Genomic DNA, 57671 nt, shown 5'->3' with positions numbered 1-57671 from the left:
GAGGTCACCACCGCCGTGGCGCGCGGCGACCTGTCCAAGAAGATCGACGTGGACGCGCGCGGCGAGATCCTGGAGCTCAAGACCACCATCAACACCATGGTCGGCCAGCTGTCCGCCTTCGGTGACGAGGTCACCAGGATGGCCCGCGACGTGGGTACGGAGGGCCGGCTCGGCGGCCAGGCCCGGGTGCCGGGGGTGTCCGGCATCTGGAAGGACCTCACCGACTCGGTGAACCTGATGGCCAACAACCTCACCCGGCAGGTGCGCAACATCGCCCAGGTGGCCACCGCGGTGACCCGCGGCGACCTCAACATCCGCACCGACGTGGACGCGGCGGGCGAGATCCTGGAGCTCCAGGACTACATCAACACGATGATCGTCCGGCTGCGCGAGACCACCCTCGCCAACAAGGAACAGGACTGGCTCAAGGGCAACCTGGCCCGTATCTCCGGTCTCATGCAGGGCCGCCGCGACCTCAACGACGTCGCGGCCCTGATCATGAGCGAGCTGACCCCGGTGGTCGCCGCCCAGCACGGCGCCTTCTTCCTCGCCGAGGAGATCGAGCGCGGCGACGAGGAGGAGGCCGCGGGGTACCCGTACGAGCTGCGGCTCATCGGCTCGTACGGCTTCTCCAAGCGCACCATGCCCACCACCTTCCTGCCCGGCGAGGGGCTGATCGGCACGGCCGCGGTGGAGAAGCGGCAGATCCTGATGGAGAACGTCCCGCCGGGCTACCTGCGCATCGCGTCCGGGCTCGGGGAAGCGCCGCCTGCGCATGTCATCGTTCTGCCGGTGCTCTTCGAGGAGCGGGTGCTCGGGGTGATCGAGCTGGCCTCCTTCGGGCCCTTCACCCAGATCCAGAAGGACTTCCTCGGCCAGATCACCGACATGATCGCGGTCAGCGTCAACACCATCAGCGTCAACACCAAGACCGAGGGGCTGCTCAAGCAGTCCCAGGAGCTCACCGAGCAGCTGCGGGAGCGCAGCGCGGAGCTGGAGAGCCGGCAGCGGGCGCTGGAGCTGTCCAACGCCGAGCTGGAGGAGAAGTCCGACCGCCTGGCGCGGCAGAACCGCGACATCGAGGTGAAGAACACCGAGATCGAGGACGCCAGGCAGGTCCTGGAGGAGCGCGCCGAGCAGCTCGCCGTCTCGATGCGCTACAAGTCCGAGTTCCTGGCCAACATGTCGCACGAGCTGCGCACGCCGCTCAACTCGCTGCTGATCCTGGCCAAGCTGCTCGCCGACAACGCCGAGGGCAATCTCTCCCCGAAGCAGGTCGAGTTCGCCGAGACGATCCACGGGGCGGGCTCGGACCTGCTGCAGCTCATCAACGACATCCTGGACCTGTCGAAGGTCGAGGCGGGCAAGATGGACGTCAGCCCGACCCGGATCGCCCTGGTGCAGCTGGTGGACTACGTCGAGGCCACCTTCCGGCCGCTGACCGCGGAGAAGGGCCTGGACTTCTCCGTACGGGTGTCGCCGGAGCTGCCGGTGACCCTGCACACCGACGAGCAGCGGCTGCTGCAGGTGCTGCGCAACCTGCTGTCCAACGCGGTCAAGTTCACCGACTCGGGCTCCGTGGAGCTCGTCATCCGGCAGCCGGCCGGCGCCGAGGCGCCGCAGTACATCCGCGAGCAGATGCTGGAGTCGGGCGCGCTGCGGGATCCGGACCAGCCGCTGATCGCCTTCTCGGTGACCGACACGGGCATCGGGATCGCGGCGAGCAAGATGCGGGTGATCTTCGAGGCGTTCAAGCAGGCGGACGGCACGACCAGCCGCAAGTACGGCGGTACGGGCCTGGGCCTGTCCATCAGCCGCGAGATCGCGCGGCTGCTGGGCGGCGAGATCCACGCCGACAGCCAGCCGGGCCGCGGGTCCACCTTCACGCTCTACCTCCCGCTCAGCAGCGGCGAACTGCCCCCGCAGGGCTACCCGGCGCTGCCGCTGGGCGCCGTCGAGGACGACGACGTCACCGCCGACCACTCCGGGCACGGGCCCTTCACCGGCCACGCCATGCCGCCCGGCCTGCGCGGCGGCCGGGGCGCGGGCAGCAGCCTGGCCAGGCTCCGGCGCCGCTCGGCGATCCCGGCGCTGCCGGTGGCGGCTCCGGCGCCGCAGATGGCCGACTCGTGGGTGGACGGCGCGAACAGCGACGCGTACACCGGCTTCGCGGGCGGCTTCAACGGCGAGAAGGTGCTCATCGTCGACGACGACATCCGCAATGTCTTCGCGCTCACGAGCGTCCTGGAGCAGCACGGGCTGACGGTGCTCTACGCGGAGAACGGCCGGGAGGGCATCGAAGTGCTCGAACAGCATGACGATGTGGCGGTCGTCCTGATGGACATCATGATGCCGGAGATGGACGGGTACGCCACAACTGCCGCCATTCGCCGGATGCCCCAGTTCGCCGGACTGCCGATCATCGCGCTGACGGCGAAGGCGATGAAGGGCGACCGGGAGAAGAGCATCGAGTCCGGGGCGTCCGACTATGTGGCCAAGCCGGTGGACACGGATCATCTGCTCGCCGTCATGGAACAGTGGATGAACGCCCGTTGACGGCCGGCCGGCTGTTCCCGCGCTCTGTGATCGATATGACTCGCCGTGGTCAATCAGGTGTGAGAGCGCGGGATTCGGGGAACCTTCTGGTCTCCGCTAGCGTTTCTGCTACGTGCACAGTGACATGGCGGTGACAGGGTGTGGCGGACAGCGGGTGCGGCTACCATGACCGGCACAAGGACGGGCGGCATGCAGGAGTCGTCCCTGGGGGCGGCTCCCGGCGTGATGCCGGGGCGAGGAGGACGGGCCATGGTGCAGAAGGCCAAGATCCTCCTGGTCGATGACCGGCCGGAGAATCTGCTGGCGCTGGAGGCCATCCTCTCCGCGCTCGATCAGACGCTGGTGCGGGCATCGTCCGGGGAGGAAGCGCTCAAAGCGCTGCTCACCGATGACTTCGCGGTGATCCTGCTCGATGTCCAGATGCCGGGCATGGACGGGTTCGAGACGGCCGCGCACATCAAGCGGCGCGAACGGACCCGGGACATCCCGATCATCTTCCTGACCGCCATCAACCACGGTCCCCACCACACCTTCCGGGGGTACGCGGCGGGCGCGGTCGACTACATCTCCAAGCCGTTCGACCCGTGGGTGCTGCGCGCCAAGGTCTCCGTCTTCGTCGAGCTGTACATGAAGAACTGCCAGTTGCGGGAGCAGGCCGCGCTGCTGCGGCTCCAGCTCGAGCGCGACGGTTCCGGCGGCGGCGACCGGGCAGGCGACGACCGCAGCGGCCGGTCCGGCTCGTCCAACGGCGCGGGTGCGGCCGCCAAGGAGGCGGTCGGGCTGCTCGCCGAGCTCTCCGCGCGGCTCGCGGCGGTCGAGGAGCAGGCGGAGGCGCTGTCCAAGCAGCTGGACGAGTCCACGGACACGGCGGCGGTGGCCACGGCGGCCCATCTGGAGCGCAAGCTCAACGGTTTGCGGCGTGCGTTGGACGCGCTGGAGCCGGGTTCCGGGGCCGGTGGCGCGAAGTTGCCGTCGGCCGACTGACGGTTCGGAGCGGATCCGAGCGATTCTGCGCGGTTCAGCGGCGAACGGCCGGTGAGTTGACCCTCAGGTCGCCTGGGCCCTGCGACAGCCCCGGCGACACGAACGGGGGTATCAATGGGCACGCGTGTCCCTTTCCGTCTTCGGCGGTAACCTCAGCATCATGGCCTCACGTACGTCCGGCACCGCCAAGAAGGCTGCCGCCAAGCCTGCGGCCAAGAAGACTGCCGCGAAGCGGCCCCCCGCGAAGAAGGCGGCTGCCAAGAAGGCGGCCGCACCGCCGCCCAAGCCCGCGCCTTCGCCGACCGGCGGCGTGTACCGGCTCGTACGGGCTGTGTGGCTGGGACTGGCCCATGGGGTGGGCGCGCTGTTCCGGGGGATAGGGCGTGGCGCCAAGGGGCTGGATCCGGCGCATCGCAAGGACGGCCTGGCGCTGCTGCTGCTGGGCCTCGCGCTGGTGGTCGCGGTGGGCACGTACTCGGATCTGAAGGGGCCCGTCGGGGACCTGGTCCAGATATTGGTGACCGGGACATTCGGGCGGCTGGATCTGCTGGTGCCGGTCCTGATCGGGATCGTGGTGCTGCGGCTCATGCGGCACCCGGAGCAGAACGACGCCAACGGACGTATCGTCATCGGCCTGTCCACGCTGGTGGTGGGCGTGCTCGGACTGGTCCACATCGGCTGCGGCTCACCCGGGCGCGGTCAGGGCGCGGAGGCGATCCGGAACGCGGGCGGGCTGATTGGCTGGGGCGCATCGGCACCGCTGGTGTTCACGGTCGGCAGGCCGCTGGCGGTGGCCCTGCTCGGGCTGCTGACGTTCTTCGGGCTCCTGGTGGTGACGGCGACCCCGGTCGCGGCCATTCCGCAGCGGCTGCGGGAGCTGGGCATGTGGCTGCGGCTGCTGGAGGCGCCCGAGCCCGAGGGCGACGATGTGGCGCTGGGGGAGTTCTTCGAGCCGGACCAGCAGGCCGAGCGGGCCGAGCTGGAGCCGAAGCCGCGCCGGCAGCGTACGAAGCGCCCCAAGGAGCCCAGGGAGCCCAGGGAGGACGAGCCCGAGGAGTTCGGGTTCGACGCCGTCGATGTGGCCGCCGCAGCGGCGGCCGATCTGGACGGCGCGGTCATGTACGGGGTGCAGCCCTCGCCGCTCGTCGCGGGGCTGATGAAGACTCCGGTGCCGGCCGCCCGGGAAGCGGCGGCGGAGCCCGTGGCGGCGGCGTCGCCGTCGGGTGCCGTCGCGGACCTGACGAAGCAGCCGGGGCCCGCCGAGGGCGAGCCGCTGCCGCCGCGCGCCGAGCAGTTGCAGCTGTCCGGCGACATCACGTACTCCCTGCCCTCGCTGGACCTGCTGGAGCGGGGCGGGCCGGGCCGGACCCGTACCGCCGCCAATGACCTGGTGGCCGACCAGCTACGGGACGTCTTCTCCCAGTTCAAGGTCGACGCCCAGGTCACCGGCTTCACCCGGGGGCCGACGGTGACCCGGTATGTGGTCGAGCTCGGCCAGGCGGTCAAGGTCGAGCGGATCACGGCGCTGGCGAAGAACATCGCGTACGCCGTGGCCAGCCCGGACGTACGGATCATCAGCCCGATCCCGGGGAAGTCGGCGGTCGGCATCGAAATCCCCAACAGCGACCGTGAACTGGTCATGCTGGGCGATGTGCTGCGCTCGGCCGACGCGCAGGGCATGGAGCACCCGATGACGGTGGCCTTCGGCAAGGACGTCGAGGGCGGCTATGTCCTGGACAGCCTCGCCAAGATGCCGCACATGCTCGTCGCCGGCGCCACCGGCGCCGGCAAGTCGTCCTGCATCAACGGCCTGATCACCTCGATCCTGGTGCGGGCCACCCCGGACGAGGTGCGGATGGTGCTGGTCGACCCCAAGCGGGTGGAGCTGACCGCGTACGAGGGGATCCCGCATCTGATCACGCCGATCATCACCAACCCCAAGCGGGCGGCGGAAGCGCTGCAGTGGGTCGTACGGGAGATGGACCTGCGCTACGACGACCTGGCGGCGTACGGCTTCCGGCACATCGACGACTTCAACGCGGCGGTGCGGTCGGGCAAGGCGAAGACGCCGGAGGGCAGCGAGCGCGAGCTGACGCCGTATCCGTATCTGCTGGTGATCGTGGACGAGCTGGCGGACCTGATGATGGTGGCCCCGCGCGACGTGGAGGACTCGATCGTCCGGATCACGCAGCTGGCGCGGGCCGCGGGCATCCACCTGGTGCTGGCGACGCAGCGGCCGAGCGTGGACGTGGTGACGGGTCTGATCAAGGCGAACGTGCCGTCGAGGCTGGCCTTCGCGACCTCGTCGCTGATGGACAGCCGGGTGATCCTGGACCAGGCGGGGGCCGAGAAGCTCATCGGAAAGGGTGACGCGCTGTTCCTGCCGATGGGTGCGAACAAGCCGATCCGGATGCAGGGCGCGTACATCACCGAGACCGAGATCGCCCTGGTGGTGGACCACTGCAAGGCACAGCTGAATCCGACATACCGCGAGGACGTGGTGGTCGGCAGCGGTCCGAAGAAGGAGATCGACGAGGAGATCGGCGACGACCTGGACCTGCTGTGCCAGGCGGCGGAGCTGGTGGTCTCGACGCAGTTCGGCTCGACTTCGATGCTGCAGCGCAAGCTGCGTGTGGGCTTCGCGAAAGCGGGCAGGTTGATGGACCTGATGGAATCGCGCGGGATCGTCGGTCCGAGCGAGGGATCGAAGGCCCGCGATGTTCTGGTGAAGCCCGACGAGATGGACGGGGTGCTCGCCGTTATCCGCGGCGGGGGCAGCGGGGACTAGGCCGTTTCGTGGCCTGTTCGTAGCCCATCTGTGGCTCACTCGTAAGAAGGCAGGGGGCAACCGTTTCTCCTGCTCGTACGTCAAGTTATTGCAGGAGGAAGGCGTATGGCCGACTGTCATCGGCGCCGGGCGAGACGGCAATCCTGATGGCGGACAAACAACGCCCGCCCGCTTGCCCCTCCCTTTACGAACCCCCCTAGACTGAGTCTCCAGCAGGTGGCTACACGCTCGAAAGGCGCCCTCGTGTCCATCGGCAACCCGCCATCCGACGACCGTCCAACGGTCGGTCGCGCCCTTGCCCAGGCCCGCCTCGACGCCGGTCTCACCGTCGACGAGGTCAGCAGCAGCACCCGCGTACGCGCCCCCATCGTGCACGCCATCGAGCAGGACGACTTCTCCCGCTGCGGTGGCGACGTCTACGCCCGCGGTCACATCCGCACCATCGCCCGCGCCGTCGGCCTCGACCCCGAACCGCTGGTGGAGCAGTACTCCGCCGAGCACGGCGGCAGCCAGGCGGCCCGGCCGGTGGCCCCGGTGTACGAGGCCGAACGGATCCGCTCCGAGCCGCGCCGGCCGAACTGGACGGCGGCCATGGTCGCGGCGATCGTCGCGGTCGTCGGCTTCGTCGGCTTCACGATCTTCAACGGCGGCAGTGACGGCGATCAGCAGGCGGTGGCCGGCAAGCCGTCGGCGGTGGCCAGCGCGTCGACGAAGTCCAGTCCGTCGCAGAAGACGACCAGCCCCGACCCCACCCCCGAGCAGTCCGACAGCGCGATCGCGGCGGCTCCGGCCGACAAGGTCACGGTGAAGCTGTCTGCCGAGGGCAGCAAGAGCTGGATCTCGGTGACCGACAGCAACGGCCGCTCGCTCTACCAGAACACGCTGCCGGCCGGCCAGTCCATGACCTTCACCGACGAGAAGAAGATCAACCTGATCGTCGGCAACGCCGGCGCCGTCACCTTGTTCGTCAACGGCAAGGACCTGGGCCCCGCCGGCGACCCCGGCCAGGTCGTACGGCTCAACTTCACACCGGGCGATCCGGAAGCGGGCTGATCCGACCGGAGCCACGGACGGGGGAGCGGGCCCGACAAAGTAGGCTGAGGTCATGCCCGAACCCCGTACCGTCGCTCTTGTCACGCTCGGCTGCGCCCGCAATGAGGTGGACTCCGAGGAGCTCGCCGGCCGTCTGGCGGCGGACGGCTGGCAGCTCGTGGACGATGCCGGCGACGCCGATGTCGCCGTCGTCAACACCTGCGGCTTCGTCGACGCCGCCAAGAAGGACTCCGTGGACGCCCTCCTTGAGGCCAATGACCTCAAGAGCCAGGGCCGCACCCAGGCCGTCGTCGCCGTCGGCTGCATGGCGGAGCGGTACGGCAAGGAGCTCGCCGAGGCGCTGCCGGAGGCGGACGGCGTACTCGGCTTCGACGACTACGCGGACATCTCCGACCGGCTCCGGACGATCCTGGCCGGCGGCGTCCACGCCCCCCACACCCCGCGCGACCGGCGCAAGCTGCTGCCGATCAGCCCGGCCCAGCGGCAGGGCGCCGAAGGCGTGGCGCTTCCGGGGCACGCGCAGGCGGCCGTTCCGGCTCAGGCTCCGGCTCCGGGACAGGCTCCCGAGGACCTTCCCGACGGCCTCGCCCCCGCCTCCGGGCCGCGCGCGCCGCTGCGCCGCCGCCTGGACAGCAGCCCGGTCGCCTCGGTCAAGCTCGCGTCTGGCTGCGACCGCCGCTGCTCCTTCTGCGCGATCCCGTCCTTCCGGGGCTCGTTCATCTCCCGCCGCCCCTCCGATGTGCTGGGCGAGACCCGCTGGCTGGCCGAGCAGGGCGTCAAGGAGGTCATGCTCGTCAGCGAGAACAACACCTCGTACGGCAAGGACCTCGGCGACATCCGCCTGCTGGAGACGCTGCTGCCGGAGCTCGCCGCCGTGGACGGCATCGAGCGGATCCGGGTCAGCTACCTGCAGCCCGCCGAGATGCGGCCCGGGCTCATCGACGTGCTGACCTCCACGCCCAAGGTCATGCCGTACTTCGACCTGTCCTTCCAGCACTCGGCGCCGGGCGTGCTGCGGGCCATGCGCCGTTTCGGTGACACCGAGCGCTTCCTGGAACTGCTGGACACGATCCGCGGCAAGGCCCCCGAGGCGGGTGTGCGGTCCAACTTCATCGTCGGCTTCCCCGGCGAGAGCGAGGCGGACCTGGAGGAGCTGGAGCGGTTCCTGTCCTCGGCGCGGCTGGACGCGATCGGCGTCTTCGGGTACTCCGACGAGGACGGCACGGAGGCGGCCACGTACGACGGCAAGCTCGACGTGGACCTGGTCGCGGAGCGGCTGGCGCGGGTCTCCCGGCTGGCCGAGGAGCTGACCGCGCAGCGGGCCGAGGAGCGGCTGGGCTCGGAGATCCGGGTCCTGGTGGAGAGCATCGACGAGGAGGAGGGCGAGGCGGCCGGCCGGGGCGAGCACCAGGCGCCGGAGACCGACGGCCAGGTCGTCCTGACGTCCTGGGAGGGCCTGGAGCCGGGTTCCATCGTCTCCGCGAAGGTCGTGGACACCGAGGGCGTCGATCTGGTCGCCGAGCCGCTGACGTCCTCCTCGCTCGTGTCCTCCTGTACGGAGCCGGAGGAGGCGGGCAGATGACCGGAGTACCCGCGTCCGCCGCCGGCAACCACCGTCCCGCGCCGGTCGCTCCCGCGGCCCCCAAGGCCGGGCTGTGGAACATCGCCAACATCCTCACGATGGTGCGGCTGCTGCTGGTGCCCGGCTTCGTCCTGCTGCTCGTGCACGAGGGCGGGCACGACCCCGCCTGGCGTTCCTTCGCGTGGGCGGCCTTCGCCGTCGCCATGATCACGGATCTGTTCGACGGCGAGCTGGCCCGCCGCTACGGCCTGGTGACCGACTTCGGCAAGATCGCCGACCCGATCGCCGACAAGGCCATCATGGGCGCGGCCCTGGTCGGGCTCTCGGCGCTGGGCGACCTGCCGTGGTGGGTCACCGTCGTCATCCTCGTACGTGAGATCGGCATCACACTGATGCGCTTCTGGGTCATCCGATGGGGCGTCATCCCGGCCAACCGCGGCGGCAAGCTCAAGACGCTCACCCAGGGCATCGCCGTCGGCATGTACATCCTCGCCCTCACCGGGCCGCTGGCCACGCTGCGCGCGGTGATCATGGGCGCGGCCGTGATCCTCACCGTCTGGTCCGGGCTCGACTACGTCCGCCAGGCCGTGGTGCTGCGCCGCGCCGGGCTGGCCGCCCGGCAGGAGCAGCGGCCATGACGGACACCGCGGCCGCGGTGCTGCGGCTGCTCGATGAGCGCGGCGCCACGCTGGCCGTCGCCGAGTCGCTGACCGGCGGCCTGGTCGCCGCCCGGCTCACCGCGGTGCCCGGCGCCTCGCGGAGCTTCCGGGGCTCGGTGACGGCGTACGCCACCGAACTCAAGGCGCGCCTGCTGGACGTGGACCCGGCCCTGCTGGCCGAGCACGGCGCCGTCGACCCGCGGGTCGCCCGCGAGATGGCGGCAGGCGTACGGAGCCGCCTGGGCGCCGACTGGGGCCTGGCCACCACGGGGGTCGCCGGGCCGGACCCGCAGGACGGCAAGCCGGTCGGGACGGTGTACGTGGCGGTGGCCGGACCGGAGGGCTTCCTGGAGGCCAGGGGCCTGCTGCTGAGCGGGGACAGGGCGGGGATCCGGGCACGGACCGTGAGCGTCGCTCTGGACCTCCTGGAGCACTCACTTGTGTCAGGCTTGGAAACTCCTGGCGAATCGCCAAGGGCGAAGGATAGGGAAGACAGTGGGGGGAAGGGATGTTTGCAGCCCTGAGTGAACACGTCATCGCTCCCCGCACGGCCGAGGCCCGAGGCGGTACGGTGGGGCGAGAAGGTTGCGATATCGCGGTCCGAGGAGGGAGCCACCGATGATTCTGCTCCGTCGCCTGCTTGGTGACGTGCTGCGTCGGCAGCGCCAACGCCAGGGCCGCACCCTACGTGAGGTCTCCTCGTCCGCCCGGGTCTCCCTGGGCTACTTGTCGGAGGTCGAACGGGGACAGAAGGAGGCCTCCTCCGAACTGCTCTCCGCGATCTGCGACGCCTTGGATGTCCCGATGTCCGAGGTGATGCGGGAGGTCAGCGACGATCTGTCGCTTGCCGAGCTGGCGGAGTCGGCGGCTTCCGGGTCCGCTGCCGCGCCTGTGCGGCCGCTGCTGGGCGCGGTCACGTCCGTACCGTCCGCCGGTCGTCCGGAGGAACGGGTCACCATCAAGGCGCCGAAGGCGCCCGCCGAGGCCGTGGACGTCGTCGCGGCCTGAGTGGCGAAGTGGGTCTTGCTGGGTCTTGCGCACGGGCCCCGGTCGGCGATGCCGGCCGGGGCCCTGTGTTTCTTGTGTTTCCTGCGTTTGCGGTGTGCCGAGTGGGCAGGCGTAAATGAGGTTGTTGCGGAGAATCCGTAACAACCCGTGCGTTTTCCGACTGGAGGCACTGGTATGACCGTCGTCACGAGCACCCTGTCCCCGCCCGACCGCAAGATCACCGGTGAGGCCCTGCAGGGCACCCTGGTGGATCTGATAGACCTCTCGCTGGTGGCCAAGCAGGTTCACTGGAATGTCATCGGCCCGCGCTTCCGCTCGGTCCACCTGCAGCTCGACGAGGTCGTCACCCTGGCCCGTACGCACGCCGACACCGTCGCGGAGCGCGCCGCCGCCATCGGGGTCACCCCGGACGGCCGGGCCGGCACCGTGGCCAAGACCAGCGGCATCGACACCGTCACGGACGGCTGGGTCAAGGACACCCAGGTCGTGGAGATCCTGGTCGAGGCGCTGGGCGCGGTGATCGCGCGGATGCGCGAGCGGATCGACGCCACGGACGAGCCGGACCCGGTCTCGCAGGACATCCTGATCGGGCTCACGGCGGATCTTGAGAAGTACCACTGGATGTTCCAGGCGGAGAACGTCTGAAGGTCTCAGTGCCTGAATGTCTGACGCGTCAAGCCGGTGACGGCGCTTCTGACCCGATCGGGTGAAGGATCGGGTGCGGTCGGCCGTAAAGGTCTAGCGATCTTGCCGGGCGGGCATCGGTCCTGGCGTACCGGGGAAGTCTTGGGGGTTCCCCGCCGCACCTCTCGGGGTACCGAAGGAGGCGGCTATGCGCGCTCTCCGGATTCTGTACACGTGGACCCTTCGGGCCCGGCGGCCGGTCCGCCTGGCGACAGCCCTCCTCGCGGGCGCCTTCTGGTGGTGGGCCGCCCTGCGGTTCGCCGTCGCCCCCGACCGGACAGGCCCCGTCGAGGGCCTCCTGGCCGCCGGCGGCTGGGGCCTCAGCCTCATCCCGCTGCACTCCGTCACCCGGTCGGAGTCACCGGCCCGCGTGTCCGGGCGGGTGCCCGGGCCCAGAAAGCCTCTTCGGTACCTACCACGGCATGGCCACTCCGCCGTTCGGCCGCAGGATCTGGCCCGTCATGAACGCTGAGTGGTCGGAGGCGAGGAAGAGCACACTGCCCGCCACGTCCCCTGGGTCGCCCACGCGGCCCAGGGGCGTGGCGCGTGCCATGGCCTGCTCCCGGTCCGATCCCGCGGTCATGGGGGTCCGTACGAAGCCGGGGGCGATGGCGTTGGCGCGGATGCCGTACGGGCCGAGCTCGGTGGCCAGGGTCTTCGTCAGCTGGACGACGGCGGCTTTGGAGACGCTGTAGCAGAGCAGGCCGCTCCCGCCGGTGTCGATCGCGCCGGAGGCCATGGTGATGATCGAGCCGGAACCGTTCGGCTTCATCGCGCGGGCCGCCGCGCGGGCGCAGTGCAGGACGCCCTTGAAATTGACGGCCAGAACGCGGTCCAGGTCCGCCTCCTCCGTGTCCAGGACGGAGCTGCTGTGCATGACCCCGGCGATGGCGGCCAGGATGTCGAGCCGCCCATGGGAGCCGACCGTCTCGCGGACGGCCTCTGCGGTGTCGGCGCTGTCGGTGACATCCAGCGCGCGGGCGGTCGCGGTGCCGCCGGCCTCGGCGATCAGCTTCACGGTCTGCCGCGCGCCCGCCTCGTCCCGGTCCGCGCAGACGACGGTGGCCCCGGCCCCGGCGAGCAGCAGGGCGGAGGCCCGGCCGATCCCGCTGGCGGCGCCGGTGACGAAGGCCGTACGTCCGGTGAGTTCAGCCATGAACTGACGGTACGTCAAATAGTGGGCGGAGTGGGACCCCTCTGACACCGCGGGCACCAGTACGTCACGCGCTCCTGGCCCGCCGGACCCTGCTGCGCGACCCGCACGCCGGTCCCGCAGCGCAGGCAGGGGCGGTCGGCCCTGCCGTAGACCCAGTGCGTGCGGCCGCGGCGGGTGTCGCCGGTGGTGATGTGGCCGGGGCGCGCCTTGTTCGCCTCCAGCAGCCGCTTGGCCAGGGCCACCAGCCGCTCGGGGGCGGGGACTTCGGCGGCGGGCGTCCACGGGGTGACACCGCGCAGGAAGCACAGCTCGGACTTGTACACATTCCCCAGGCCCGCCAGATTCCGCTGGTCGAGCAGTGCCTCGCCCAGCGGGCGGTCCGGCTCTGCCGTGAGTCGGCGTACCGCCTCGCCCGGATCCCAGTCCACGCCCAGCAGATCCGGCCCGAGATGCCCGACGGCCCTGTCCTCCTCCGCCGTCGGCACCAGCTCCAGCACCGGCAGCCGGTACCCCACCGCGACTCGCTCCGCCGTCCCCAGCACCGCCCGCACCTGATGCGGCGGCCCGCCGCGCCAGCGCTCGCCGGGGGCGTACAGGTGCCACGAGCCGTCCATCATGAGGTGCGAGTGCAGGGTGGCGCCGCCCTCGATACGGGCCAGGATGTGCTTGCCGCGGGGGACCACCGCCTCCACCCGGCGGCCGGTGAGGTCGGTGGTGGCCAGTTGCGGGACGCGTAGGTCGAAGCGGGTGAGGGTGTGGCCGGCGAGCGCGTCGCTCAGGCGCCGCGCGGTCAGCCAGACGGTGTCTCCTTCGGGCATGCCCCCATCGTGCCCGCCGTCGCGTCCGCTACGCCCGCTAGGTGTATTGATCACGAGCGTTGTTGACACGTGTCGTGCTTGATCAAAGGTGAAGACCTCCGGTGTGGTGGAGCTGTCTAGGACCGCACCACACCGGAGGTCTTCGTGTCCCACCGTAATGCCCGGCTGACCGTTCACGGCAGGCGACTGCTGGTCGAGCGTGTCACCTCGGGCCGGCCCGTCGCCCACGTGGCCGCTGAGATGGGTGTCTCCCGCGCCACCGCCCACAAATGGGTCCGCCGGTGGCGGGCCGAGGGCGAGCCGGGCCTGCACGACCGGCCCAGCAGTCCCCGCACGACCCCGCACCGCACCCCGGCCGCGACCGAGCAGGACGTCTGCCGTCTGCGCCGCGAGCGCAAGCTCGGCCCGGCCCGCATCGGCCCGATCCTGGGCCTGCCCGCCTCGACCGTGCACCGCATCCTGACCCGCCACGGCCTGCACCGCCTGGCCTTCCTGGACCGCCCCACCGGCCAGGTCATCCGCCGCTACGAACGCGACCGCCCCGGCGAGCTCATCCACGTGGACGTGAAGAAACTCGGACGGATCCCCGACGGCGGCGGCCACAAAACACTCGGCCGCCAGGCCTCCCGCGCCACCAAGACCGGCGTCGGCTTCGACTACGTCCACTCCGCCGTCGACGACCACACCCGCCTGGCCTACAGCGAGATCCACCCCGACGAGAAAGCCGCCACCTGCGCCGACTTCCTCCGCCGGGCCGCCGCCTTCTTCACCACCTGCGGCATCCACCGCATCGAACGCGTGCTGACCGACAACGCCTGGTCCTACCGCAAAAGCACCCAATGGAAGCAGGCCCTCACCGACCTGGACGCGACCGGCAAACTCACCCGCGCCTACCGGCCCCAGACCAACGGCAAAGTCGAACGCTTCAACCGCACCCTGCTCGACGAATGGGCCTACCTACAGCCCTACACCAGCAACGACCAGCGCACAGCCGCCCTGACAGACTTCCTCCACAGCTACAACCACCATCGCAGCCACACCGCACTCAAAGGCCAGCCCCCGATCAGCCGCGTCAACAACCCTGCGGGTCAATACAGCTAGGCCCGCAGTCGCAGGCCACGTGGTGTGGCATGGAAGCCGGAGGCTTCCAGCGCACGGCCGAGCGCGGAGGTGAGCGCGGACTCCCCGTTCGTCCGCTCCACCGTGAGCCGCCCGAGCGCACCCTCCCGTACGGCCAGGGCGAGCGCGTCGACCGCCGCCCGCAGCCGCCCGTCGGCCTCCTCCCCCTCCCCGGGCCACGCCAGCAGTGTCTTGCCGCCGCGCTCTACGTAGAGCGTGAGCTCGCCGTCGACGAGGACGACGAGCGCGCCGGCCTTGCGCCCCGGCCGGTGGGTGACGCCGGGCGGCTGCTCGGGCCAGGGCAGGGCGGCGCCGTACGCGTTGGCGGGGTCGGCGGAGGCGAGCACGACGGTGCTGGTGCCCGGGGCCTTACCCAAGGGGGTGGTGCTGAGGGCGCGGAGGCGGTCGACGGCGCCGTCCATGGCGAACTGGGCCGCGCCGAGCCCCTCGACGACGTAGCCACGCCGGGCCTGGCCGGTCTCCTCGAAGGCGGCCAGTACGCGATAGGCCGCGGAGAAGCCGCCCTCGATGCCCTCGGCGGCGACCGCGCCCCGGGTGACGACGCCGTGCCGGTCCAGCAGGACATGGGTGAGCGCGTGGGCGCGCAGCGTCGGGTCCTGCTCGACGGCCGGGAGCAGGGACCAGCGGCCGGCCGTGGTGGGCGGGCCCGTACGGGAGGCCGTGGCGCGCGGGGCGCGGCCGGCCAGGGAGCCGTAGCGGCCGCGCGGGACGGCGCGGGGGGCCCGGTGGGCCGTGGAGCCGGCGGTGCGGCCCGAGCCGAGGAGGGCGCGCAGCGGGGCGAGGGTGTCGTTGGTGAGCCGGCCGGACCAGGCCAGGTCCCAGACGGCGTCGGCGAGTTCGGGGTCGGCCGTGTCGGTGCCCGAGGCCCGTACGTGGTCGGCGATCTGGCGGAAGAAGAGCCCGTAGCCCCCGCCCAGGGCATCCAGGACGGCCCGGTGCAGCGGCGACAGCTCCAGCGGCTGCGCCGACGGAAGCAGCAGCGGCGCGGAGTCGGCCGGATAGAGCGACAGCCAGCCGTCCTTGCCCGGCAGCGCCCCGGCGCCCGCCCACAGCACCTCGCCGGAGGCCGTCAGCTCGTCCAGCATCGCGGGCGCGTAGCCGGACACCCGGGCCGGGAGGACCAGCTTCTCCAGCGCCGAGGCCGGCACGGCCGCGCCCTGGAGCTGCTCCACGGCCCGTACGAGTCCGTCGAGGCCGCGCAGGCCGTGCGTGCCCACGTGCTGCCACTGCGGCAGGAATGTGGCCAGGGTGGTCGGCGGCACCGGCTCCAGCTCGTGCCGCAGCGCGGCCAGCGAACGCCGCCGCAGGCGCCGCAGGACCCCCGCGTCGCACCACTCGTGCCCCGCCCCGCCGGGCCGGAACTCGCCCTGGACGACCCGGCCGGGCGCCGCCAGCCGGTGCAGGGTGCCGTCGGCCACCGCGGTGCCCAGGCCGAAGCGCCCGGCGGCCTCGGCGGAGGTGAAGGGGCCGTGGGTGCGGGCGTACCGGGCGAGGAGGTCGGCCAGCGGGTCCTTGACCGGTTCGGTGAATGCCTCGGGGACGCCGACCGGCAGCGCCGTGCCGAGGGCGTCCCGCAGCCGCCCGGCGTCCTCGATCGCCGCCCAGTGCTCCGCGCCCGCTATCCGCACCCTGATCGCCCGGCGGGCCGACTCCAGAGCCCGCGCCCAGCCCGGCTCGGCACCCCGCGCGCCCAACTCGTCGTCCGTCAGCGGCCCGAGCATCCGCAGCAGGTCGGCGACACCCTCCGCGTCCTTGACCCGGCGGTCCTCGGTCAGCCACTGCAGCTCCTGCTCCAACTCGACCAGCACATCGGCGTCGAGCAGCTCGCGCAGCTCGGCCTGGCCCAGCAGCTCGGCCAGCAGCCGGGAGTCCAGCGACAGGGCGGCGGCGCGGCGCTCGGCCAGCGGCGAATCGCCCTCGTAGAGGAACTGCGCCACGTAGCCGAAGAGCAGCGAGCGAGCGAAGGGCGAGGGCTCGGGGGTGGTGACCTCGACCAGCCGCACCCGGCGGGCCTCGATGTCGCCCATCAGCTCGACCAGGCCGGGCACGTCGAAGACATCCTGAAGGCACTCGCGGACGGCCTCCAGGACGATCGGGAACGACCCGAACTCCGAGGCGACCTGGAGCAGTTGGGAGGCCCGCTGGCGCTGCTGCCACAGCGGGGTGCGCTTGCCGGGGCTGCGGCGCGGCAGCAGCAGCGCGCGGGCCGCGCACTCGCGGAAACGGGACGCGAACAGCGCCGAGCCGCCGACCTGGTCGGTGACCAGCTGCTCGACCTCGCCCTTGTCGAAGGCGACATCGGCCGCCCCGACCGGTGACTGCTCGGTGTCGAACCCGGCGCCCTGCTTCGCCGGATCCATGTGCATGTCCATGTCCAGCAGGTCCATGCCCAGCATGTCCGCGTCGGGCAGCCGCAGCACGATGCCGTCGTCGGCGTGCATCACCTGGGCGTCGAATCCGTACCGCTCCGCCAGCCGCGCGCCGAGCGCGAGCGCCCACGGGGCGTGCACCTGCGCGCCGAAGGGGGAGTGGACGACGATCCGCCAGTCGCCCAGCTCGTCCCGGAAGCGCTCGACCACGATCGTGCGGTCGTCCGGCACATGGCCGCAGGCCCGGCGCTGCTCGTCCAGATAAGCCAGGACGTTGTCCGTCGCCCACGCGTCCAGCCCTGCGGCCGCCAGCCGCTCCCGGGCCTGCTCCGGGGCCAGGCGGCCCACCTCGCGCAGGAACGCGCCCACCGCGCGGCCGAGTTCGAGCGGCCGGCCCAGCTGGTCGCCCTTCCAGAACGGCAGCCTGCCCGGCACCCCGGGGGCGGGGGAGACCAGGACCCGGTCGCGGGTGATGTCCTCGATCCGCCACGAGGTCGTGCCGAGCGTGAAGACATCGCCGACCCGGCTCTCGTACACCATCTCCTCGTCCAGCTCGCCGACCCGGCCGCCGCCCTTCTTCGGGTCGGCCCCGGCCAGGAACACCCCGAACAGCCCCCGGTCCGGGATCGTGCCGCCCGAGGTCACCGCGAGCCGCTGCGCCCCTGGGCGGCCGGTGACCGTGTTGGCGACCCGGTCCCAGACCAGGCGCGGGCGCAGCTCGGCGAAGGCGTCGGAGGGATAGCGCCCGGCCAGCATGTCCAGGACGGCGGTGTACGCGGAGTGCGGCAGCCCCGCGAAGGGCGCGGCCCGGCGGACGACGGCCAGCAGCTCGTCCACGTCCCAGACGTCGAGGGCGGTCATCGCGACCAGCTGCTGCGCCAGCACATCCAGCGGGTTGGACGGCACGCGCAGCGACTCGATGGCGCCGATGCGCATGCGTTCCGTCACCACCGCCGACTGCACCAGATCGCCCCGGTACTTGGGGAAGACCACGCCCGTGGACACCGCCCCGACCTGGTGCCCGGCCCGGCCGACCCGCTGCAGCCCGGAGGCCACGGACGGCGGCGACTCCACCTGGACGACCAGATCCACCGCGCCCATGTCGATGCCCAGCTCCAGGCTGGACGTCGCCACGACGGCCGGCAGCCGGCCCGCCTTCAGATCCTCCTCGACCAGCGCCCGCTGCTCCTTGGACACCGACCCGTGGTGCGCGCGGGCCAGCACGGGCGGCGCGCCCTGCGCGGCCCCGGACTGGGCCATGATCTCGGCGGGCGGGCGGCCGGTGTCCGGCAGCGGCTCGCCCGTGGCGCGCTCGTACGCGATCTCGTTGAGCCGGTTGCACAGCCGTTCCGCGAGGCGCCGGGAGTTGGCGAACACGATCGTCGACCGGTGCGCCTGCACCAGGTCCGCGATCCGCTCCTCCACATGCGGCCAGATCGACGGCCGCTCGTCCCCGGCCGCCGCCGGCCCGCTGTGCCCGCCGCCGTTGGCAACCGGGGAGCCGCCCAGCTCGCCCAGATCCTCCACCGGAACGACGACCGAGAGATCGAACTGCTTCTCCGAGGGCGGCTGGACGATCGTCACCTTGCGCTGCGGCGACAGGAAGCGGGCCACCTCGTCCACCGGCCGTACGGTCGCCGACAGCCCGATGCGGCGGGCGGGCCGCTCCAGCAACTCGTCCAGCCGCTCCAGCGACACCGCGAGATGCGCGCCGCGCTTGGTCCCGGCGACCGCGTGCACCTCGTCGAGGATCACGGTCTCGACGCCGCGCAGCGCGTCCCGCGTCGCGGAGGTGAGCATCAGGAACAGCGACTCGGGCGTCGTGATCAGGATGTCCGGCGGCCGCGTCGCCAGCGCGCGCCGCTCGGCGGGCGGAGTGTCGCCCGAGCGGATCCCGACCCGCACCTCGGGCTCCGGCAGCCCCAGGCGTACGGACTCCTGCCGCAGCCCCGTCAGCGGGCTGCGGAGATTGCGCTCCACGTCCACGGCCAGGGCCTTCAGCGGCGACACGTACAGCACCCGGCAGCGCCGCTTGGAATCGGCGGGCGGCGGCCCGGCCGCCAGCCGGTCCAGCGCCGCCAGGAACGCCGCCAGCGTCTTCCCCGACCCCGTCGGCGCCACCACCAGCACGTCCGACTCCTCGGCGATCGCCCGCCACGCCCCGGCCTGCGCCGCCGTCGGCGCGCGGAACGCTCCCGCGAACCACGCCCGCGTCGCCGGCGAGAAGGCGTCCAGAGCCGCCACCGGGTCCTGCGGCTCCGGCGTTCCTGGGCTGCCCTGTGCGCTCCGACGTGACATGCCTTCCATCCTGCCTCGCCCCACTGACAATCCGGCCGGCACGGCGTGCCGTAGGCGCGATCCGCACAATGGAGTCATGGCACCCGCACCCGCATCCGCGTCTGCATCCGCGCCGGCGGAACGCGCACGCCACTGGGCGCACCCGGGGCTCCCCGGCGTCGACCTGCTGCGGGCGCACTACGTACAGCACACCTTCCCGCGCCATGCGCATGACGGATACGTGATCGCCGCCGTGACCCGGGGAATCGAGGTCGTGGGCCTCCCGCAGGGAGAAGCACAGGCCGGGGCGGGCAGCGTCGTTCTGATCAACCCCGAGACGCCGCACACCGCGCACGCGGGCACCGGCGAGGGCTGGAGCTACAAAGTGCTCTACCCGGCGGTCGGCGTGATCGCCGACGTGGCCGCCGAGATCTCCGCGATCCGCGGCACCCCGTCGTTCACCACGTCGCTGCTCGACGACCCCGAGTCCGCCCGGCTCATCGCGGACGTGCACCGGGCAGCCGAGTACGACAACCCGCTCGCCGCGGACTCCATCCTCCGGCTCGCCGCCGCAGGACTGCTGCGCCGCTGGGGGGCGGCGCCGGCGAGCTCACCGGCCGCCAGGGGCCGGTGAGCTCGCAGCGCGGCGGGCCAGGGAGCTTCTGGAGGCGAGAATCAGCACGCCGCCCAGCCTGGACGAGCTGGCCGCGGAGGTGGGCACCAGCCCGTTCGCGCTGCTGCGTGCCTTCCGGCGGGCGTACGGGCTGCCGCCGCACGCCTGGCTGACCGGGGAGCGGGTCCGGGCGGCGCGCCGGATGCTCGAGGCGGGCAGGGCACCGGCGGAGACCGCGGTGGCGGTCGGTTTCACCGACCAGCCGCACCTGAACCGGCACTTCACGCGCATCGTCGGCGTGCCGCCGGGCGCGTATCAGCGGGAGCGCAGGAACGTACAAGACCTGGCCGGTCGCGCTCCTTAGTGTCGGGTCCGTGACCGCGACATCCACAGAGCCCGAAGAAACCGAAGAGCCCGACAGGTCCGATGAGCCCGACGAGCCCGAAGTGCCCGAGGCGAGCGGCAGGCCCCGGCCTCGCTCCGCCGTGATCCGCGACGCCCTGGGTGTGGGGATCGCGGTGGGGCTGTCCGGCTTCGCCTTCGGCGTGACCTCGGCGGGCGCCGGGCTCGGCGTCGCGCAGACCTGCGCGCTCAGCCTGCTCGTCTTCACCGGCGCCTCGCAGTTCGCGCTGGTGGGGGCCCTGGGCGCGGGCAGCAGCCCGCTGGCGGCCGCTGCCGGGGCGTTCTTCCTCGGCGTGCGCAACGCCTTCTACGGGCTTCGGCTGTCCGAGCTGCTGCGGCTGTCGCCCGCCGTGCGCCCGCTGGCCGCGCACTGGGTGATCGACGAGACCTCGGCCGTGGCCCTGGCACAACCGGACCGCGCCGGCGCCCGGCTCGGCTTCACCGTCACGGGCATGAGCCTGTACGGGCTGTGGAACCTCACCACGCTTCTCGGCGCCCTCGGTGCCTCCGCGCTCGGTGATCCCGGCGCCTGGGGGCTGGACGCGGCCGGTCCGGCGGTGTTCCTGGCCCTGCTCGCGCCCATGGTGCGGAGCCGCCAGGAGCGAGCGGCCGCCGGGCTCGCCGTGCTCCTCGCGCTGGTGTGCCTGCCACTGCTGCCCGCCGGGGTGCCGGTCCTTGTCGCGGCGCTGGCCGCCCCGCTGGTGCTGGCGGTGGCGCGATGACCACCTGGACCACCTGGATCGCCATCGGCGCCACCGCCTTCGGCTGCTACGCCGTGAAACTGCTCGGCCTGTCCGTCCCGGCCGGCTTCCTGGAGCGCCCGCTCGTGCGGCGGCTCGCGGCCCTGCTGCCCGTCGCCCTGCTGGCCGCGCTCACCGCCATCCAGACCTTCGGCACGAGCAGCCGCACCCTGGTCCTGGACGCCCGCTGCGCAGGCCTCGCCGCGGCCGCTGTCGCCCTGCTGCTGCGCGCGCCGTTCCTGGTGGTCGTCGCGGCGGCGGTCCTGGCGACCGCCGCCGTACGGGCCCTGGCAGGCTGACTCAGACGCGCCCGTACGCGCGCAGCGTGCGCAGGGCCTCGATCGTGACGACAGGCCGCCCCTCGAGCCGTGTGCCCGGGGCCCACTCGCGCCACAGGATCGGCCAGCCGCCGTCGTCCTGCTGCTGGGCGGCGAGGAAGTCCAGGGAGCGCTCCAGTTCCGCGTCCGAGAACCACCGCCGGCCGAGCGAACCGGGCGTGCGCGCGAAGTCGTACGCGTAGTGGTGCTCGCCCGGCGCATAGCCCGGCGGAACGGAATGGCCCTCTGCGCGTGCCGGGTCGAGCACGACCAGCCGCTGCTCGCGCAGGAGCCGTCCGATGCGGTCGGCGGCGGCGCGTGCGCGTACGCGATCCGGCGCGGAGTCCAGGAAGGCCAGGGCGGCGAGAACCTCGTAGGGATGGGTCTTGTCCAGCGACTCCACGACGTCCCAGCAGAAGTCCGTGGCCCGGAACAGCCAGGCGTGCCACACCTCGTTGCGGTGCAGCACCCCCACCACGGGCCCGGTGGCCAGGAGGTCGCCCGGCGGGTCGTCCACGACCGGGATCCAGGGCGCGGCCGGATAGCCGCGCAGCGAGGGATGGACCGCGGGCAGGGCGCCGTCCGGCGCGGAGACCGAGGTCAGATAACGGCACACGCGCTCGGCGCGCTGGACGCCGCAGCGGCCGATCTCATCGAGCACGCGCAAGGCGTACGCCGTGTGCAGCGGCTGGCTCACCGGGCCGCGCAGATCGGGCTCCAGGGCATGTCCGTAGCCCTCGTCGTCATTGCGGTACGCGCTCAGTGCGGCCTCCACCGCGTCCGGCGGTCCCTGCAGGAAGTGGTAGGCGAACCTGCGCTGCTCAAGCACGCGGGCGGTGAGCCACACGAAGTGCTCGGCGCGCGCTAGCGGGGTAGCTGGCATGTGCGCACAGTAGGGCGCCCCGCCGCCGCTGCCTACGACCAGGACGAGGGAGCACCCGGCCGTGCGACCATGCGCCCCCCAGGACGGGATACTGGTGCGCATGAAGTTGACGGTCTTCTGGGAACGGATGCGCGCGCACTTCGGCGATACGTACGCGGACTCCTTCGCCCGCGATCATGTGATGGCCGAACTGGGCGGCAGGACCGTGGTCCAGGCGCTGGACGAGGGCTGGGAGGCCAAGGACGTGTGGCGTGCGGTGTGCGCGGCTGTTGATGTGCCCTCCTCGAATCGCTGATCGGTAAGCGAGACTTGGCCCGTGGCAGGAAACGCAGGAAACGCGGCAAGCGCAGGAAGCGCGGGCGGTACCGGGAGCGCGGGCAGCGCCGGGAGCGACGGAGGCGGCGGGGCGGCCGGGGAGCCGGAGCCGGGCACGGCGCCCGGTGCGGGCATGCCGCGATGGCTGCCGCGGGCCATGGTGATGGCGCTGGCCCTGCTCGGTGCGTTCCAGCTCGCGAACTGGGCGTTCCACCAGGTCATCGGGCTGCTGGTGAACATCCTGATCGCGTTCTTCGGCGCGCTGGCGATCGAGCCGGCGGTGGACTGGATGGCGGCCCGCGGGGTGCGCCGGGGGATCGCCACCGGGCTGGTGTTCCTCAGCGTGCTGGCGGCGGGCGGGCTGTTCGTGGTGCTGCTCGGGTCGCTGCTGGTCGACCAGATCACCACGATCGGCCGGAATCTGCCCAACTACGTGGACGATGTCGTCCTCTGGCTCAACCAGACCTTCGGCACCGATCTTTCTGTCGGCAAGCTGCAGGACAATGTCCTGCACTCGGACTGGCTGCGCAATTACGTGCAGAACCAGGCCAGCAATGTGTGGGGGCTGTCCGGTGCCGTCCTGGGCGGCGTCTTCCAGTTGCTCACGATCACGCTGTTCAGCTTCTACTTCGCGGCCGACGGCCCCCGGCTGCGCCGTGCGCTGTGCTCCGTACTGCCGCCCTCGCGCCAGGCGGAGGTGCTGCGCGCCTGGGAGATCGCGGTGGCCAAGACCGGCGGCTACCTGTACTCGCGGGCGCTGATGGCGCTGATCTCGGCCGTCGCGCACTATGTGCTGTTCCAGGCGCTGAACGTGCCGTACGCGCCCGCGCTCGCGGTCTGGGTGGGTGTGATCTCCCAGTTCATCCCGACCGTCGGCACCTATCTCGCGGGTGCGCTGCCCGCTCTGATCGCGTTCACCGAGGATCCGTGGGACGCGGTGTGGGTGCTGGGCTTCGTGGTGGTCTACCAGCAGTTCGAGAACTACGTGCTCCAGCCGCGGATCACCGCCAAGACGGTCGACATCCACCCTGCTGTGGCCTTCGGCTCGGTGATCGCCGGCACCGCCCTGCTGGGCGCGATCGGCGCGCTGGTCGCCATCCCGGCCACGGCGACGCTGCAGGGCTTCCTCGGGGCATACGTGAAGCGTTACGACGTCACCGATCCGCGCGCCCACGGTCCGCAGCGCCGGCGGGGACGCTCCCTGGTGGCGAGGATCAGGCGCAGGCTACGGCGCGGCTGACGCGGGCTGACGCGGGCTGACAGGAGGTCTGACGGTCCCCGTGTCTCGCTTGACACGGAAATCGAACATCCATTCTCATGGATGTTCCAGGCCCGATTTCCCGCGGACTCAATGGGGACTTTCCGCTAGTTATCCACAGCCCGGAAGGACGTCAGGGCGCATTGTCAGTGGCAGGCAGTAGCGTCATGGACGTGAAGCGATCGACTCAGACATCCCGGGTGGAGCCCATGGCAGGAACCGACCGCGAGAAGGCGCTCGACGCCGCTCTCGCACAGATTGAACGGCAGTTCGGCAAGGGCGCTGTCATGCGCCTCGGCGAGCGGCCGAACGAGCCCATCGAGGTCATCCCCACCGGGTCGACCGCACTGGACGTGGCCCTCGGCGTCGGCGGCCTGCCGCGCGGCCGCGTCGTGGAGGTCTTCGGCCCGGAGTCCTCCGGCAAGACGACCCTGACCCTGCACGCGGTGGCGAACGCGCAGAAGGCCGGCGGCCAGGTGGCCTTCGTGGACGCCGAGCACGCCCTCGACCCCGAGTACGCCAAGAAGCTGGGCGTCGACACCGACAACCTGCTGCTCTCGCAGCCGGACAACGGCGAGCAGGCGCTGGAGATCGTGGACATGCTGGTCCGCTCCGGCGCCCTCGACCTCATCGTCATCGACTCGGTGGCGGCCCTCGTGCCGCGGGCCGAGATCGAGGGCGAGATGGGTGACTCGCACGTGGGTCTGCAGGCCCGGCTGATGAGCCAGGCGCTGCGCAAGATCACCAGCGCGCTGAACCAGTCCAAGACAACCGCGATCTTCATCAACCAGCTCCGCGAGAAGATCGGCGTGATGTTCGGCTCGCCGGAGACCACGACCGGTGGCCGCGCGCTGAAGTTCTACGCCTCCGTGCGTCTGGACATCCGCCGTATCGAGACCCTCAAGGACGGCACCGACGCGGTCGGCAACCGCACCCGCGTCAAGGTCGTCAAGAACAAGGTCGCGCCGCCGTTCAAGCAGGCCGAGTTCGACATCCTCTACGGCCACGGCATCAGCAAGGAGGGCGGCCTGATCGACATGGGTGTCGAGCACGGCTTCGTCCGCAAGGCCGGTGCCTGGTACACGTACGAGGGCGACCAGCTCGGCCAGGGCAAGGAGAACGCCCGCAACTTCCTGAAGGACAATCCCGACCTCGCCGACGAGATCGAGAAGAAGATCAAGGAGAAGCTGGGCATCGGCGTCAGGCCGGAGGTCATCGGCGAGCAGCCCGGCGCGGACGCCGCCACATCGGCAGTGCCTGCCAAGGCCGAGGTGCCGGCGCCCAAGGTGGTGAAGGCGACCAAGGCGACCGCCGCCAAGGCCTGACCCATGGCACGCACGGCACGCCGATACACAGACCGCGGCGGCTCTGACTCGTCGAGGGCCGAGAAGGAGCCGCCGCCAGCAGAGCCGGCCGACCCCGAGGAGCGGGCGCGGGCACTGTGCCTCCGCCTGCTCACGGGGACGCCCCGGACCCGTAAGCAGCTCGCTGACGCCATGCGCCGCCGGGAGATCCCGGAGGAGGTGGCCGAGCATGTGCTGGAGCGGTTCCAGGACGTGGGGCTCATCGACGACGAGGCCTTCGCCAACGCCTGGGTGGAGTCCCGGCACCGGGGCCGGGGCCTCGCCCGGCGGGCCCTCGCCCAGGAGCTGCGCACCCGGGGAGTGGACAACGAGCTGATCGGCCGTGCCGTCGAGCAGCTCGACTCCGAGCAGGAGGAGCTGGCCGCCCGCGCTCTCGTGGACCGCAGACTCGGCGCGACCCGCGGCCTGGAGCGCGACAAGCGCATCCGCCGCCTCGCCGGGATGCTGGCCCGCAAGGGGTACTCGGAGGGGGTCGCCCTGCGGGTGGTCCGGCGCGCGCTGGAGGAAGAGGGCGAGGACCCGGAGTTCCTGGAGCCCTTCTTCGGGGAGTAGGGCGAGCAGATGGGCGCGGCAGGGGTCTGCCCGGGTGAGCGTCACCGGACCGTGCGGTGGCCGGTTCCTTGACCATGTCTGTGAGTCGACTTAGCCTCACAAACGGGTGAGGGAAAGCGGCCTCAGAGATACGGGAGTTGGTGCCATGGGCATCGCGCTGGGGACCGGATCCATGCTCTCCCTCGTGTTCGTCCTGGTGGCTGTGGCGGCGGGCGTCCTGCTGCACCGGCTGCGCAATGAACGCGAACGTCTGAGGACCGCCGCCGAACGCGAGGTCCGGGAGATCCGGGCCGACCTGGAGCGCCGTGAGCAGCGGCTCGCCGACCGCGAGGCCCGGATCGATGCCGAGTCCGAGCATCTGCACACCCGCAGAAGGGAATTGACCGAGGAGCGTGAGGCGCTGGAGCGCCGTCGCGCAGAGGTGATCCGGATCGAGGACGAGCGGCGCGTCATCCTGGAGCGCGTCGCCTCCTACACCGCCGTCGAGGCACGCACCGACCTCGTCCGCTCCGTGGAGCAGCAGGCCAAGCGTGAAGCGGCCGTGATCGTCAGGGACATCGAGCGGGCCGCCCGCGAGCGGGGCGAGGAACGGGCCTGCCGGATCGTCGCCACCGCGATCCAGCGGGTGGCCGGCGAGCAGACCGCCGAATCCGTGGTCTCCGTGCTTCACCTGCCAGGCGACGACATGAAGGGCCGCATCATCGGCCGTGAGGGCCGCAACATCCGGGCCTTCGAGGCCGTCACCGGCGTCAATCTCATCATCGACGACACACCGGAAGCGGTGCTGCTGTCCTGCTTCGACCCTGTGCGCCGCGAGGTCGCCCGGCTGACCCTGGAAGCCCTGGTCGCAGACGGCCGCATCCACCCGCACCGCATCGAGGAGGTCTACGAGCGCAGCGTCGCCGAGGTCGAGCAGCTCTGCGTACGGCACGGCGAGGACGCGCTCACCGACACCGGCATCACCGACATGCACCCCGAACTGATCGCGCTGCTCGGCCGGTTGCGCTACCGCACCTCCTACGGGCAGAACGTGCTCGGCCACCTGCTGGAGTCCGCGCACCTCGCCGGCATGATGGCCGCCGAACTCGGTGTCGAGCCCGCCCCCGTCAAGCGCGGCAGCCTGCTGCACGACATCGGCAAGGCACTCACCCACGAGGTCGAGGGCAGCCACGCCCTCATCGGCGCCGACCTCGCCCGCAGGCACGGCGAGAACGAGGACGTGGTGCACGCCATCGAGGCCCATCACAACGAGGTGGACCCCCGCACGGTGGAGGCCGTGCTCACCCAGGCCGCCGACGCCATCTCCGGCGGCCGCCCCGGCGCCCGGCGCGAGTCCCTGGAGAGCTATGTGCGCAGGCTCAAGCGGCTCGAGCAGATCGCCGCGGCCCACGCAGGGGTCGCCAAGGTCTTCGCCATGCAGGCCGGCCGCGAGATCCGGGTGATGGTGCGCCCGGAGGACGTGGACGACATCCAGGCGCAGGTCATCGCCCGTGACGTGGCCAAGCAGGTCGAGGAGGAGCTGACCTACCCCGGGCAGATCCGGATCACGGTCGTACGGGAGTCGCGGGCTACCGAGTTCGCCCGCTGACCGGTTCGGACGGCTCGGGGGACGGCGCGTCCGCCTGTTCCGGCCCTTGCCCCGGCCCTTGCTCCGTCCCCTGCGCCGGTACCGGCGGCCCGCCGCGCGCGAGGTCGGCGTACGAGTAGAGCTCGGCGGGCCGGCAGCCGGTCATCACGGTGACCAGGTGCCCGTCCGGCCGGATCAGCAGCACGCCGTGCGCGGTGGAACCCGGATACGCCTCCGCGACCAGCAGCTCGGCGCGGGTCGGCAGCGCGGCCACCGCCTTGGCCAGCCGCGGCATCAGCCCCGCCGTCAGCCAGTGCCGGCTCTCCCACACCCCGGTGCCCGGCGCGATCAGCACCACCAGCAGATGCCGGCCGAGCCGCTCGTACAGCCGCGCCCGCGAGCCGTCCAGGGCGGTGACCTCGACATCGGTGACCGCCGCGCCCACCGGCGTGGCACAGGCCGCCACCAGCGGCGAAGCCGCACCCCCGGAGGCCCCGCGGGGCGCGGGCACCGCCAGCGGGGACCGGGCGTACACCGGTGGCGCCCCGAGCGGCCCGCGCCCGAGGTGGCTGTCGGTCAGCAGCTCGGCGTACCGCCGCGCGGATCCCGACAGGCCGGACAGCAGCGAACGCCGCACGCTGTGCAACGCCCCGTCGGCGCGCAGCAGTGGCAGCACCTGGTCGGTGGCCCGCAGCCGGGCGCCCACCGCGCCGCGCCGCTCGGCCTGGTAGCTGTCGAGCAGGGTGCCGGAGGCGCCGTAGTGCCAGGCCGCGGACAGCTTCCACGCCAGGTTGTCGGCATCCCGAAGGCCCTCCTCGACGCTCTGGGCGCCGAGCGCGCCCGTCAGATGTGCCGCGTCCCCGGCCAGGAAGACCCGGCCCGCCCGCCAGTTCCGCGCCAGCCGCTGGTGCACCGGGTACTCGGCCGAGCCCAGCAGCTCGTACGGGGGCACCTCCCCGCCGTTCCACGCCGCGAGCGTGCCGCGGATCCGGGCCACCAGGTCGTCCGAGGTCAGCGGACCGCCCTTGGCCGGCAGCAGCCAGTCGAGCCGCCATACGCCGTCCGGCAGCGGCCGGGCCGTCACCTCAGGCCCCAGGCCCGCACCCGGTGGGTCGAGGTGCAGCAGGGCCTCGGTCGGCGCGGGCAGCCGGACCCGCAGGGCCGCCACCGCGTACCGGTCCACGGCGGTGCGGCCCGGGAAGCGCACGCCCAGCAGCTTGCGCACCGTCGAGCGCGGGCCGTCGCAGCCGGCCAGATAACTCCCGCGCCACCAGGTCGCGTCCGTGCCCTTGGTGTGCACGGTCACCCCGGAGCCGTCCTGCTCCAGCGTGTCGACCCGGGCCCGCGGCACGATCCGCACCAGGTCCTTCGCAGGCGAGGCCGCCGCGGCCGCCCGCAGCCCGCCCTCCAGCTGTGCCTGCGAGATGTGCAGCGGCGAGGCCGGAGCCGGGGCCGGACCAGAGGACAGTGGACCCGAGTCCGGGCCGGGACCGAAGTCAACCCGTACGGCCTCCTGCCGGCGGCGTACCGTCCGCCACGCCGTCCAGGACAACCCGTCGCCGTGCACGCCGGCGTATCCCAGCCGGGCGACCAGGCCCGCCGTGGGCGGGCTCAGCACAGCGGTCCGCTCCGCGCCCGCCCGCGCTCCCTCTCCGTCCGTCTCGTCCAGCACGATGCTCGGCACGCCGTGCCGGGCCAGCCCAAGCGCGAGGGCGAGTCCCACCGGACCCGCCCCCGCGATGATCACCGGGTCCACAGCGCGGTCCCCGGAAGTTGTGCAGTCACATTGTGTATGCAACCCACTGCGGGTGCGTGCGTCAAGTGACGTCCGCCGGTCGGCGCGGTGCGCCGGTGCGAACACTGACGCGGCGTCACTCCGCCTCGGCCACCGCGGCCTCCGCCTCCGGCGCTTCGGCCGGCGCGCCCTTGGGGCTGCGGCGGCTGCGGCGTTCGATCCAGGTGGCGAGCCCACTGAGCGTCAGGCACATGGCGATGTAGATCGGGGCGATGACCAGCACCATCGGGATGTACGGAAAGCCCTGGCTGGTCTGGGCGATGAGCTTGCCGGTGTACAGCAGCTCCTCGTACGTGATGATGAAGCCCAGCGAGGTGTCCTTGAGGGTGACCACCAGCTGGCTGATGATCGACGGCAGCATCGCGCGGACCGCCTGCGGGATCAGCACGGTCACCATCAACTGCGTCTTGCGCAGGCCGATCGCGTATCCGGCCTCGCTCTGGCCCTTCGGCACGGAGTTGATGCCGGCCCGGAAGATCTCGGCCTGCACGGCGCCGTTGTAGAGGGTGAGGCCGATCACCAGCGCCCACAGCGGCTCGGTGGTGAAGACCCCGACGTACAGGGCGAAGATCATGATGAGCAGCGGCATGCCGCGGAAGAGCTCGACGACGGTCGTGGCGGCCCACCGCACCGGGGCGTGGTCGGAGAGCCGTCCCGCCGCCAGCGTGGCGCCGAAGACCAGGGAGAAGACGGCGGCCAGGGCGAAGGCCTTGAGGGTGGCGACGATGCCCTCGCCGATGCGCTGCTGGATGCCGGTGTACTGGAACGGGTCCCAGAGGTAGGCCTCGAACTGGCCGGCCTGGTCGAGGCGGTGCCAGACGAAGTACAGCAGGCCGAGGATGCCCGCGGCCGCGGCCGCCCCGATGACCTTGTTGCGCGCCCGGGCCCTGGGGCCGGGGGCGTCGTACAGGACACTCGCGCTCACCGGGCCACCGCCATCCGGTTCTCCAGGAAGCGGAACAGCGCGCTGATCACGAACGCGAGGAGCAGATAGGCGGCGGCCACCCAGACGAAGATGGTCCAGATGCCGTAGCCCTCCTCGCTGAGCGTCTTCTGCACGCTGAACAGCTCGAAGACGCTGAAGCCACCGGCGATCGCGGAGTTCCTGGTGAGGGCGATCATCAGGCTCCCGATGGGCGGCAGGGCGGTGCGGGTGGCCTGGGGCAGCACGATCAGCCGCAGCGTCTGGGCGAAGGTCATGCCGATGCTGCGGGCGGCCTCCGCCTGGCCCAGCGGCACGGTGTTGATGCCGGAGCGCACCGCCTCGCAGACGAACGCCGACGTGTAGGTGCTCAGGGCCAGGACGGCCAGCTGGAAGTAACTCCAGGTGTTCAGGCCCAGCCGCGGCAGGGCCAGCACGACGACGAAGAAGAGCAGCGTGAGAGGCGTGTTGCGGAACAGCAGCACCCAGGTGGCGCCGAAGAAGCGCAGTGGCGGGACCGGCGACACACGGAAGGCGGCTATGACCACGCCCAGCATGAGTGCGATCAGTCCGCTGAGCGCGGTCAGCTCGACGGTGCCCAGGAACCCTTCACGGAACAGCGCGAAATGGTCAAGCAGTACGTTCATCGATTCTCCGGAAGGCCGGGAGGGGGTGTGCCGACGGCCCGTACAAGGGGCCGTCGGCGGTCGCGGTCAGGAGCCGCGGTCAGGAGTCCAGCGGGGGGATCGTGGCCGTGTTGCCCGACTTGCCCAGGGTGGCGTCGTAGGCCTTCTGCCAGTCGCCGTTGTCCTCGTGGGCCTTCAGCGCGGCGTTGACGGCCTGCTGGAGCACGGTGTCGCCCTTGGCGAGGCCGATGCCGTACGGCTCCTCGGAGAAGGGCTTGCCGAGCACCTTGAGGGAGTCCGCGTACTGCCCCGCAAAGCCCTGGAGAATCGCGTCGTCCGTGGTCACCGCGTCGACCTGGCCGGATTTCAGGCTTTCGACGCATTGCGAGTAGGAGCCGAAGGGCACGGTCTTCGCGCCGGGGACCTGCGCCGTGATGCGGGGCAGCGAGGTCGAGCCGGACACCGAGCAGACCTTCTTGCCCTTCAGGTCGGCCTTGTCCTTGATGGTGCTGTCCTTCTTGACCAGCAGGTCCTGCCCGGCGATGAAGTACGGGCCGGCGAAGGAGACCAGCTTCTTGCGCTTGTCGTTGATGGTGTACGTACCGACGTAGAGGTCGACCTGGCCGCCCTTGATCGCGTCCTCTCGGGCCGCCGAATCGATGGTCTTGAACTTGATCTTGCCCAGGTCGTAGCCCAGGTCCGCCGCGACCATCTTGGCGATCTCGATGTCGAAGCCCGAGTACGTCTTCGTGGCCGGGTCCTCGAAGCCCAGGTTCGGCTGGTCGGCCTTCACACCGATGGTGATGGAACCGTTCTTCGTGATGCGGTCGAAGGTCGGCGAACCGCTTAGCTTCACCCCGGACTTGGTCGGATACGCCGACAGGGTCGCCGCCGCGCTCGCGCCGTTGCCGCTCGCGCTCGGGGCGGCACTGGCGCCGGGGGAACCGGACTTGCCGCAGGCCGTGGCTGACGCGGCGAGGGCCACGACGGCGAACGCGGCGGCGGTGGTCTTGCGGAGCTTCATGTGCGGGCATCCTTCTGGAAGTTGTGGGGCATCGGAATCCTGGTCGCTGCGGGCCTGCCCACCGTCAGTGGTGGAGGATCTTGGACAGGAAGTCCTTGGCCCGGTCGCTCCGGGGGTTGCTGAAGAACTGGTCCGGGGTGGCCTGCTCGACGATCCGCCCGTCCGACATGAAGACGACACGGTTGGCGGCGGACCGCGCGAAGCCCATCTCGTGAGTCACGACGATCATCGTCATGCCGTCCCTGGCGAGCTGCTGCATGACCTCGAGAACTTCGTTGATCATCTCAGGATCGAGCGCGGAAGTCGGCTCGTCGAAGAGCATCACCTTCGGATCCATCGCCAATGCGCGCGCAATCGCCACACGCTGCTGCTGACCTCCCGACAGCTGCGCCGGGTACTTGTCCGCCTGGCTTCCCACACCCACCCGGTCCAGCAGGGTACGGGCCTTCGCCTCGGCGGCCTTCTTGTCCGACCTGCGCACCTTGATCTGGCCCAGCGTCACATTCTCCAGCACCGTCTTGTGCGCGAAGAGGTTGAACGACTGGAACACCATGCCGACATCGGCCCGCAGCCGGGCCAGTTCCCTGCCCTCGGCGGGCAGCGGCCGGCCGTCGATCGTGATGCGGCCCGAGTCGATCGTCTCCAGACGGTTGATGGCCCGGCACAGCGTCGACTTGCCGGACCCGGACGGCCCGATGACGACCACGACCTCGCCGCGCGCGATGGTCAGGTCGATGTCCTGGAGCACGTGCAGGGCACCGAAGTGCTTGTTGACGTCCTCCAGCACGACCAGGTCGCCGGCCGCCGGCGGTACGGGTACGGCGTCCTCGGTCACCGGGACTTCGGTCATCGCCAGGCGCTCCATCCTTGTCGGTTAGGAAGACCCTATGAATGATCACCACGCTCGGTCACCACATCTGAGCGGAACTTGAGGATTACGATCCGGTCACCACGCATCACATTGGGTGATCGCGTTTCCGTGTCGCGTACCGGCCGTGTAACAGTCACCCGAACGGTGCGGAGCGGCCTTGACGGGCGTGACGATCATCCGCCTGTATTCCGGGAAGAGGCATCATTGCCGGAACGTGGGGCGTGACCTGAAGCCGGGATGTGAAGGGAGGGCTCGCGATGCGACTGCTGCTTGTGGAGGACGACGAACGGGTCGCCGCGGCGCTGGCCGCCGTGCTCGGCAAGCACGGGCTGTCGGTGACGCACGCGCGCAGCGGCGAGGAGGCGCTGCACGCCCTGCTGCCCGACCACGGTCCCGCGTACGACGTCGTGCTGCTCGACCTCGGCCTGCCGGACCAGGACGGTTTCGAGGTGTGCAGCCGGATCCGCCGCCGTGCCACCATTCCGGTGATCATGGTCACCGCGCGGGCCGACGTACGCTCCCGGATCCACGGCCTGAATCTCGGTGCCGACGACTACGTGGTCAAGCCGTACGACACCGGGGAACTGCTCGCCCGTATCCATGCCGTCGCCCGCCGTCATGCGCAGGACGCGGCCGAAGCGCTGCCCGCCGCCCAGGACCCCGTCATGCGCAAGCAGCCCGGCGTGCTGCGGCTCGGCCCGATCTCCCTGGAGCTGCCGACCCGCAAGGTCACCGTGGACGGCGAGGACATCGCACTCACCCGCAAGGAGTTCGACCTGCTGGCGCTGCTCGCGCAGCGGCCCGGTGTGGTCTTCCGCCGGGAGCAGATCATCAGCGAGGTCTGGCGGACCAGCTGGGAGGGGACCGGCCGCACCCTGGAGGTGCACGTCGCCTCGCTGCGCTCCAAGCTGCGGCTGCCCGCGCTCATCGAGACCGTACGCGGGGTCGGTTACCGCCTGGTCATCCCCGCCTAGGCCCGTACCTTGCGCTCACGCCTGCTCCCGCTGCTCATCGTCCTGATGGCCGGTGTCCTGCTCGCCCTGGGTTTCCCGCTCGCCGCGAGCCTGGCCGCCGCACAGCAGCAGCGCGTCGTCGTCGACCGGATCGACGACACCACCCGCTTCGCGGCGCTCGCCCAGTACGTCACCGGGGGCGCCGACGACGAGCGGCGCAGCACCCTGCAGACCGAGCTGAGCCGCTACCACGAGCTGTACGGCATCCAGGCCGGGGTCTTCGACCGCAACGGCAAGCCGATCGCGGTGGCCCCCAGGAGCTGGACGCTGCCCGCGCAGGGCGAGGCGCAGACCGCGTACGCCGAGGCCCGGGCCGGCCGCCGCAGCCACGACCCACGGCAGGTCTGGCCCTGGCAGCACGGCACGCTCCCCGTCGCCTCGCCGGTGGTACGGGACGGTGACGTGATCGCGGTCGTCCTCACCGACTCGCCCACCAGCGCCATGCGCTGGCGCACCCTGCGCGGCTGGCTGCTGCTGGCCGCCGGAGAGCTCGCGGCCATGGGTGTGGCCGTCATGGCCGCCTTCCGGCTGGCCGGCTGGGTGCTGCGGCCGGTGCGGATCCTGGACCGGGTCACCCATGACATCGCCACCGGGCGCATGAAGTCCCGCGTCGCGGCGGCCGGCGGGCCGCCCGAACTGCGCCGGCTGGCCCGCTCCTTCAACGAGATGGCCGACAACGTCGAGGAGGTCCTGGACCAGCAGCGCGCCTTCGTCGCCGACGCCTCCCACCAGTTGCGCAACCCGCTGTCCGCGCTGCTGCTGCGCATCGAACTGCTGGGCCTCGAACTCCCCGACGGCCACGAGGAGATCGGCAAGGTCCGCGAGGAGGGCAAACGCCTCGCCTCCGTCCTCGACGACCTTCTCGGTCTTGCCCTGGCCGAGCACGCCGAGGCCGACCTCGCCCTCACCGACATCGCCGATCTCGCCGCCGAGCGGGTCGAGGCCTGGCTGCCGGTCGCGGTCCGCGAAGGCGTGGAGCTGGACTACGCGGGCGTGGCCGCGGCCACCGGCTGGGCGGACCCGGTCGCGCTGTCCAGCGCGCTGGACGCGGTCGTCGACAACGCCCTGAAATTCACCCCACAAGGCGAGTGCGTCCGCGTTTCGACCGAAGTGCGCGGCGAAAGCGTCGCCGTGACCGTCGCCGATGGCGGCCCCGGCCTCACCGACGACGAGATCTCCCGCATCGGCGACCGCTTCTGGCGCTCCTCCCGCCACCAGAACATCGACGGCTCCGGCCTCGGACTGTCCATCGCCCGCGTCCTGCTCGGCCAGGGCGGCGGCACGATCTCCTACGCGCCCGGCGACCCGCACGGCCTGCGCGTGACGCTCACCGTGCCGCGTACGGCGCCGTGACCGGTCCCCTCAGCCGCACTCCGTCGGCGTGGGCGCCCGCTGGTCGTTGAACTCCTCGTCCGTCAGCGGCTTCAGATGCTTGCGGTAGGACGTGTACCAGCCGCCCGACGAGACGTAGTTCTCGATCGCGTCGCACACCGCCGCCTTCAGCGCCGGCTCGCCCCGGTGCAGCCCGACCCCGTAGTACTCCTCGCTGAACGGGGCGTCCAGCAGCCGCAGCTCCTTGGGGTGCTGGGTCCGGTACCCGGCCAGGATGATGTTGTCGCTGGAGACCGCGTCGACCTGCCCCTTCAGTAGCTGGTCCACGCATTCGCCGTAGGTCTCCCGCAGCTCGGTCCTGATCAGAGGGTACTTCGTGCGCAGCCGGTCAGCGGGCGTCGACTTCGTCACCGTGCAGACGTCCCGGCCGTACAGATCCTGAGCGCCGTGGATCTCCGGCTCGTCGGAGCGGACGAGGAAGTCCTGCCCGGCGAGATAGTAGGGGCCGGCGAAGTCCACCGACTCCTTGCGCTCGGCGGTGATGGAGTAGCTGGCCACTATCAGGTCGACCTGCCCAGAGTTGATCATGAATTCGCGGCTCTGGGTGCCGACGACCCGGAAATGCACCTTGCTGAAGCCCAGATGCTTCGCGATGGCCCAGGCAAGGTCTATGTCAAAGCCCTCGAAGCCGCCCTTGGCGGTGCCCGACTCCTCGCTGAGCCCCGGCTGGTCCCGCTTGACGCCGATGACCAGATAGCCGTGCTGCCTGGCCGTCCGGTAGGTCTGCGAACTGGACAGCGGGGGCTCGTCGGTGGAGCGCAGCCGGTCCACCGCGAACCACCCCACGGCCGCCAGCACCGCCAGGCCGACCGATCCGGCCACGACCGCCATCCAGCGCCGCCGGGGACGCCGGGGCGGCTCCGGGTCGGCCACCGGCGCGGGAGGGTCCGGCGGCGCGGTGAGCTGGGTTGCCTGCGGGTCGTAGCCGGTCGGGTATCCGGCCAGCGGGGCCGGGGTCTCCTGGGCGACGTGCTGCAGCAGTTGCTCGGCGCGTTCCGCCGTGAGCCGCGCCGCGGGGTCCTTGGCCAGCAGGCCCTCGATCAGCGGCCGCAACGGGCCCGCGTGCTGCATCGGCGGCGGCTCGGTGGTGCGGACGGCCTCCAGCACCTCGTACGGAGTCGGGCCACGGAAGGGCGCGCGGCCCTCGACCGTCTCGTACAGCGTCACGCCCAGCGACCACAGATCCGCCGCCGGGGTCGCCTCGCGCGGCGTCCGGGAGGCGGGCACCGCCAGCTCCGGCGCCAGGTACTGCGGCGTGCCCACCGTCTCGTGCAGCCGGGTCACCTGGGCCGCGCCCTCGAAGGTCGCGATCCCGAAGTCCATGAGCACAGCCCGGCCGTCCCGCCGGAACAGGATGTTGTGCGGCTTCACATCCCGGTGCAGCACCCCCGCCGCGTGCACCGCCCGCAGCCCGCGCAGCACCTCCAGGCCGATCCGCGCCGCCTGCAGGGCCGGCATCCGCCCCTGCTCGCGCAGCTGGTCCGCCAGCGAATGCGGGTTGACCTGCTCCATCACGATCCAGACCTGGCCCTCGGCCTCGATCACGTCATGGACCGCGACCACATGCTCATGGCCGATCCGCGCGATCGCCTGCGCCTCCCGTCGCGCCCGCTCAACCCACTGCGCCTGCGTGTCCGGGTCCATCGCGCCGCGGAACAGCAGCTCCTTCACCGCGACCTGCCGGCTCAGCCGGTTGTCGTACGCCTCCCACACCACGCCCATGCCGCCGCGCCCCAGCTGACGCTGCAACTCGTAGCGCCCTCCGATGAGGGTGTGCGGCAAGCCCCCAGAACTCATGCGTGTGCCCCCATCGGTACGTGGTCGGCAACAGATTATGGGGCGCCGACCCCGAAGAACATCGGCCCCGGGGCGGAAGATGATCACATGTCGGGGCGCAATGCCCCGAAGCGGGCTACCCGTTTCTGGATTTCTCCTACGGTTTTACGGATCGGTAATAGCGAACGGCCCCCTCGTGAAGCTCCAGCGGGTCGGTGAACACCGCCGTGCGCAGGTCCACCAGCTGCGCGGCGTGCACCTGCGCGCCGATCCCGTCCCGGCTGTCGATCACGGTCCGGGTGATCCGCTCCACCAGCCCCGCGTCCGCACGGTCGGTCGTGACCAGCAGGTTCGCCACCGCGAGCGTCTTCACCGCCTTGCCGCCCTGGATGTCCTTGTACGCGTCCGCCGGCATCACCGCCGACCGGTAGAAGTTCTGCCCGTCGCTCACCGCGGGCAGCTTGTCCACCAGGTCGCCCAGCTGCACCAGCTTGATGTCCATGTCCTGCGCCAGATCCGTCACCGCCTTCGTCGGCAGCCCGCCCGACCAGAAGAAGGCGTCGAGTTCCCCGTTCTTCAGCATGCGCGGCGCGTCGTTGATCCCCACGGTCTCCGCGTGAAGGTCCTTCGCCTTGTCCAGCCCCGCCGCCAGCAGCAGCCGCCCGGTGATCAGATTCACCCCCGAGTCCTTCTGCCCGATTCCCACCCGCTTGCCGCGCAGATCCTTCACCGAGGCGATCGGCGAGTCCGCCGGCACCACCAGCTGCATGTAGTCGTCGTACAGCCGCGCGCACGCCCGCAGCCGGCTCGCCCCCGGCCCGTGATAGCTCGCCACCGCGTCCGCCGCCGCGATCGCGAAGTCGGCCTGGCCCGTCGCGACCCGCTTCACGTTGTCCACGGACCCCTGCGACGGCATCAGCTCGACCCGCACCCCCGGCAGGTCCTTGTCCAGACGGGTGCGCAGCAGCTTTCCGTAGGTGTCGTACACCCCGTTGGCCACGCCGGTCGAGAAGGCCACCGGGCCTTTCGGATACGACGGGCCGTTCGCCGGCAGCAGCCACCACACCAGCAGCGCCAGCGCGGCCGCCGCCGCGAATGCCGCCTGTACGGCGCGGCGCCTGTCGATGCGGGGGATCTCCATGCCTCGCGATCCTGCCAGTCCGCACGGACCGGCGGAAGGGAGGGTGGTTACGCCGGAGAAACAGTCCATCTCCGACACGAAACCTGAAAACGTTAGTTTCCTGCCGACACGATGGAGGCACAGTGACCGACATGCAGCAGTTCATCTCCCAGCTGCCCAAGTGCGAGCTTCACCTGCACATCGAGGGAACCCTCGAACCGGAACTGAAGTTCGCCCTGGCCGCCCGGAACAAGGTCGAGCTGCCGTACTCCGACGTGGACGAGATGCGTGCCGGCTACCAATTCCACGATCTGCCGTCGTTCCTGGCCTGCTACTACGAGGGCATGTCGGTACTGCTCACGGAATCGGACTTCTACGATCTGGCGTGGGCGTATCTGAGCAAGGCCCAGGAGCAGAATGTGCGGTACGCGGAGATCTTCTTCGACCCGCAGGCGCACACCTCCCGCGGCGTCCCGTTCGGCACTGTGATCCGTGGCCTGCGCCGGGCGCTGATGGACGCGCGGCGGCTGCTCGATGTGCGGGCGCAGCTGATCATGTGCTTCCTGCGGGACTACACCGCCGAGTACGCGATGGCCACGCTCATGGAGTCCCTGCCGTACCAGGAGTGGATCATCGGGGTGGGGCTGGACTCGGACGAGCGGGGCAACCCGCCGGAGAAGTTCGCCAAGGTCTTCGCCCGCGCCCGCGCCGAGGGCTACCAGCTCACCATGCACTGCGACGTGGACCAGGAGAACTCCGTGGACCACATCCGGCAGTGCCTGGACGTGATCGGGGTGGACCGCATCGACCACGGAGTGAACTCCCTGGAGAGCGAGGAACTCCAGAAGGAGATCAAGGCGCGTGGCCTGGGTCTGACCGTCTGCCCGATCTCCAACAGCTACGTGCGCGGCTCCGCGTGGCAGGACGCCGTCCGGCAGATGCTCGACCGCGGTCTGCGGGTCACCATCAGCTCCGACGACCCCGCCTACATGAACGGCTACGTCACCGAGAACCTCCTCGCGGTGCAGGCCGCCACCCCGCTGACCCCGGCGGAAGTCCTGCAGCTGCAGCGCAACGCCTTCGAGATCGCCTGGCTGCCCGACGCCGCCAAGGACGGCTACCTCGCCGAGCTGGACCGCTACGCGGCCGCGAACTGAATCGGGTGGTTCCAGGGTCCGGGCCCCCGCCCCGGTGTCCGGCGGCCGGGCACCGGGGCGGGGGACACCCCGGGCACCGCCTACCCTTGTGTCATGAGCAGCGGCGACCGGAGTCAGGCAGTGGGCGTGAATCACAACCGTTCATATGAGATCCGTACCTACGGGTGCCAGATGAATGTCCACGACTCCGAGCGGCTGTCCGGCCTGCTGGAGGACGCCGGCTACGTCCGTGCCTCCAAGGGCGCCGACGGGACGGTGGCCGCCGATGTCGTCGTCTTCAACACCTGCGCGGTGCGGGAGAACGCCGACAACCGGCTGTACGGCAACCTGGGGCAGCTGGCGCCGAGGAAGACCTCGCATCCCGGCATGCAGATCGCCGTCGGCGGCTGCCTCGCCCAGAAGGACCGGGACACCATCGTCAAGCGGGCGCCCTGGGTCGACGTGGTCTTCGGCACCCACAACATCGGCAAGCTGCCGGTGCTGCTGGAGCGGGCCCGTATCGCCGAAGAGGCCCAGGTCGAGATCGCCGAGTCGCTGGAGGCCTTCCCCTCCACGCTGCCGACCCGCCGCGAGTCCGCGTACGCCGCCTGGGTCTCGATCTCCGTCGGCTGCAACAACACCTGCACCTTCTGCATCGTCCCCGCCCTGCGCGGCAAGGAGAAGGACCGCCGGACCGGCGACATCCTCGCCGAGATCGAGGCGCTGGTGGCCGAGGGCGTCTCCGAGATCACCCTGCTCGGGCAGAACGTCAACGCCTACGGTTCCGACATCGGCGACCGCGAGGCCTTCAGCAAGCTGCTGCGCGCATGCGGGCGTATCGAGGGCCTGGAGCGGGTCCGCTTCACGTCCCCGCATCCGCGTGACTTCACGGACGACGTGATCGCGGCGATGGCCGAGACCCCGAACGTGATGCACCAGCTGCACATGCCCCTGCAGTCCGGCTCGGACACCGTCCTCAAGGCGATGCGGCGCTCCTACCGGCAGGACCGTTACCTCGGCATCATCGAGAAGGTGCGCGCGGCCATGCCGGACGCCGCCATCTCCACGGACATCATCGTCGGCTTCCCCGGTGAGACCGAGGAGGACTTCGAGCAGACCATGCACGTCGTGCGCGAGGCGCGTTTCGCGCAGGCCTTCACCTTCCAGTACTCCAAGCGGCCCGGCACCCCCGCCGCCGACATGGACGGGCAGATCCCCAAGGCGGTCGTCCAGGCGCGCTACGAGCGCCTGGTCGCCCTCCAGGAGGAGATCTCCTGGGACGAGAACAAACGGCAGGTCGGCCGGACCCTGGAAGTGCTCGTCGCCGAGGGCGAGGGGCGCAAGGACGACGCCACCCACCGCCTGTCCGGGCGCGCGCCCGACAACCGGCTCGTCCACTTCGAGAAGCCGGCGGAGCCCGTCCGGCCCGGTGACCTGGTCAGCGTCGAGATCACCTACGCCGCCCCCCACCACCTCCTCGCAGAGAAGCCCGCCCTCGCCGTGCGCAGGACGCGCGCCGGCGACGCCTGGGAACTGCGCAACGCGGCCCCCGCCGCCAAGCCCGCCGGCGTGATGCTCGGCCTGCCCACGATCGGCGCCCCCGCGCAGGCGGCGTTCGCGCCGGCGGCGGGCCCGGGCTGCGGCTGCGACTGACGATAGGCTGCCGATCATGCTGGTTGCCGCTGCCGTCTGCCCCTGCCCGCCCCTGCTCGTCCCCGAGGTGGCCGCAGGCGCCGCCGCGGAGCTGGACCCGCTGCGCACGGCATGCGCAGATGCGATCGGCGTACTCGCCGCCTCCCGGCCCGACCTCCTGGTCGTCGTCGGCGCGGGCGAACGCGGGCACGTATGGGAAGGCGGCGGCGAAGCCTCCCTGCGCCCGTACGGCGTCGACCGCACGCTCCGGCTCGGCACGGGCGAGGACCCGGCGCCGCTGGCGAGCCCGTCCCTCGCGGTCGCGGCATGGCTGCTGGAGCGTACGACGATCGCGGCCCCGCTCCACGCCTGCGCGGTGCCGGGTGACGCGCCCGCCGACCGGATGCTCGGTCTGGGCCGTGGGCTCGCGGACATCGCGGAGCGGGTCGCGCTGCTGGTGATGGGCGACGGGAGCGCCTGCCGCACCGTAAAGGCCCCCGGTTATCTGGACGAGCGGGCCGAGCCGTACGACGCCACCGTGGCGGCGGCGCTGGGCGCGGCGGACACGGCGGCACTGGCCGGACTGGACGCGGAGCTCTCCGCCGCGCTCATGGTCTCCGGCCGCGCCCCGTGGCAGGTGCTCGCGGGCGCCGCGGAGGGCGCCGCGGGGCTGGGCGGTGAGCTGCTGTACGACGAGGCGCCGTACGGCGTGGGGTACTTCGTGGCCGCCTGGTCCTAGGCCCGTTGGCAGGCTAGTCCCTGCTCCTGTCGTCCTTGAGGTGCCCGAGGGCTCCCCTCGCCTTGCCGACGCCCGAGTCGATCTTGTCGCTGTACTTGCCCTTGGTCTTCACGTCGACCTTGTGCGCGGCTTTTTCGAGCCCGGACTCGATCTTGTCCCCGTGATGTACGACGAAATCGCCCGCCTTCGTCTTCATGTGGCCGGCCTTCGCCCTGAGAGTCTCCTTCAGGCTCATCGGTCGCTCCTTCCCGTAGAAAAAGCATAATCCGCCCATATCAAACAAGACCCTACAGTCGCGAGAGAAAGTCCGCCCTCGCGGTTTGGGAGACTGTGCACGTGAACAACGTCGTCGCACCCCGCGTGATCGCCGTCGTCGGACCCACCGCGGCCGGCAAGTCCGACCTGGGCGTAGCCATCGCCCAGGCCCTGAACGGCGAGGTGGTCAACGCCGACTCCATGCAGCTGTACCGGGGCATGGACATCGGCACCGCCAAACTGACCACCGGCGAGCGCCAGGGCGTCCCGCACCACCTCCTCGACATCTGGGACGTCACCGAGGCGGCCAGCGTCGCCGAGTACCAGCGCCTCGCCCGCGCGGAGATCGACCGGCTCCACGCGGCGGGCCGCACGCCGGTCCTGGTGGGCGGCTCCGGCCTCTATGTACGGGCCGCGATCGACGCCCTGGATTTCCCCGGCACCGACCCGGAGGTGCGGGCCCGCCTGGAGGCCGAGCTCGCCGAGCACGGCACCGGCCCCCTGCACGCGCGGCTCGCCGCCGTGGATCCGGAGGCGGCGCGGGCGATCCTGCCGAGCAACGGCCGCCGGATCGTCCGGGCGCTGGAGGTCGTCGAGATCACGGGCCGGCCCTTCACGGCCAACCTGCCCGGCCATGAGGCGGTGTACGACACCGTTCAGATCGGCGTGGACGTCCCGCGCCCCGAACTCGACGAGCGCATCACGCTGCGTGTCGACCGGATGTGGGAGGCGGGCCTCGTCGGTGAGGTCGAGGCTCTGGAGGCAGCAGGGCTGCGCGAGGGCAGAACGGCCTCCAGGGCGCTGGGTTACCAGCAGGTACTGGCCGCGCTGGCGGGGGAGTGCACGGACCAGGAGGCGCGCGCCGAGACCGTACGCGCCACCAAGCGCTTCGCGCGCCGCCAGGATTCCTGGTTCCGCCGTGACCAGCGGGTGCACTGGCTCACAGCACGGGGAAAGGAACTGGCGGACCAGGCGCTCACGTTGCTCGGCCATGCGGTCACAGCCTGATCACGTGATGGCATCGGGACGCCTCAGCGGCACTTGACGCCTGTTCGCGCGTGCCATCATCGAGCATCGGGCTACGGTGTCGGACTTTTGGAGGGCGCGTGGCGATGGAGGCCGGCCCTCGCGACAGACCGCAACCGGAACACGGACAGGGCCAGAGCGGTTCCGGTGAACTGCCGGAGCTGGTGGTGGACGGGCCTCTCGACGGGTCCCTGGAACCTCTCCTCGGAGAGCCGCAGGGCGACCCCGACGGAGCCGAGGGCCAGGAGCAGGAGTCCTTCCGTGAGCTGCGCCCGCAGCGCCGCCTGCGGATCTGGCAGCTCGCCCCGATCGTCGCGCTCGCGACCGTCGGCTCGCTGATGTTCGCCTTCCCCCTCGCCTTCGAGTTCGGCGACGGCGGCGCCGTCGTGGCCATGCTCGGTCTGCTGCTCTCCTGCTGCTCGGCCGGCTGGGCCATCATGGCCGCCCGCCGCGTCGGCCACACCTGGCCCGGCCTGCCCGCGCGCGGCTCCGGCCGCCGCCCCGACTGGCGCTTCGTCCTCCTCTATGTCGTGATCACGGCGGTACTCGCCATCCTGGCCTTCTGGCGGGTCGCCCGCCTTCGCTAGGGCCTGTCCGGCCGATCTTGGCCGGGTCCGCGACGCCACAGCGACATCAGCCGCTGGCGCGGCGGGCGGCACCTCGCCGCGTTGCCGAAACGCCCACAGGAAACCACCCTGCGGGCGCTCCGGCGCCTTGCGATGCACCGCACCAGACGCCGCGGCCTATCCGACCAAGATCGGCCGGACAGGCCCTAGTGCCGTGCCCGGCCACGTACGATCGGTTCGTGACCACCGCACCGCAGGGCCTGCCCTTCCTCAAGGGCCACGGCACCGAGAACGACTTCGTGATCGTCCCCGACCCGGACGGGACCGTAGAGCTGTCCCCGGCCGCTGTCGCGCGGCTGTGCGACCGGCGGGCCGGCATCGGCGGCGACGGGCTGCTGCGGGTCGTACGGTCGTCGGCGCACCCGGAGGCGGCGGCGATGGCCGGCGAGGCCGAGTGGTTCATGGACTACCGCAACAGCGACGGCAGCATCGCCGAGATGTGCGGAAACGGCGTACGGGTCTTCGCCCGCTACCTGACGCGCGCCGGACTGGCCGAGGCGGGCGACCTCGCGGTCGCCACCCGCGCCGGGATCCGCCGCGTGCACGTCGCGAAGGGCGCCTCCGGTGACGAGGGTGACATCACCGTCGACATGGGCCGGGCCCTCCTGCCCGAAGGCGAGGTGACCGTCGCCGTCGGGGACCGCGAATGGCCCGCGCGCAACGTCAACATGGGCAATCCGCACGCCGTCGCCTTCGTGGACGACCTTGCGCATGCCGGAAATCTGTTCGATGCCCCCTCCTTCGCCCCTGCGCAGGCCTATCCGACGGGCGTCAATGTCGAGTTCGTCGTCGACCGCGGCCCGCGCCATGTGGCGATGCGGGTCCACGAGCGCGGCTCCGGCGAGACCCGCTCCTGCGGTACCGGCGCCTGCGCGGTGATGGTCGCGGCGGCCCGCAGAGACGGCGCCGATCCGGCGGTGACGGGCCGTCCGGTGACGTACACCGTGGATCTGCCGGGCGGGCGGCTTGTGATCACCGAACGGGCCGACGGCACGGTGGAGATGACCGGCCCGGCCGTGATCGTGGCCGAGGGCCTGATCGACCCGGCCTGGCTCGGCTGACGGACCGCTCGTCGGGCCGGATCGTCTGACGGGCCGAACGTGCCGGAACGGCCGGAACGGGTTTCAAACCGCACTCGTTCCCTCGAACGGGTGATGACGATCACTCTGGGCGAGAGAGTGTCAGCCGCACGTGGTGGGCTCGGTAGCATCAATCACCGGCACGGAAGTTTGCTCGCCGCCGGTCGACGCTGCCGGAGGTGCCATATGAGCGCAGACAATGCAGTGGACGCCGTGTCCAGTGGCGGTGGACGCAGCAGGCTGCTGCTGCGCGGAGCCGATTTCCGCAGGCTGGGCCGGGCGGCCCTGCTCGGGCCGGGCAGCGGCCGCGGGCGCGTGACGGACGCGATCGAACACGTCACCAAGGTGCACCGCGCCCAGCATCCGGGCGCCGACATCGACATCCTGCGCAGGGCGTATGTCCTGGCCGAGTCCTCGCACCGGGGCCAGATGCGCAAGAGCGGTGAGCCGTACATCACCCACCCCCTCGCGGTCACCCTGATCCTGGCCGAACTCGGCGCGGAGACCACGACCTTGACGGCCTCTCTGCTCCACGACACCGTCGAGGACACCGATGTGACCCTCGATCAGGTGGGGGAGGAGTTCGGCGAGGAGGTCCGCTATCTCGTCGACGGCGTCACCAAGCTGGAGAAGGTCGACTACGGCGCTGCCGCCGAGCCCGAGACCTTCCGCAAGATGCTGGTCGCCACCGGCAACGACGTGCGCGTCATGTCCATCAAGCTCGCCGACCGGCTGCACAACATGCGCACGCTGGGTGTCATGCGCCCCGAGAAGCAGGCGCGCATCGCCAAGGTCACCCGCGATGTCCTGATCCCGCTCGCCGAACGGCTCGGCGTGCAGGCCCTCAAGACCGAGCTGGAGGACCTGGTCTTCGCGATCCTCCACCCCGAGGAATACGACCGCACGCGCGAGTCGATCATCGAGCACGCGGCGCTGCCCGACCCGCTGGCGGTCGTCGCCGAGGACGTACGGGCCGTGCTGCGCGAGGCCGGGATCGCCGCAGAGGTGCTGGTCCGGCCCCGCCACTTCGTGTCCGTGCACCGGGTCCGGGCCAAACGCGGCGGCATGCGACCGGGCAGCTGCGACTTCGGCCGCATCCTGGTGCTGGTCGGGGAGGACGCCGACTGCTACGCGGTCCTGGGCGAGCTGCACACCTGCTTCACCCCTGTCATCGCGGAGTTCAAGGACTTCATCGCGGCCCCGAAGTTCAACCTCTACCAGTCGCTGCACACCGCCATCGCCGACGGAAAGGGCGGGATCGCCGAAGTCCTCGTGCGCACGCGGCAGATGCACCGGGTCGCCGAGGCCGGAGTCGTCGCCCTCGGCAATCCGTACGCCGCCTCCGTCGCCGCCTCCCCCGAATCGGCAGCCTCCGGCGAGCGCGTGGACCCCACCCAGCCCGGCTGGCTCTCCCGGCTGCTGGACTGGCAGCGCGAGACCCCCGACTCCGACGCCTTCTGGCACACCCTGCGCGACGAGCTCGCCCAGGACCGCGAGATCACCGTCTTCTCCGCCGACGGCGGCACCGTGGGCCTGCCCGACGGCGCGACCTGCGTGGACGCCGCCTACGCGCTGCACGGCGAGGCCGCCCACGCCTGCGTCGGCAGCCGCGTCAACGGGCGGCTCGCCCCGCTCGGCACCGCCCTGCGCGACGGCGACACCCTGCAACTGCTGATGGCCGACGGCGATTCCGGCGACCCGCACGGCTACGGCCCCTCGCCGGACTGGCTGGAGCACGCCCGCACCCCTGCCGCCCGGATCGCGATCACCCGCTGGCTCGACGCCCACCCCGGCGCCGCGCATGCGGAGGACGAGCCCGCGGCACCCGCTGTGCGCACCGCGGCCGCCGTCACCTCCCGCAGCGCCGACCCCGTCGCCGAGACCGACCCACCCGGCGCCGGTGTCCGGCTGGCCCGCTGCTGCACCCCCGTGCCACCCGACGCCGTCACCGGCTTCGCCATCCGCGGCGGCACCGTCGCCGTCCACCGCAGCGAGTGTCCCACCGCGGCCCGCATGACCGCCGCCGGCCGCGCCCATGTCTCCGTCCGCTGGCGCCACGACACCGCCGCCTCCGGCTACCGCGCCACCCTCCTCGCCGAAGCCCTCGGCCGCCCACGCCTCCTCGCCGACCTCACGGAGGTCATCGCCACCCAGGGCGTCGGCATCGTCTACGCCGCCGTGGAGCCCCCGCAGGAGCACCGCGTACGCCACACCTACACCGTCGAACTCCCGGACGCCGAAGCGCTGCCCGCACTGATGCGCGCGATGCGGGCCGTCCCGGGGGTCTACGACGTCTACCGCGCGCATCGGCAGGTCGCGGCAGCCAGCCCGTCCGGCGTTTGAGGACACGGCGTTCAAGGACACCCCGGCAGGGCGCCCTGCCCGTGACTCGTTCGGGTGGAATGCAGCCGCGCCGTCACCGTACGTGCGCATGCGGCTGATAGCCGTATCGCATGATCGGATCCATCGCCCCAGCTGCCCGTCGAACAGCCCTCGCCGCGCTCGCGGCCTTCGCGGTGCTCGGCCTGACCGCCGCGGCGCTGCCCGGAGATCCGGCCGCGGCCGGAATCGGGGACCGGCTCTACCCGGATCTGGGCAACGCCGGCTATGACGTCTTCAACTACGACATCTCCTTCGACTACCACGGCAATGATCAGCCGCTCGATGCCGTCACGCGCATCGACGCCCTCGCCAAGGACACCCTGACCCGCTTCGACCTGGACTTCGCCCGCGGCACCGTCCGCTCGGTCGAGGTCAACGGCCGCCCCGCGCAGTACGCCGCCGAACGCGAGGAACTGGTCGTCACCCCGGAGGTCCCGGTCCGGGCCGGGGAACCGCTGCGGATCACCGTCGCCCACACCAGCGACCCCAGGGCGTCCGAGGACGGCGGCTGGGTCCGCACCCCGGACGGGCTGGCCATGGCCAACCAGGCCGATGCCGCGCACCGGGTCTTCCCGTGCAGCGACCACCCGTCCGACAAGGCCCGCTTCGCCTTCCATGTCACCGCCCCCAAGGACCTCACGGTCGTGGCCAACGGCCTGCCCGAGTCCGAGGTCCAGCGTGGGCCGGTCACCACCTGGACGTACCGCACCAGCCACCTCATGGCCACCGAGCTCGCCCAGGTCTCCATCGGCCGCTCCGAGGTCCTGCGCCGGACGGGCCCGCACGGACTGCCGTTGCGCGATGTGATCGGCGCCGCGGACAAGGAACGGGATGTGCTCGGCAAGCGGCTCGCGATGACATCGGGGCAGATCGACTGGATGGAGAAGCAGGTCGGACCGTACCCCTTCGAGACGTACGGCATCCTCAGCGTCGACACGACCACCGGCTTCGAGCTTGAGACCCAGACCCTCTCCCTCTTCGAGCGCCGCGTGCTGCTCGCGCCGGAGGCCGATGCCGCCCCGGTCATGGTGCACGAGCTGGCCCACCAGTGGTTCGGCGACAGCGTCGCCCCCGCCACCTGGTCCGACCTGTGGCTCAACGAGGGACACGCCACCTGGTACCAGTGGCTCTACGCGGCCGAGAAGTACGGCCTGAAGCTCGACGAGCTGGCCCGCACCGTCTACCGCCTCGACCGCCAGATCCGCGACGCCGGCGGCCCGCCCGCCGCCCCCCTGCCGCCCGGCAAGGACGGCAAGCTCGGCATCTTCCGGCCCAACGTCTACGTCAGCGCCGGCCTCGCGCTGTACGCGCTGCGCACCGAGATCGGGTCTGCCGCCTTCCAGCGCCTGGAGCGCGCCTGGGTGACCCGCCACCGCGACGGCAACGCCTCGACGCGCGACTTCATCGCCCTCGCGTCGCAGACCTCCGGGCGCGACCTGAGCGGGTTCCTGGAGGCCTGGCTGTACGGGAAGGACACCCCGCCGATGCCGGGGCACTCGGACTGGAAGAGCGACGGCCCGGCCAAGCCCGTGAAAGCCAAGCCGGTGCAAGCCAAGCCCGCCAAGGCCCGTAAACACGCGTGACGTGAGGTGAGCGGCCGTGCGACCATCGTCCCGGGGAATCCTCCGGCCCCGCCGGGCGTTCCCACTAGAAGCATCTCCCACCGAACAAAGGATCCAATGACCTCCTCCACTTCTTCATCTCAGGAATCCCGCCGCACTCGGGCAGAAGCCCTGATGGAAGAGGACGCCGCCTGGAGTCACGAGATCGACGAGGAGCGTGACGGCGACCAGCTCGACCGTTCCGACCGCGCCTCACTCCGCCGCGTCGCGGGTCTTTCCACCGAGCTCGAAGACGTCACCGAGGTCGAATACCGACAGCTCCGTCTGGAGCGGGTGGTCCTCGTCGGTGTCTGGACCGACGGCACGGTGGCGGACGCCGAGAACTCACTGGCGGAACTGGCCGCGCTCGCCGAGACGGCCGGTGCCCTCGTCCTCGACGGCGTGATCCAGCGCCGCGACAAGCCCGATCCGGCGACGTACATCGGCTCCGGCAAGGCGCGGGAGCTCCGCGACATCGTCCTGGAGTCCGGCGCCGACACCGTGGTCTGCGACGGTGAGCTCAGCCCCGGCCAGCTCATCCAGCTGGAAGACGTCGTGAAGGTCAAGGTGTTGGACCGCACCGCTCTGATCCTCGACATCTTCGCCCAGCACGCCAAGAGCCGTGAGGGCAAGGCCCAGGTCTCGCTCGCGCAGATGCAGTACATGCTGCCGCGCCTGCGCGGCTGGGGTCAGTCGCTGTCCCGGCAGATGGGTGGCGGTGGCTCCGGCTCCTCGGGCGGCGGCATGGCCACCCGTGGTCCCGGTGAGACCAAGATCGAGACCGACCGGCGCCGCATTCGCGAGAAGATGGCGAAGATGCGCCGGGAGATCGCGGAGATGAAGACCAGCCGCGACCTCAAGCGCCAGGAGCGCAAGCGCCACAAGGTGCCCTCGGTCGCGATCGCCGGCTACACCAACGCAGGCAAGTCCTCGCTCCTCAACCGGCTCACCGGCGCGGGCGTCCTGGTGGAGAACTCGCTGTTCGCCACCCTCGACCCGACCGTGCGCCGGGCCGAGACCCCCACCGGGCGGCTCTACACGCTCGCCGACACCGTCGGCTTCGTACGGCACCTGCCGCACCACCTCGTCGAGGCCTTCCGCTCGACGATGGAGGAGGTCGCGGACGCGGACCTCATCCTGCACGTGGTCGACGGTTCGCACCCGGTGCCGGAGGAGCAGCTCGCCGCCGTACGCGAGGTGTTCCGCGATGTCGAGGCGCTCAACGTGCCCGAGATCGTCGTCATCAACAAGGCCGACGCGGCCGACCCGCTCGTTCTGCAGCGCCTGCTGCGCAACGAGAAGCACGCCATCGCGGTCTCCGCGCGCAGCGGCCTGGGCATCCAGGAGCTGCTGGAGCTGATCGACGAGGAGCTGCCCCGGCCCGCCGTGGAGATCGAGGCGCTCGTGCCGTACACGCACGGCTCCCTCGTCGCCCGCGCGCATGCCGACGGCGAGGTGCTCTCCGAGGAGCACACCGGCGAGGGCACGCTGCTCAAGGCACGGGTCCACGCCGAGTTGGCCGCCGATCTGGAGCCGTACGCGCTCGCTGCGCAGCGCTGATTTCCGTCACGACGCAGTTTTCCGTCACGACGCAGTATTGAGAAGGCCCGCCCCCGGAAATGGGGCGGGCCTTCTCCGCATGCGCATGTGGGATTACGGCGTCACGACGTGCGCACCTTGTCGAACAGCGACTTCGCCAAGGTGCCGAGATGCGGTCCCGCCAGCCAGGTGTTGCCGTTGGCCGGGCCGATCGAGGTGTTGCTGACCAGGGCCGTCGTGCCGTCCGGCTGCTTGGCGAACCAGCCGCCGCCCGAGGCGCCGGCGGTCATGGTGCAGCCCAGCCAGTTCATGGTCGGGGAGTCCGAGGTGAGCTTGAGCCGGACCGGGTCGCCCGTGCAGCCGTACTGCTGGTAGCCGTAGCCGTCGAAGGGGGCGGCGGCGGGGTAGCCGCGTGTCTGGAGGCTGTCGATGCCCTCGGCGGTGGGGGCGTCGAACCAGACGGGGACGGAGGCGCCGACGGTCTCCTCCAGGGACTTGCCGGAGTCGGGGTTGGTCACCTTCAGTACCGCGAAGTCGTACGGGTAGGCGGAGCTCGTCGCGGACGACTCGCCGCCACCGTCGATCCACTGCTGTGTGGTGCCGGCCTTCTGGGCCCACCAGGTGCCGTACGGGGCGAGCTGGGCCTTGGTGGCCGACCTCAGTGCCGAGCCGGTCAGGCCCTTGTCGTTGAAGGACGGCACGAAGACGACGTTGCGGTACCAACCGCCCGAGGCGCCGGCGTGCACGCAGTGCCCGGCCGTCCACACCAGGTTGCTCCTGCCCGGGTTGGCGGGGTCGCTCACGACGGTGGCGGAGCAGACGGCCTGGCCGTCGGGCATGTCGAAGAGCAGCTTGCCGGTGGCGGGAGAGGCGCTGTGGTAGGGCCTCGACAGCTGCTTGGCGGCGATGGCCGCGGGCTCCGGGTCGGTGGTGCCGTCGTCCGCGTTGGAGACGCCGGAATCGTCCTGGCCCTGGGACGGGGTCTTGTCGGCGTCGCGCAGCCGGTCCGCGTCCCAGAGGTCCTCGATGATCGGGTTGATGAAGTCGGCCGCGTCACGCAGCCACTTCTCCTTGTCCCAGTTCTTCCAGCCGCCGTTCTTGAGCGCGTCCGCCCACTTGTCGAGGTCCTCGGCGCTCGTGGGGAGCGACGTGGGCAGTGACGTGGGGAGCGTGAAGCCGCCGGAGTCGGAGGTCGTGGCGGAGGCGCTCGGCTTGGCGTCCGCGCTGTTGCCGGACGACCCGCAGGCGGTGACGGACACCGCGAGCAGCGTGGCGACGGCTGTCGCCGCGAGAGCTGGCCGTAAGGATGGCATGGGTGGATCCCCCCTGTTGTGCACATGTCTTGTGCCCCGCGCAGGGGCAACGCCCAACTATGCCGTTGGAATTGGAGACGGCCAGGGACCGGTCTGTGGTTCCGCTGTGAGGATCTTGAGCGCAGGCAGTTGCCCGTTCGCGGGGCCGGTCGTTGGGACAGGGCGGGGAGCCGTCGCCGACGCCGAGGAGTGAGTACGTGGCCGCCATTTCGAGCGTGCCGGAGCAACTGGCCGTACAGGCCGAGGACTTCGAGGATGGCGAAGCGGCAGGCGCGCGGACGGCGGCCGGCATCCTGCGGCGCCAGTCGCTGCGCGAGTCCGGGGCCCGCACCTACGCCCGCTCGCTGCCGGTCGTCCCGGTCCGGGCCCGGGGCATGACGATCGAGGGCGCCGACGGCCGTCGTTACCTCGACTGCCTCTCCGGAGCGGGGACGCTGGCGCTCGGCCACAACCACCCCGTCGTCCTTGAGGCGATCCGCGAAGTCCTCGACTCAGGAGCCCCGTTGCACGTCCTGGACCTCGCGACTCCGGTCAAGGACGCCTTCACCACCGCCCTGTTCGACACCCTGCCGCGCGAACTCGCCGAGCGCGGCCGCGTGCAGTTCTGCGGACCGGCCGGCACCGACGCCGTCGAGGCCGCCATCAAGCTCGTCCGCACAGCCACCGGCCGCTCCGGCCTGCTCGCCTTCTCCGGGGCCTACCACGGCATGACCGCCGCCGCCCTCGCCGCGACCGGCGACACGGCGGTACGCGGCGCGGTGGGCGAGGCCCCCGGCGCCTCGGTGGCCCGGCTGCCCTACCCGTACGACTACCGGTGCCCCTTCGGCGTCGGCGGCGACCGGGGCGCCGAGCTGGGCGCCCGGCTGACGGCGAACCTGCTGGACGACCCCAAGGGCGGCATCCAGCGCCCGGCCGGAATGATCCTCGAAGCGGTGCAGGGCGAGGGCGGGGTGATCCCGGCGCCGGACGGGTGGCTGCGGCGGATGCGGGAGATCACCGCCACCCGTGGCATCCCGCTGATCGCCGACGAGGTGCAGACCGGCGTCGGCCGCACCGGAGCCTTCTGGGCCGTCGAGCACAGCGGCATCGTGCCGGATGTCATGGTGCTGTCCAAGGCTGTCGGCGGCAGCCTCCCGCTCGCCGTCATCGTCTACCGCGAAGAGCTCGACACCTGGCGCCCCGGCGCCCACGCCGGCACCTTCCGCGGCAATCAGCTCGCCATGGCCGCCGGCGCGGCCACCATCACGTACGTACGCGAGCACGGCCTCGCCGGACGCGCGGACCTGGTCGGAGGGTGGATGCTCGCCCGGCTGCGCGGCCTCGCCGCCCACCACCCCTGCATCGGTGACGTACGCGGCCGCGGCCTCATGATCGGCCTCGAACTCGTCGACACTCGCGCCGAGCCCGACGACCACGGCGCTCTGCCCGCCGCACCGCGCTTCGCCGCGGCCGTCCAGCAAGAGGCTCTCCGGCGCGGCCTGATCGTGGAACTCGGCGGCCGCCACGGCGCCGTCGTCCGCCTCCTCCCGCCGCTCACCATCACCGATGAACAGGCCGAAGCCGTCCTCGACCGCCTTGCGGACTCACTCGCGGCGGTGGAACGAATGGAGCCAAGCGATGACCGTGCTTCCGGGCAGTGACACCCCGACCGTGCCGCCGCAGGGCCAGCGCGGCGAACCGACGGCGGACCCGCGGGACCAGGCGGCCCCGGCCGACCCGCTGGAGCAGCCGGACGCCTACGCGGCGGCGGACGCGGCCGGCGTCGAAGGCCTGCTGCGCTGCTGGGCGCGCGAGGCGGCACTGGCCGCCCCCCAGGACGGGACACTGCGCGTGCCTCTCCCGGCCAGCGGGACCACGCTGCTCGTGCCCGTACGTCACTGGTCGGCCGTCGGCCACCACCGTTTCGGCACGGCGCGGTTCGAGGCCGGGGGCCCGCCGGCGGACGCCGTGACCGTGGCCGCGCTGATCGCGCGCGAGGCGGCGGCCGGGGCAGTCGCGGTGAGCCCGGACGGCGCCGACCTGGTGGGCCGGGTCGCCGACTCCGTACGCCGCACGGCCGTGTTCATCGCCGAGCGCCGGGCCGAACCGGGAGCACCCGCCGGCACGCACCCCTTCCTGGACGCCGAGCAGGCGCTGATCCTCGGCCACTCCCTCCACCCCACGCCCAAGGGCCGGGAGGGCCTGACCGAGGCCGAGGCCCGCGACTACTCGCCCGAGCTGCGCGGCTCCTTCCCACTGCACTGGCTCGCCGTCGACCGCCGCGTACTCGCCACGGACTCGGCGTGGACCGAGCGCGGACGCCCGATCGGAGCCGACCAGCTCCTCGCGGGGCTCGCCGGCCCGGGTCTGCGCCTGCCGGAAGGCACCGCGCCGCTGCCGCTGCACCCCTGGCAGGCCGACGACATCCGGAACCGCCCCGAGGTCCGGGAGCTCTTCGACGCGGGCCTTCTCCACGACCTCGGCCCCGCCGGTGACCCCTGGCACCCAACCTCCTCCGTACGCACCGTGTACCGGCCCGACGCCCTGGCCATGCTGAAGCTGTCCCTGGGCCTGCGCATCACCAACTCCCGCCGGGAGAACCTCCGCAAGGAACTCCAGCGGGGCACGGAGGTGCACCGGCTGCTGCGCAGCGGGCTCGCCGAGCAGTGGCACGCCGCCCACCCCGGCTTCGACATCGTGCGCGACCCGGCCTGGCTGGCCGTCGACACCACGGGCGGCGAGCCCGTCCAGGGCCTGGATGTGGTCCTGCGCCACAACCCCTTCGGCCCCGGCGACGACGCCGCCTGCGTCGCGGGCCTGACCTCCCCCCGCCCCTGGCCCGGCGCGCCGGGCAACGCCCTGCGCTCCCGCCTCGCCCAGCTCGTCGCCCGCCTCGCGGCCCGCACCGGACGCCCCTCGGCCGCCGTATCCGCCGAGTGGTTCCTGCGCTATCTCGAAGCGGTCGTCCAGCCCATCCTCTGGCTCGACGGCATGGCCGGCATCGCCCTCGAGGCGCACCAGCAGAACACGCTGGTCCTCCTCGACACCGACGGCTGGCCGAGCGGCGGCCGCTACCGCGACAACCAGGGCTACTACTTCCGCGAGTCCCACCGCGAAGCCCTCGACCGCCGCCTTCCCGGTATCGGCACGCACAGCGACACCTTCGTCGCCGACACCGTCGCCGACGAGCGCATCGCCTACTACGTCGGCATCAACAACGTCCTCGGCCTGATCGGTGCCTTCGGCTCCCAGCGCCTCGCCGACGAGCAGGTGCTCATCGCCGCCTTCCGCCGCTTCCTCGCCAAGGCGGCGTCGACCGGCCCGTCGGGCCTGCCCGCCCGCCTCCTTGAGACCCCCGTCCTGCGCTGCAAGGCGAATCTCCTCACCCGACTGCACGGTATGGACGAACTCGTCGGCCCGGTCGACACCCAGTCCGTGTACGTCACCATTCCCAACCCCCTCGCGTGAGAGGAGGGCAGCCCGCGATGACCACCGCCGACGCCGGCCCCGAGGACACCCTCGACCTCAAGCTGCCGCCCGAAGTCCTCGCCCTCTTCGCCGAGGACCCCGCTGTCCGGCCCGCCGCGCCGGCCGCCCTCGACGACCTCCTCGACGGAGTCGCCGACTGGAGCCCCGCCGACACTTCCGCCGGCACCTTCAGGCTCGTACCCATCGACCTCGAACGTGACCTGCCGATCGTCACCCACTGGATGAACGACCCCACGGTGGCCGAGTTCTGGGAGCTGGACGGCCCGCCCGGGATCGCGGAGAAGCATCTGCGCGCACAGCTCGACGGAGACGGCCGCAGCGTCCCGTGCCTCGGCGTCCTGGACGACACCCCGATGAGCTACTGGGAGATCTACCGGGCCGACCTCGACCCCGTCGCCCGCTACTACCCCGCCCGGCCGCACGACACCGGCATCCACCTCCTCATCGGCGGAGTCAGCGACCGCGCCCGTGGCCTCGGCGCCACCCTGCTGCGCGCGGTCGCCGAGCAGATCCTCGCCCACCGGCCCGCCTGCGCCCGCGTCATCGCCGAACCCGAGCTGCGCAACACCCCCTCCGTCGCGGCCTTTCTCACCGCCGGCTTCCGCTTCTCCGCCGAACTCGAACTGCCGGGCAGGCGCGCCGCGCTCATGATCCGCGACCGTGCATTCCGCCACCTCCTCTAGTCGTCGATCTCCTCCAGCCCTCCATCTCCTCCAGCCCTCTGGTCCTCCAGGCCCCTAGGAGCAAGAAACGTGCTGCACCTCCCCCCGGAACTCGACGAGGAGACCTGGCATCGCGTCGGCCGCCGCTTACTCGCGAAACTCCTCTCCGAATTCGCCTACGAAGAAGTCCTCACCCCTGAGCCCGACCCCACCGCCGGACCCGACGCCTACCGGCTCCCTCTCACCGCGGACATCACCTACCGCTTCCACGCCCGCCGCGGCGCATACGGCAGCTGGCGCGTCGACCCCGCCTCGATCACCCCCACCGGCGATCCCTTTCACTTCGTCAGGCACGCCCACGACACCGTCCTCGCCATCGAGGGCGACACCCTCGGCCACCTCCTGCGCGAACTCAGCGCCACCCTCGCCGCCGACGCCCGCCTCGACCACACCGGCGCCACCGCCGCAGAGCTCGCCGACCTGGACTACGCCGAGCTCGAAGGCCACCAGACCGGCCACCCCTGGCTGGTCCTCAACAAGGGCCGCCTCGGCTTCTCCGCCACCGACGCCGCCCGCTGGACCCCCGAGGCCCGCCGCGCCCAGCCCCTGCCCTGGATCGCCGTCCGCAAGGGCCCGGCCGCCTACCGCGGTACCGCCGGCCTGGAGGAACCGGCCCTCCTGTACGCACGGGAGCTGGACCCGGACATCCACCGGGCCTTCGACACCGAGCTCACGAACCGCGGCCTCGACCCGGCCGACTACCTCTATCTGCCCGTGCACCCCTGGCAGTGGGACGAAGTCGTCGTACCACTGTTCACCCCCTCAATCGCGGACAGAAACATCATTCCACTCACCACTGACAATGACCTCAGACTGCCCCAGCAGTCGATCCGCACCTTCCTCAACACCACCCGCCCCGACCGCCACACCGTCAAGCTCCCGCTGTCCATCCTCAACACCCTGGTCTGGCGCGGACTCCCCACCGAACGCACCCTCGCCGCCCCCGCCGTCACCGCCTGGGTGCACGCCCTGCGCGACGCCGACCCCTTCCTCCGCGACGAGCCCCGGGTCATCCTGCTCGGCGAGGTCGCCTCCGTCACCGTCGAGCACCCGGTCTACGACCGCCTGCCCTCGGTCCCGTACCAGTACAAGGAACTCCTCGGCGCGATCTGGCGGGAGCCCCTCGCCCGGCACCTCGCCCCCGGCGAGCATGCCCGCACCCTGGCGGCGCTGCTCCACACCGACCGCGACGGCCGCTCCTTCACCGCCGAGCTCGTCACCCGCTCCGGGCTGGCCCCGCGCGACTGGCTCCGCAGGCTCTTCGCGGCCCTGCTGCCCCCGCTGCTGCACTTCCTCTACCAGTACGGCACCGTCTTCTCACCGCACGGCGAGAACGCCATCGTCGTCTTCGACGGCCGTGACATCCCGGTCCGGCTCGCGGTCAAGGACTTCGTCGACGACATCAACGTCAGCGCCGAGCGGCTGCCCGAGCACGCCTCGATGCCGGAGGACGTACGGGCCGTGCTGCTCACCGAGGAGCCCGCTTTCCTCACCCAGTTCATCCATTCCGGGCTCTTCATCGGTGTCTTCCGGTATCTCGCCCCGCTCTGCGAGGACCACCTCGGCGTCCCCGAGCGCGAATTCTGGACTCTGGTGCGGGACGAGATCCTCCGCCACCACGACCGCTTCCCCCACCTGAAGGAGCGCTTCGCCGCCTTCGACCTCCTGCTCCCGCGCATCGACCGCCTGTGCCTGAACCGCAACCGGCTCCACCTCGACGGCTACCGCGACCGTCCCGAGCGGCCGCACGCCGCTGTGCACGGCACCGTCGAGAATCCCCTGCACGCCCCGTGACGACGCCCGCGTTGTCAGTGGTGCCCCGTAGGCTGGTGGGTCTATGACGAAGCCCGCCCTCACCGAACTCCTCCACGCCGCCGTCACCGCGGTCGGCGGCGTGGAGCGACCCGGCCAGGTCACCATGGCCGAGGCCGTCGAAGCCGCTGTCGACGACGGCTCCCACCTGCTGGTCCAGGCCGGCACCGGCACCGGAAAGTCCCTCGGATATCTGGTGCCCGCCCTCGCGCACGGCGAGCGCGTGGTGGTCGCCACCGCGACCATCGCCCTGCAGCGCCAGCTCGTGCAGCGCGACCTGCCGCGCACCGTGGAAGCCCTGCATCCGCTGCTGCGGCGCGAGCCGCAGTACGCGATGCTCAAGGGCCGTTCGAACTATCTGTGCCTGCACCGGCTGCACGAGGGCGTCCCCCAGGAGGACGGCGAGGGCGAGGGGCTCTTCGACCCCTTCGAGGCCGCCGCGCCCACCAGCAAGCTAGGCAAGGACCTGCTGCGGCTGCGCGACTGGTCGGACGAGACCGAGACCGGCGACCGCGACGACCTCACCCCCGGCGTGTCCGACCGTGCCTGGTCCCAGGTCTCCGTCACCTCCCGCGAATGCCTGGGCGCCCAGCGCTGCGCCTACGGCGCCGAGTGCTTCGCCGAGGCCGCCCGCGAGCGCGCCAAGCTGGCCGATGTCGTGGTCACCAACCACGCCCTGCTGGCCATCGACGCCCTCGAAGGCGCCCCCGTCCTGCC

General features: G+C 71.5%; 46 protein-coding genes and 1 pseudogene (2 of these 47 cut by a window edge). 34 read left to right on the top strand and 13 right to left on the bottom strand.

Features of this window, described 5'->3' with window-relative positions; all coding sequences use genetic code 11:
- The 9 genes from OG607_RS12055 to OG607_RS12015 form a co-directional block, all read left to right on the top strand.
- Window positions 1-2556, top strand: partial view of a HAMP domain-containing protein gene (locus OG607_RS12055; protein ID WP_405722393.1) — the end only. Its footprint begins 2925 nt before the window's first position; only the last 2556 of its 5481 coding nucleotides appear in the window; its start codon lies beyond the left edge, outside the window; it ends in the stop codon at window positions 2554-2556.
- A 249-nt stretch (window positions 2557-2805) separates the two neighbouring features.
- Window positions 2806-3540: a two-component system response regulator gene (locus OG607_RS12050; RefSeq protein WP_405736704.1), complete on the top strand. Its 735-nt coding sequence runs from the start codon at window positions 2806-2808 to the stop codon at window positions 3538-3540.
- Between the two features lie 160 nt (window positions 3541-3700).
- A complete protein-coding gene (locus OG607_RS12045; RefSeq protein ID WP_405722391.1) occupies window positions 3701-6328 on the top strand; it encodes a DNA translocase FtsK in 2628 nt (875 codons plus the stop codon).
- A gap of 243 nt (window positions 6329-6571) precedes the next feature.
- Window positions 6572-7381, top strand: coding sequence for a helix-turn-helix domain-containing protein (locus tag OG607_RS12040; protein ID WP_405722389.1), 810 nt, complete (start codon window positions 6572-6574; stop codon window positions 7379-7381).
- Between the two features lie 52 nt (window positions 7382-7433).
- The gene (rimO, locus tag OG607_RS12035; RefSeq protein ID WP_405722387.1) at window positions 7434-8963 is read left to right on the top strand and encodes a 30S ribosomal protein S12 methylthiotransferase RimO; all 1530 of its coding nucleotides are present in this window, start codon (window positions 7434-7436) and stop codon (window positions 8961-8963) included.
- Window positions 8960-9601, top strand: coding sequence for a CDP-diacylglycerol--glycerol-3-phosphate 3-phosphatidyltransferase (gene pgsA, locus OG607_RS12030; protein WP_405722386.1), 642 nt, complete (start codon window positions 8960-8962; stop codon window positions 9599-9601). The genes rimO and pgsA overlap by 4 nt, the downstream gene beginning before the upstream one ends.
- Complete coding sequence (locus OG607_RS12025; protein WP_405722384.1) at window positions 9598-10146, top strand: CinA family protein; 549 nt, start codon at window positions 9598-9600, stop codon at window positions 10144-10146. Before pgsA ends, OG607_RS12025 begins: the two co-directional genes overlap by 4 nt.
- A gap of 94 nt (window positions 10147-10240) precedes the next feature.
- Entirely contained in the window at window positions 10241-10630 is a 390-nt protein-coding gene (locus OG607_RS12020; protein WP_329311730.1) for a helix-turn-helix transcriptional regulator, read from the top strand.
- Window positions 10631-10804: 174 nt separating this feature from the next.
- A complete protein-coding gene (locus OG607_RS12015) occupies window positions 10805-11275 on the top strand; it encodes a Dps family protein (protein WP_405722382.1) in 471 nt (156 codons plus the stop codon).
- A 451-nt stretch (window positions 11276-11726) separates the two neighbouring features.
- Here the strand turns inward: OG607_RS12015 and OG607_RS12010 are convergent, their stop codons facing one another.
- Both OG607_RS12010 and OG607_RS12005 read right to left on the bottom strand, forming a co-directional pair.
- The gene (locus tag OG607_RS12010; RefSeq protein ID WP_405722380.1) at window positions 11727-12470 is read right to left on the bottom strand and encodes an SDR family NAD(P)-dependent oxidoreductase; all 744 of its coding nucleotides are present in this window, start codon (window positions 12468-12470) and stop codon (window positions 11727-11729) included.
- A 14-nt stretch (window positions 12471-12484) separates the two neighbouring features.
- Complete coding sequence (locus OG607_RS12005) at window positions 12485-13288, bottom strand: DNA-formamidopyrimidine glycosylase family protein (RefSeq protein ID WP_405722378.1); 804 nt, start codon at window positions 13286-13288, stop codon at window positions 12485-12487.
- Between the two features lie 144 nt (window positions 13289-13432).
- On the opposite strand from OG607_RS12005, the gene OG607_RS12000 reads away from it, so the two are divergent.
- Window positions 13433-14389, top strand: a complete 957-nt coding sequence (locus OG607_RS12000; protein WP_405722375.1) for an IS481 family transposase — start codon at window positions 13433-13435, stop codon at window positions 14387-14389.
- Here the strand turns inward: OG607_RS12000 and OG607_RS11995 are convergent.
- The gene (locus OG607_RS11995; RefSeq protein WP_405722372.1) at window positions 14386-19095 is read right to left on the bottom strand and encodes a DEAD/DEAH box helicase; all 4710 of its coding nucleotides are present in this window, start codon (window positions 19093-19095) and stop codon (window positions 14386-14388) included. The two genes, OG607_RS12000 and OG607_RS11995, sit on opposite strands and share 4 nt — an antisense overlap.
- 76 nt (window positions 19096-19171) lie before the next feature.
- On the opposite strand from OG607_RS11995, the pseudogene OG607_RS11990 reads away from it, so the two are divergent.
- The 3 genes and pseudogenes from OG607_RS11990 to OG607_RS11980 all read left to right on the top strand — a co-directional run bounded on the left by OG607_RS11990 (window position 19172) and on the right by OG607_RS11980 (window position 21128).
- Window positions 19172-20051, top strand: a pseudogene (locus OG607_RS11990) (AraC family ligand binding domain-containing protein).
- A gap of 82 nt (window positions 20052-20133) precedes the next feature.
- A complete protein-coding gene (locus OG607_RS11985) occupies window positions 20134-20811 on the top strand; it encodes an AzlC family ABC transporter permease (RefSeq protein WP_405736701.1) in 678 nt (225 codons plus the stop codon).
- Complete coding sequence (locus OG607_RS11980; protein WP_405722370.1) at window positions 20808-21128, top strand: AzlD domain-containing protein; 321 nt, start codon at window positions 20808-20810, stop codon at window positions 21126-21128. Before OG607_RS11985 ends, OG607_RS11980 begins: the two co-directional genes overlap by 4 nt.
- Before the next feature lies 1 nt (window position 21129).
- Here OG607_RS11980 and OG607_RS11975 read toward each other — a convergent pair whose 3' ends face one another.
- Window positions 21130-22029, bottom strand: coding sequence for a hypothetical protein (locus OG607_RS11975; RefSeq protein WP_405722368.1), 900 nt, complete (start codon window positions 22027-22029; stop codon window positions 21130-21132).
- A 100-nt stretch (window positions 22030-22129) separates the two neighbouring features.
- Here OG607_RS11975 and OG607_RS11970 point away from each other — a divergent pair, with 100 nt between their 5' ends.
- The 5 genes from OG607_RS11970 (at window position 22130) to rny (ending at window position 27106) form a co-directional block, all read left to right on the top strand.
- On the top strand, window positions 22130-22324 hold the full coding sequence (locus OG607_RS11970; protein ID WP_405722366.1) for a DUF3046 domain-containing protein: 195 nt from the start codon (window positions 22130-22132) through the stop codon (window positions 22322-22324).
- A gap of 21 nt (window positions 22325-22345) precedes the next feature.
- Window positions 22346-23584, top strand: a complete 1239-nt coding sequence (locus tag OG607_RS11965; protein WP_405722364.1) for an AI-2E family transporter — start codon at window positions 22346-22348, stop codon at window positions 23582-23584.
- 227 nt (window positions 23585-23811) lie between these two features.
- Window positions 23812-24927 carry a recombinase RecA gene (gene recA, locus OG607_RS11960; protein WP_405722361.1) on the top strand — a complete coding sequence of 372 codons (1116 nt, stop codon included), beginning with the start codon at window positions 23812-23814 and terminating at the stop codon, window positions 24925-24927.
- A 3-nt stretch (window positions 24928-24930) separates the two neighbouring features.
- Window positions 24931-25518 carry a recombination regulator RecX gene (recX, locus tag OG607_RS11955; RefSeq protein ID WP_405722359.1) on the top strand — a complete coding sequence of 196 codons (588 nt, stop codon included), beginning with the start codon at window positions 24931-24933 and terminating at the stop codon, window positions 25516-25518.
- Window positions 25519-25663: 145 nt separating this feature from the next.
- Window positions 25664-27106 carry a ribonuclease Y gene (rny, locus tag OG607_RS11950; protein WP_405722357.1) on the top strand — a complete coding sequence of 481 codons (1443 nt, stop codon included), beginning with the start codon at window positions 25664-25666 and terminating at the stop codon, window positions 27104-27106.
- Here the strand turns inward: rny and OG607_RS11945 are convergent.
- From OG607_RS11945 to OG607_RS11925, 5 genes are all read right to left on the bottom strand, one after another.
- On the bottom strand, window positions 27087-28841 hold the full coding sequence (locus OG607_RS11945; RefSeq protein ID WP_405722356.1) for an FAD-dependent monooxygenase: 1755 nt from the start codon (window positions 28839-28841) through the stop codon (window positions 27087-27089). The genes rny and OG607_RS11945 overlap by 20 nt on opposite strands.
- Before the next feature lie 115 nt (window positions 28842-28956).
- On the bottom strand, window positions 28957-29805 hold the full coding sequence (locus tag OG607_RS11940; RefSeq protein WP_405722354.1) for an amino acid ABC transporter permease: 849 nt from the start codon (window positions 29803-29805) through the stop codon (window positions 28957-28959).
- A complete protein-coding gene (locus OG607_RS11935; RefSeq protein ID WP_405722351.1) occupies window positions 29802-30449 on the bottom strand; it encodes an amino acid ABC transporter permease in 648 nt (215 codons plus the stop codon). The genes OG607_RS11940 and OG607_RS11935 overlap by 4 nt, the downstream gene beginning before the upstream one ends.
- Window positions 30450-30528: 79 nt before the next feature.
- On the bottom strand, window positions 30529-31452 hold the full coding sequence (locus OG607_RS11930; protein WP_405722348.1) for a glutamate ABC transporter substrate-binding protein: 924 nt from the start codon (window positions 31450-31452) through the stop codon (window positions 30529-30531).
- A gap of 64 nt (window positions 31453-31516) precedes the next feature.
- Complete coding sequence (locus OG607_RS11925; RefSeq protein ID WP_405722347.1) at window positions 31517-32302, bottom strand: amino acid ABC transporter ATP-binding protein; 786 nt, start codon at window positions 32300-32302, stop codon at window positions 31517-31519.
- Between the two features lie 278 nt (window positions 32303-32580).
- Between OG607_RS11925 and OG607_RS11920 the strand changes: the two genes are divergently transcribed.
- Window positions 32581-33297: a response regulator transcription factor gene (locus OG607_RS11920; protein WP_405722344.1), complete on the top strand. Its 717-nt coding sequence runs from the start codon at window positions 32581-32583 to the stop codon at window positions 33295-33297.
- A gap of 9 nt (window positions 33298-33306) precedes the next feature.
- The gene (locus tag OG607_RS11915) at window positions 33307-34689 is read left to right on the top strand and encodes a sensor histidine kinase (protein ID WP_405722342.1); all 1383 of its coding nucleotides are present in this window, start codon (window positions 33307-33309) and stop codon (window positions 34687-34689) included.
- A 9-nt stretch (window positions 34690-34698) separates the two neighbouring features.
- Here the strand turns inward: OG607_RS11915 and OG607_RS11910 are convergent, their stop codons facing one another.
- Window positions 34699-36525: a bifunctional serine/threonine-protein kinase/glutamate ABC transporter substrate-binding protein gene (locus OG607_RS11910; protein ID WP_405722340.1), complete on the bottom strand. Its 1827-nt coding sequence runs from the start codon at window positions 36523-36525 to the stop codon at window positions 34699-34701.
- Between the two features lie 136 nt (window positions 36526-36661).
- Window positions 36662-37645: a TAXI family TRAP transporter solute-binding subunit gene (locus tag OG607_RS11905; protein ID WP_405722338.1), complete on the bottom strand. Its 984-nt coding sequence runs from the start codon at window positions 37643-37645 to the stop codon at window positions 36662-36664.
- Between the two features lie 131 nt (window positions 37646-37776).
- Between OG607_RS11905 and OG607_RS11900 the strand changes: the two genes are divergently transcribed.
- From OG607_RS11900 to OG607_RS11890, 3 genes are all read left to right on the top strand, one after another.
- Window positions 37777-38781, top strand: coding sequence for an adenosine deaminase (locus OG607_RS11900; RefSeq protein ID WP_405736698.1), 1005 nt, complete (start codon window positions 37777-37779; stop codon window positions 38779-38781).
- 93 nt (window positions 38782-38874) lie between these two features.
- Entirely contained in the window at window positions 38875-40413 is a 1539-nt protein-coding gene (gene miaB / locus OG607_RS11895) for a tRNA (N6-isopentenyl adenosine(37)-C2)-methylthiotransferase MiaB (RefSeq protein WP_405722336.1), read from the top strand.
- 16 nt (window positions 40414-40429) lie between these two features.
- Window positions 40430-41131, top strand: coding sequence for a hypothetical protein (locus tag OG607_RS11890; protein ID WP_405722334.1), 702 nt, complete (start codon window positions 40430-40432; stop codon window positions 41129-41131).
- Window positions 41132-41144: 13 nt separating this feature from the next.
- Here OG607_RS11890 and OG607_RS11885 read toward each other — a convergent pair whose 3' ends face one another.
- Window positions 41145-41366, bottom strand: a complete 222-nt coding sequence (locus OG607_RS11885) for an antitoxin (RefSeq protein ID WP_405722332.1) — start codon at window positions 41364-41366, stop codon at window positions 41145-41147.
- Between the two features lie 101 nt (window positions 41367-41467).
- Between OG607_RS11885 and miaA the strand changes: the two genes are divergently transcribed.
- The 6 genes from miaA (at window position 41468) to hflX (ending at window position 49660) form a co-directional block, all read left to right on the top strand.
- A complete protein-coding gene (miaA, locus tag OG607_RS11880; protein WP_405722330.1) occupies window positions 41468-42394 on the top strand; it encodes a tRNA (adenosine(37)-N6)-dimethylallyltransferase MiaA in 927 nt (308 codons plus the stop codon).
- 104 nt (window positions 42395-42498) lie between these two features.
- Window positions 42499-42999 carry a hypothetical protein gene (locus tag OG607_RS11875; protein WP_405736696.1) on the top strand — a complete coding sequence of 167 codons (501 nt, stop codon included), beginning with the start codon at window positions 42499-42501 and terminating at the stop codon, window positions 42997-42999.
- A 218-nt stretch (window positions 43000-43217) separates the two neighbouring features.
- Window positions 43218-44099: a diaminopimelate epimerase gene (gene dapF / locus OG607_RS11870; RefSeq protein WP_405722328.1), complete on the top strand. Its 882-nt coding sequence runs from the start codon at window positions 43218-43220 to the stop codon at window positions 44097-44099.
- 204 nt (window positions 44100-44303) lie between these two features.
- Window positions 44304-46460: a RelA/SpoT family protein gene (locus OG607_RS11865; protein ID WP_405722325.1), complete on the top strand. Its 2157-nt coding sequence runs from the start codon at window positions 44304-44306 to the stop codon at window positions 46458-46460.
- A gap of 110 nt (window positions 46461-46570) precedes the next feature.
- Window positions 46571-48082, top strand: coding sequence for a M1 family metallopeptidase (locus OG607_RS11860; RefSeq protein ID WP_405722322.1), 1512 nt, complete (start codon window positions 46571-46573; stop codon window positions 48080-48082).
- A gap of 96 nt (window positions 48083-48178) precedes the next feature.
- Window positions 48179-49660 carry a GTPase HflX gene (gene hflX / locus OG607_RS11855; protein ID WP_405722320.1) on the top strand — a complete coding sequence of 494 codons (1482 nt, stop codon included), beginning with the start codon at window positions 48179-48181 and terminating at the stop codon, window positions 49658-49660.
- 101 nt (window positions 49661-49761) lie between these two features.
- On the opposite strand, the gene OG607_RS11850 is transcribed toward hflX, so the two are convergent.
- Window positions 49762-50952 carry a trypsin-like serine peptidase gene (locus tag OG607_RS11850; RefSeq protein WP_405722318.1) on the bottom strand — a complete coding sequence of 397 codons (1191 nt, stop codon included), beginning with the start codon at window positions 50950-50952 and terminating at the stop codon, window positions 49762-49764.
- Between the two features lie 227 nt (window positions 50953-51179).
- Between OG607_RS11850 and OG607_RS11845 the strand changes: the two genes are divergently transcribed.
- The 5 genes from OG607_RS11845 to OG607_RS11825 form a co-directional block, all read left to right on the top strand.
- Window positions 51180-52592, top strand: a complete 1413-nt coding sequence (locus tag OG607_RS11845; protein WP_405736694.1) for a diaminobutyrate--2-oxoglutarate transaminase family protein — start codon at window positions 51180-51182, stop codon at window positions 52590-52592.
- Window positions 52570-54399, top strand: a complete 1830-nt coding sequence (locus tag OG607_RS11840; RefSeq protein WP_405722315.1) for an IucA/IucC family protein — start codon at window positions 52570-52572, stop codon at window positions 54397-54399. The genes OG607_RS11845 and OG607_RS11840 overlap by 23 nt, the downstream gene beginning before the upstream one ends.
- Before the next feature lie 17 nt (window positions 54400-54416).
- A complete protein-coding gene (locus OG607_RS11835; RefSeq protein WP_405722313.1) occupies window positions 54417-55103 on the top strand; it encodes a GNAT family N-acetyltransferase in 687 nt (228 codons plus the stop codon).
- Window positions 55104-55172: 69 nt separating this feature from the next.
- Complete coding sequence (locus tag OG607_RS11830) at window positions 55173-56936, top strand: IucA/IucC family protein (protein WP_405722311.1); 1764 nt, start codon at window positions 55173-55175, stop codon at window positions 56934-56936.
- Between the two features lie 43 nt (window positions 56937-56979).
- Window positions 56980-57671 carry the start of an ATP-dependent DNA helicase gene (locus tag OG607_RS11825; protein ID WP_405722310.1) on the top strand. Its footprint extends 1342 nt past the window's final position, so 692 of the gene's 2034 nt are visible here — the first part of the coding sequence; the start codon lies at window positions 56980-56982; its stop codon lies beyond the right edge, outside the window.

Source organism: Streptomyces sp. NBC_01537 (assembly GCF_045040445.1).
Taxonomy (GTDB): Bacteria; Actinomycetota; Actinomycetes; order Streptomycetales; family Streptomycetaceae; genus Actinacidiphila.
Note: the sequence above shows the minus strand (reverse complement) of the source record. Positions and strands in the feature narration are given on the sequence as shown.

Coding starts and splice junctions, on each gene's coding strand:
- OG607_RS11935 (WP_405722351.1), bottom strand. CDS start 30,449: ATGAACGTACTGCTTGACCATTTCGCGCTGTTCCGTGAAGGGTTCCTG.
- OG607_RS12015 (WP_405722382.1), top strand. CDS start 10,805: ATGACCGTCGTCACGAGCACCCTGTCCCCGCCCGACCGCAAGATCACC.
- OG607_RS11975 (WP_405722368.1), bottom strand. CDS start 22,029: ATGCCAGCTACCCCGCTAGCGCGCGCCGAGCACTTCGTGTGGCTCACC.
- pgsA (WP_405722386.1), top strand. CDS start 8,960: ATGACCGGAGTACCCGCGTCCGCCGCCGGCAACCACCGTCCCGCGCCG.
- OG607_RS11865 (WP_405722325.1), top strand. CDS start 44,304: ATGAGCGCAGACAATGCAGTGGACGCCGTGTCCAGTGGCGGTGGACGC.
- OG607_RS11930 (WP_405722348.1), bottom strand. CDS start 31,452: ATGAAGCTCCGCAAGACCACCGCCGCCGCGTTCGCCGTCGTGGCCCTC.
- OG607_RS12020 (WP_329311730.1), top strand. CDS start 10,241: ATGATTCTGCTCCGTCGCCTGCTTGGTGACGTGCTGCGTCGGCAGCGC.
- rny (WP_405722357.1), top strand. CDS start 25,664: ATGGGCATCGCGCTGGGGACCGGATCCATGCTCTCCCTCGTGTTCGTC.
- OG607_RS11835 (WP_405722313.1), top strand. CDS start 54,417: ATGACCACCGCCGACGCCGGCCCCGAGGACACCCTCGACCTCAAGCTG.
- OG607_RS11980 (WP_405722370.1), top strand. CDS start 20,808: ATGACCACCTGGACCACCTGGATCGCCATCGGCGCCACCGCCTTCGGC.
- OG607_RS11860 (WP_405722322.1), top strand. CDS start 46,571: ATGATCGGATCCATCGCCCCAGCTGCCCGTCGAACAGCCCTCGCCGCG.
- OG607_RS12045 (WP_405722391.1), top strand. CDS start 3,701: ATGGCCTCACGTACGTCCGGCACCGCCAAGAAGGCTGCCGCCAAGCCT.
- OG607_RS12050 (WP_405736704.1), top strand. CDS start 2,806: ATGGTGCAGAAGGCCAAGATCCTCCTGGTCGATGACCGGCCGGAGAAT.
- OG607_RS12010 (WP_405722380.1), bottom strand. CDS start 12,470: ATGGCTGAACTCACCGGACGTACGGCCTTCGTCACCGGCGCCGCCAGC.
- miaB (WP_405722336.1), top strand. CDS start 38,875: ATGAGCAGCGGCGACCGGAGTCAGGCAGTGGGCGTGAATCACAACCGT.
- recA (WP_405722361.1), top strand. CDS start 23,812: ATGGCAGGAACCGACCGCGAGAAGGCGCTCGACGCCGCTCTCGCACAG.
- OG607_RS11900 (WP_405736698.1), top strand. CDS start 37,777: ATGCAGCAGTTCATCTCCCAGCTGCCCAAGTGCGAGCTTCACCTGCAC.
- OG607_RS11905 (WP_405722338.1), bottom strand. CDS start 37,645: ATGGAGATCCCCCGCATCGACAGGCGCCGCGCCGTACAGGCGGCATTC.
- OG607_RS11920 (WP_405722344.1), top strand. CDS start 32,581: ATGCGACTGCTGCTTGTGGAGGACGACGAACGGGTCGCCGCGGCGCTG.
- OG607_RS12005 (WP_405722378.1), bottom strand. CDS start 13,288: ATGCCCGAAGGAGACACCGTCTGGCTGACCGCGCGGCGCCTGAGCGAC.
- OG607_RS11910 (WP_405722340.1), bottom strand. CDS start 36,525: ATGAGTTCTGGGGGCTTGCCGCACACCCTCATCGGAGGGCGCTACGAG.
- OG607_RS11885 (WP_405722332.1), bottom strand. CDS start 41,366: ATGAGCCTGAAGGAGACTCTCAGGGCGAAGGCCGGCCACATGAAGACG.
- OG607_RS12025 (WP_405722384.1), top strand. CDS start 9,598: ATGACGGACACCGCGGCCGCGGTGCTGCGGCTGCTCGATGAGCGCGGC.
- OG607_RS11875 (WP_405736696.1), top strand. CDS start 42,499: ATGGAGGCCGGCCCTCGCGACAGACCGCAACCGGAACACGGACAGGGC.
- hflX (WP_405722320.1), top strand. CDS start 48,179: ATGACCTCCTCCACTTCTTCATCTCAGGAATCCCGCCGCACTCGGGCA.
- OG607_RS11925 (WP_405722347.1), bottom strand. CDS start 32,302: ATGACCGAAGTCCCGGTGACCGAGGACGCCGTACCCGTACCGCCGGCG.
- rimO (WP_405722387.1), top strand. CDS start 7,434: ATGCCCGAACCCCGTACCGTCGCTCTTGTCACGCTCGGCTGCGCCCGC.
- OG607_RS11890 (WP_405722334.1), top strand. CDS start 40,430: ATGCTGGTTGCCGCTGCCGTCTGCCCCTGCCCGCCCCTGCTCGTCCCC.
- OG607_RS11850 (WP_405722318.1), bottom strand. CDS start 50,952: ATGCCATCCTTACGGCCAGCTCTCGCGGCGACAGCCGTCGCCACGCTG.
- OG607_RS11995 (WP_405722372.1), bottom strand. CDS start 19,095: ATGTCACGTCGGAGCGCACAGGGCAGCCCAGGAACGCCGGAGCCGCAG.
- recX (WP_405722359.1), top strand. CDS start 24,931: ATGGCACGCACGGCACGCCGATACACAGACCGCGGCGGCTCTGACTCG.
- OG607_RS11970 (WP_405722366.1), top strand. CDS start 22,130: ATGAAGTTGACGGTCTTCTGGGAACGGATGCGCGCGCACTTCGGCGAT.
- OG607_RS11840 (WP_405722315.1), top strand. CDS start 52,570: ATGACCGTGCTTCCGGGCAGTGACACCCCGACCGTGCCGCCGCAGGGC.